This window comes from Stenotrophomonas sp. SMYL8, assembly GCF_036320065.1.
GTDB lineage: Bacteria > Pseudomonadota > Gammaproteobacteria > Xanthomonadales > Xanthomonadaceae > Stenotrophomonas > Stenotrophomonas maltophilia_A.
This window is the reverse complement of the sequence record NZ_JAWIRR010000019.1, coordinates 44,897-89,193: the sequence shown is the minus strand read 5'-3', so window position 1 is coordinate 89,193 and position 44,297 is coordinate 44,897. Positions and strand designations below refer to the sequence as shown.

Annotated in this window: 33 protein-coding genes; 12 read left to right on the top strand and 21 right to left on the bottom strand. The window is 64.0% G+C overall.

The annotated features are described in order from the left end of the window. Positions 1–65: 65 nt before the first annotated feature. Positions 66–2,156: a TonB-dependent receptor gene (locus V3B25_RS15195; RefSeq protein WP_329810921.1), complete on the bottom strand. Its 2,091-nt coding sequence runs from the start codon at positions 2,154–2,156 to the stop codon at positions 66–68. Between the two features lie 171 nt (positions 2,157–2,327). On the opposite strand from V3B25_RS15195, the gene V3B25_RS15190 reads away from it, so the two are divergent. From V3B25_RS15190 to V3B25_RS15180, 3 genes are all read left to right on the top strand, one after another. Next, positions 2,328–3,530, top strand: coding sequence for an amino acid aminotransferase (locus V3B25_RS15190; protein ID WP_033833522.1), 1,203 nt, complete (start codon positions 2,328–2,330; stop codon positions 3,528–3,530). 419 nt (positions 3,531–3,949) lie between these two features. Continuing rightward, a complete protein-coding gene (locus tag V3B25_RS15185) occupies positions 3,950–4,966 on the top strand; it encodes a class 1 fructose-bisphosphatase (protein ID WP_005411792.1) in 1,017 nt (338 codons plus the stop codon). Positions 4,967–5,074: 108 nt separating this feature from the next. After that, positions 5,075–5,785 carry a 2OG-Fe(II) oxygenase gene (locus tag V3B25_RS15180; protein ID WP_329810920.1) on the top strand — a complete coding sequence of 237 codons (711 nt, stop codon included), beginning with the start codon at positions 5,075–5,077 and terminating at the stop codon, positions 5,783–5,785. Between the two features lie 62 nt (positions 5,786–5,847). Here the strand turns inward: V3B25_RS15180 and V3B25_RS15175 are convergent, their stop codons facing one another. From V3B25_RS15175 to dnaA, 18 genes are all read right to left on the bottom strand, one after another. Next, positions 5,848–6,318, bottom strand: a complete 471-nt coding sequence (locus V3B25_RS15175; RefSeq protein WP_329810919.1) for a hypothetical protein — start codon at positions 6,316–6,318, stop codon at positions 5,848–5,850. Positions 6,319–7,644: 1,326 nt separating this feature from the next. Then, a complete protein-coding gene (locus V3B25_RS15170; RefSeq protein ID WP_329810918.1) occupies positions 7,645–9,876 on the bottom strand; it encodes an RHS repeat-associated core domain-containing protein in 2,232 nt (743 codons plus the stop codon). A gap of 16 nt (positions 9,877–9,892) precedes the next feature. Then, entirely contained in the window at positions 9,893–13,111 is a 3,219-nt protein-coding gene (locus tag V3B25_RS15165; RefSeq protein WP_329810917.1) for a DUF6531 domain-containing protein, read from the bottom strand. Between the two features lie 192 nt (positions 13,112–13,303). Next, complete coding sequence (locus V3B25_RS15160) at positions 13,304–14,395, bottom strand: PA0069 family radical SAM protein (protein WP_329810916.1); 1,092 nt, start codon at positions 14,393–14,395, stop codon at positions 13,304–13,306. 142 nt (positions 14,396–14,537) lie between these two features. Then, positions 14,538–15,281 carry a pyridoxine 5'-phosphate synthase gene (locus tag V3B25_RS15155; protein WP_164161457.1) on the bottom strand — a complete coding sequence of 248 codons (744 nt, stop codon included), beginning with the start codon at positions 15,279–15,281 and terminating at the stop codon, positions 14,538–14,540. Positions 15,282–15,290: 9 nt separating this feature from the next. Next, positions 15,291–15,560 (bottom strand): hypothetical protein, encoded by a 270-nt coding sequence (locus V3B25_RS15150; RefSeq protein ID WP_189720294.1) that lies wholly within the window; start codon positions 15,558–15,560, stop codon positions 15,291–15,293. 40 nt (positions 15,561–15,600) lie between these two features. Then, positions 15,601–17,061 carry a cardiolipin synthase gene (gene cls, locus V3B25_RS15145; protein ID WP_049420915.1) on the bottom strand — a complete coding sequence of 487 codons (1,461 nt, stop codon included), beginning with the start codon at positions 17,059–17,061 and terminating at the stop codon, positions 15,601–15,603. 159 nt (positions 17,062–17,220) lie between these two features. Then, positions 17,221–17,634: a biopolymer transporter ExbD gene (locus V3B25_RS15140; protein WP_005411740.1), complete on the bottom strand. Its 414-nt coding sequence runs from the start codon at positions 17,632–17,634 to the stop codon at positions 17,221–17,223. A 3-nt stretch (positions 17,635–17,637) separates the two neighbouring features. Next, on the bottom strand, positions 17,638–18,063 hold the full coding sequence (locus V3B25_RS15135; RefSeq protein WP_005411739.1) for a biopolymer transporter ExbD: 426 nt from the start codon (positions 18,061–18,063) through the stop codon (positions 17,638–17,640). 62 nt (positions 18,064–18,125) lie between these two features. Next, the gene (gene exbB, locus V3B25_RS15130; RefSeq protein WP_049420916.1) at positions 18,126–18,887 is read right to left on the bottom strand and encodes a TonB-system energizer ExbB; all 762 of its coding nucleotides are present in this window, start codon (positions 18,885–18,887) and stop codon (positions 18,126–18,128) included. A 94-nt stretch (positions 18,888–18,981) separates the two neighbouring features. Beyond that, positions 18,982–19,539, bottom strand: a complete 558-nt coding sequence (locus V3B25_RS15125; RefSeq protein ID WP_177179516.1) for an energy transducer TonB — start codon at positions 19,537–19,539, stop codon at positions 18,982–18,984. Positions 19,540–19,794: 255 nt separating this feature from the next. Further along, complete coding sequence (locus tag V3B25_RS15120) at positions 19,795–20,982, bottom strand: tetratricopeptide repeat protein (RefSeq protein ID WP_329810915.1); 1,188 nt, start codon at positions 20,980–20,982, stop codon at positions 19,795–19,797. Positions 20,983–21,114: 132 nt separating this feature from the next. Continuing rightward, a complete protein-coding gene (locus V3B25_RS15115; RefSeq protein WP_006479406.1) occupies positions 21,115–21,921 on the bottom strand; it encodes a M48 family metallopeptidase in 807 nt (268 codons plus the stop codon). 71 nt (positions 21,922–21,992) lie between these two features. Beyond that, entirely contained in the window at positions 21,993–22,838 is an 846-nt protein-coding gene (locus V3B25_RS15110; protein WP_329810914.1) for a CPBP family intramembrane glutamic endopeptidase, read from the bottom strand. Positions 22,839–22,905: 67 nt separating this feature from the next. Further along, entirely contained in the window at positions 22,906–25,365 is a 2,460-nt protein-coding gene (gene gyrB / locus V3B25_RS15105) for a DNA topoisomerase (ATP-hydrolyzing) subunit B (RefSeq protein WP_032128508.1), read from the bottom strand. A 112-nt stretch (positions 25,366–25,477) separates the two neighbouring features. Continuing rightward, entirely contained in the window at positions 25,478–26,572 is a 1,095-nt protein-coding gene (gene recF / locus V3B25_RS15100) for a DNA replication/repair protein RecF (RefSeq protein ID WP_032128507.1), read from the bottom strand. Between the two features lie 990 nt (positions 26,573–27,562). Then, positions 27,563–28,663 carry a DNA polymerase III subunit beta gene (gene dnaN, locus V3B25_RS15095; RefSeq protein ID WP_005411731.1) on the bottom strand — a complete coding sequence of 367 codons (1,101 nt, stop codon included), beginning with the start codon at positions 28,661–28,663 and terminating at the stop codon, positions 27,563–27,565. Between the two features lie 275 nt (positions 28,664–28,938). Beyond that, positions 28,939–30,270 carry a chromosomal replication initiator protein DnaA gene (gene dnaA / locus V3B25_RS15090; protein ID WP_005411730.1) on the bottom strand — a complete coding sequence of 444 codons (1,332 nt, stop codon included), beginning with the start codon at positions 30,268–30,270 and terminating at the stop codon, positions 28,939–28,941. Positions 30,271–30,525: 255 nt separating this feature from the next. Here dnaA and rpmH point away from each other — a divergent pair, with 255 nt between their 5' ends. From rpmH to V3B25_RS15055, 7 genes are all read left to right on the top strand, one after another. Then, positions 30,526–30,666 (top strand): 50S ribosomal protein L34, encoded by a 141-nt coding sequence (gene rpmH / locus V3B25_RS15085; RefSeq protein WP_005411729.1) that lies wholly within the window; start codon positions 30,526–30,528, stop codon positions 30,664–30,666. Between the two features lie 5 nt (positions 30,667–30,671). Next, positions 30,672–31,166 carry a ribonuclease P protein component gene (rnpA, locus tag V3B25_RS15080; RefSeq protein ID WP_329810913.1) on the top strand — a complete coding sequence of 165 codons (495 nt, stop codon included), beginning with the start codon at positions 30,672–30,674 and terminating at the stop codon, positions 31,164–31,166. Next, positions 31,166–32,881 (top strand): membrane protein insertase YidC, encoded by a 1,716-nt coding sequence (yidC, locus tag V3B25_RS15075; RefSeq protein ID WP_049399025.1) that lies wholly within the window; start codon positions 31,166–31,168, stop codon positions 32,879–32,881. Before rnpA ends, yidC begins: the two co-directional genes overlap by 1 nt. Positions 32,882–33,031: 150 nt before the next feature. Next, a complete protein-coding gene (locus tag V3B25_RS15070; RefSeq protein ID WP_329810912.1) occupies positions 33,032–35,704 on the top strand; it encodes a polysaccharide deacetylase family protein in 2,673 nt (890 codons plus the stop codon). A 3-nt stretch (positions 35,705–35,707) separates the two neighbouring features. Then, the gene (mnmE, locus tag V3B25_RS15065; RefSeq protein ID WP_329810911.1) at positions 35,708–37,057 is read left to right on the top strand and encodes a tRNA uridine-5-carboxymethylaminomethyl(34) synthesis GTPase MnmE; all 1,350 of its coding nucleotides are present in this window, start codon (positions 35,708–35,710) and stop codon (positions 37,055–37,057) included. A 190-nt stretch (positions 37,058–37,247) separates the two neighbouring features. Further along, positions 37,248–38,135: a BRCT domain-containing protein gene (locus V3B25_RS15060; protein WP_197615878.1), complete on the top strand. Its 888-nt coding sequence runs from the start codon at positions 37,248–37,250 to the stop codon at positions 38,133–38,135. Between the two features lie 104 nt (positions 38,136–38,239). Beyond that, positions 38,240–39,355 (top strand): glycerophosphodiester phosphodiesterase, encoded by a 1,116-nt coding sequence (locus V3B25_RS15055; RefSeq protein ID WP_189720287.1) that lies wholly within the window; start codon positions 38,240–38,242, stop codon positions 39,353–39,355. A 112-nt stretch (positions 39,356–39,467) separates the two neighbouring features. Here the strand turns inward: V3B25_RS15055 and V3B25_RS15050 are convergent, their stop codons facing one another. Then, a complete protein-coding gene (locus V3B25_RS15050; RefSeq protein WP_329810910.1) occupies positions 39,468–40,238 on the bottom strand; it encodes a rhomboid family intramembrane serine protease in 771 nt (256 codons plus the stop codon). A 106-nt stretch (positions 40,239–40,344) separates the two neighbouring features. Beyond that, positions 40,345–41,307 carry a TerC family protein gene (locus tag V3B25_RS15045; protein ID WP_032128501.1) on the bottom strand — a complete coding sequence of 321 codons (963 nt, stop codon included), beginning with the start codon at positions 41,305–41,307 and terminating at the stop codon, positions 40,345–40,347. Between the two features lie 365 nt (positions 41,308–41,672). On the opposite strand from V3B25_RS15045, the gene V3B25_RS15040 reads away from it, so the two are divergent. Further along, the gene (locus tag V3B25_RS15040; protein ID WP_329810909.1) at positions 41,673–42,842 is read left to right on the top strand and encodes a class I SAM-dependent rRNA methyltransferase; all 1,170 of its coding nucleotides are present in this window, start codon (positions 41,673–41,675) and stop codon (positions 42,840–42,842) included. A 124-nt stretch (positions 42,843–42,966) separates the two neighbouring features. After that, the gene (locus V3B25_RS15035) at positions 42,967–44,208 is read left to right on the top strand and encodes a dipeptidase (protein WP_182266965.1); all 1,242 of its coding nucleotides are present in this window, start codon (positions 42,967–42,969) and stop codon (positions 44,206–44,208) included. The last annotated feature ends 89 nt before the right edge of the window (positions 44,209–44,297 follow it).

Here is a 44,297-nt window from a genome sequence, read left to right as displayed (position 1 = left end):
CGCTGGCCGGCAACCCCCTGACGTCCTGCACGGCGCGATGCCGGCCAGCGGCCGGCACTACCCCTTCAACGCCACGACCACTGCAGGCCGACGTTGGCCCGCCGCCCCGGTCCCGGCTCGTAGAAGCGGCCATTGCCGTCATTGACGATCACCGAGCCGATGTAGGCCTGGTCCAGCACGTTCTCCAGCCGGGCGAAGGCGCGCAGCTCGCCACCCGGCAGGTTCCAGCGACGCCCGCCTTCCAGATGCAGCAGGGCGAAACCGGGCGCGCGTTCGGTCGCCACGTCGTTGACCACGGTATCGCTACTGGCCGAGGCTTCCAGCGCCCACTGCCAGTCGGCGGGGGTCCACTGCAGCCTGGCGAAGGCCTGCTGCTGCGGCACACCAGGCAGGCGGCTGCCCGCGGCGACCACGCTGTTCGAGGTCAGGTACGGCGAGCGCACCTGCGCCTGCAGCCATGTCCATGCCAGCTGCAGTTCCAACTGCTCGGCCAGCGGCTGTCGGTACTGCAGTTCCACACCCTGGCGGCGGGTGCGGCCGATGTTGCGATAGGTGCTGCGCCCACCAGAGTTGCTCGCAACTGCCAGCTCATTGTCGGCATCTGCGCGGAACAGGCTGATATCAAGCTGGGTTCCGTCCTGTGCGTGCCATTTGCTGCCTATCTCCAGATTGCGGCTGCGCGCGGCCGCCAGATCCAGTGCCAATCCCGCCTGGCCGTCGGCGCGATACCCCAGCTCATTGAAGGTAGGCGTCTCAAAGCCCCGGCCCACGGCGGCGTGCAGCCGCCACTGCGGGCTGGCCTCGAAGCTGACACCTGCCACCGGCGTGGTTGCCTGATAGCGACGGTGGCCGCTGTCGTCCGGATTGCGCCCGGTGATGTAGCGGTCATTCGATTCGAATCGCACGGCGCTGTGGCGCAGCCCGGCCAGCAACGACCAGCGCGGGCTCCACTGCCACCAGGCCTGGGCGAACTGGTCCACGTTCTGCACGACGTCGATCTGGTCACGACGCAGGCGCCCACGCACGCCCAGGGTGCTGCCGATGAAGTTCTCGTAGCCGGTGCGGTGCTGGCGCTGGCGGTCGGCGCTGAGCCCGGCTACCAGGTCCAGCGGTCGGCCGGCGAGGTCGCCATGCCAGCCCCAGCGCGCGTCCAGTCCGCCGTAGCCCGCGTCCAGATCGATCACGCCGCCCGCATGCAACGGGTTGGCCTGTGCGGTCGGCGGAATCGGCAGGTGTTGGGTGACCTCACGCTGCCCGGCATAGCCCATCAGCTGCCAGCGCTGGGTGTCGGTTTCCCGGGTCCAACGCAACCCAGCCTGCTGCTGGCGCACCGATTTGCGGGTGTTGTACTGGTGAGCCACTGCCGTGGCCTGGCGCGGATCGGCCGCCACCTGGGAACGGCTCAGGCCCAGCGGATCCTGCGCATCGGGGGCATCGAGCGCGTTGAGCAGCAGCTCGAGCCGTCCATCGCCCAGATCACCACCAATGCGTGCGTTGAGCGATTCACGGCGCGCCCGGCTATGGTCCCGCCATCCTTCGGTGCGGAAGTGATTGGCGGCGATGTTGTAGTCCAGCGCTTGGCCGGCACCCTTCAGCTGCGCGCCGACACTGAGCGTGCTGTCGGCGCCGGCGCTCACGCGCAGCCGCCACGGGTCGCCGGCCTGGCCCTGCGCGCTCCAGACCTGCAGCACGCCGCCGGAGGAATTGCCGTACAGCGCCGAGAATGGCCCGCGCAGCACCTCGATACGTTCGGCGCCCAACAGGCTGGCATGCGACAGCTGGCCCTGGCCATCAGGCATGGTCGCCGGCACCCCGTCGATCAACACCCGCACCCCGCGCACCCCAAAGGTCGAGCGCGCGCCGAAGCCACGGATCGACAGCTGCGTATCCTGGGCGAAGTTCTGCCGATCGCGCGCCAGCAGTCCCGGCACCCCGGCCAGTGCCTCGGACAACTGCACGCTGTTGCCGGCCCGGCCGGCGTCGATCCAGACCGTGTCCTGGCTGGCCGGCAGCGCGAACGGGTCGATGCCCGGCACCCGCGCCGCCTGCACCTGCACGGCAGGCAGGGCGGTGGGCGCAGGCTCGGCCATGGCCGCCAGTGGCGACAGCAGCAGGGCGGACAACGGCAGGCAGTGGCGTCGTGCGGCGGGATTCATGATTCAGGTTGATGGATCGGGCGGCAACGCACGCCATGGTACGGGGCTGCGGATGACGATGGCGGCGGCCAGCCCCGGCAGGCTTTGTTACGATGGGCTGTTTCCGGCCGAAAAGCCGCAGACCGCGTAGCGCACTTCCTCCCCCTTTCCGTCTACCGAACGAGTACCGCCGTGTCCTTCTTTGCAAACGTGGAACTGGTCCCAGGCGACCCGATCCTGGGCCTGACCGAGGCGTACAACGCCGACAGCCGCCCGACCAAGGTCAACCTGGGTGTGGGCATCTACTACGACGAGAGCGGCCGCATTCCGCTGCTGCGCGCCGTCAAGCAGATCGAGCAGCAGCTCGCCGCCGAGGCCAAACCGCGCGGCTACCTGCCGATCGATGGCCTGCCGGCGTACACGCAGGCCACGCGTGAGCTGGTGTTCGGCAAGGACTCGCCGCTGCTGGCCGCCGGCCGCGTCACTACCGCACAGACCGTCGGCGGCAGCGGTGCGCTGCGCGTCGGCGCCGACGTGCTGAAGAAGCTGCTGCCGCACGCCACCGTTGCGCTGAGCAACCCGAGCTGGGAAAACCACCGTGCGGTGTTCAGCGCCGCCGGTTTCGACGTGCTGGATTACACCTACTTCGACCCGGCCACCCATGGCGTCGATTTCGACGGCATGCTGGCCGACCTGGGCAAGCTGGACGCCGGCACCGTGGTGCTGCTGCACGCCTGCTGCCACAACCCCACCGGTGCCGACCTCACGGTCACCCAGTGGAAGCAGGTCGCGCAGCTGCTGAAGGACAAGCAGCTGTTCCCCTTCATCGACATGGCCTACCAGGGCTTCGACAAGGGCATCGAGCAGGACGGCGCCGCCGTGCGCATCATCGCCGAAGCCGGCATCGACAGCTTCATCGTCGCCAACTCGTACTCCAAGTCGTTCTCGCTGTACGGCGAACGCGTGGGTGCGCTGTCGATGGTGGCGCCGACCGCCGCTGACGCCAAGGCCGTGCAATCGCAGGTCAAGCGCGTGATCCGCACCATCTACTCCAGCCCGTCCACCCACGGTGCCGCGCTGGTGGCCGGCGTGCTGACCAACCCGGAACTGCGTGCGATGTGGGAGCAGGAGCTGACCGAGATGCGCGAGCGCATCCACGCCCTGCGCCAGGGCCTGGTGGAGAAGCTGGCTGCCGCTGGCGCGCCGCAGTTCGGTTTCATCAACGAGCAGGCCGGCATGTTCTCCTACTCCGGCCTGAGCCGTGAGCAGGTCGAGCGCCTGCGCGACGAGTTCGGCATCTACGCCGTCGGCACCGGCCGTATCTGCGTGGCCGCGCTGAACCAGAACAACCTGGAATACGTCGCCAAGGCCGTGGCCACCGTCGCCAAGGGCTGAAGCAACACTGCACTGGTTTGAGAACAAAGGCGCCGAAGGGCGCCTTTGTTTTTGCTCCTGCTTTGCCTTTGCCACACTCTCCGCGCTCGCGGCGAACCCTGAAGCGCAGGGCGAGGCACACCGTGGCCAGGACCGTGAGGCGCATGGATGCGCCGATCGAGCCCCCATGGGTGAGGGCGCTTTGCCTGCGAAGCACTGCTTCGCAAGCGCCCGAACGCCCTGCCGCCAGCGGCTGGGCCGGACCCCGGAGGGGGGTTTACGGCGTGTCCTGGTCACGGTGTGCCTCGCCCTGCGCCTCCATGAAGGAGTGCGCCGACAGCGCAACGCATCTGGAAACGATTACGCCTTCCCGCGCTCACGCACGGCCCCGCCATACGGGCGACAATAGGCGTTTTCCCGCTGCCGAGACCTGCCCGCTCATGTCCCGTACTTCGTTGACCCGCTTCCTGATCCAGGAACAGCACGCCGGCCGCATCAACGCCGACCTGCGCCAGCTGATCGCGGTCGTCGCCCGCGCCTGCACCAGCATCTCCATCGCCGTCAGCAAGGGCGCCCTCGGTGGCGTGCTCGGCGACGCCGGTACCGGCAACGTGCAGGGCGAAGCGCAGAAGAAGCTGGATGTCATCAGCAACGAGATCCTGCTCGAAGCCAACGCCTGGGGCGGCCATCTCGCCGCCTGCGCCTCGGAAGAAATGGACCACAGCCAGCCGGTGCCGGACATTTATCCGCGCGGTGATTTCCTGCTGCTGTTCGATCCCCTCGATGGCAGCTCCAACATCGACGTCAACGTCTCCGTCGGCACCATCTTCTCGGTGCTGCGCTGCCCGACCAACGTCGAACTGCCGGGCGATGATGCCTTCCTGCAGCCGGGCAGCAAGCAGATCGCCGCCGGCTACTGCATCTACGGGCCCAGCACCCAGCTGGTGCTGACCGTCGGCCACGGTACCCATGCCTTCACCCTGGACCGCGAGAAGGGCGAGTTCGTGCTGACCACCGAGAACATGCAGATTCCGCCGGCGACCCAGGAGTTCGCGATCAACATGTCCAACCAGCGCCACTGGGAAGCACCGATGCAGGCCTATGTCGGTGATCTGCTGGCGGGCAAGGAAGGCACGCGCGGCAAGAACTTCAACATGCGCTGGATCGCCAGCATGGTCGCCGACGTGCACCGCATCCTGACCCGCGGCGGCATCTTCATCTACCCGTGGGACAAGAAGGATCCGTCCAAGGCCGGCAAGCTGCGCCTGATGTACGAGGCCAACCCGATGGGCCTGCTGGTCGAACAGGCCGGCGGCGCCGCCTGGACCGGCCGCGAGCGCATCCTCGACATCCAGCCCGACCAGCTGCACCAGCGCGTGCCGGTGTTCCTGGGTTCGCGCGAGGAAGTGGCCGAAGCCGTGCGCTACCACCGCGCGCACGACGACGCGCAAGGCTGATTGGCGGTTGCCTGACGACGGTCATGGCAGATCGATGACATGACCGTGGGGTGACACCGAGGGCGGCAAACGGCACCATCAAGCCGTTGCCGCCTAAGGAATGCACGCATGCACGAGCAGGGCCCGGTCGATTTCATCGAGGTCATCCACAACGCGGTCCCCAGCGAGGTCTGCGCGGCGATCGTCGAGCGCATGCGGGCGGCGCGTGGCCTGCAGCCCGGTGCCGTGGGCAGTGGCGTGTTCCCGGAACTCAAGCACAGCAAGGATCTGCGCATCAGCGGCCTTGATGGCTGGCAGGATGTGGACCATCAGCTGCAGCACGCGGTGTTCAACGGCCTGCTGACTTATCTACGCCGTTATCCACAGGCGTTGATCGCGCCGCTGATGTTGCAGATCCAGGACAGCAACGGCCAACCGCGACGCCTGTCTGCCGAGGACTTCCCTGACATGCCGCAGCAGCAGCTGGCCGACCTGGCCCGCACCTGCCTGCGCCCGGGCGCCATCAACCTGCAGTGGTATGCGGCGGGCGAGGGCGGTTATCCGTACTGGCACTGTGAGCTGTACCCGAAGGATGCGCAGGCCGAGACCCTGCACCGGCACGTGCTGTGGACGCTGTACCTCAACGACGACTTCGAAGAGGGCGAAACCGAGTTCCTGTTCCAGGGGCGGAAGATCGCGCCGCGCACCGGCAGCCTGCTGATTGCGCCGACTGCGTTTACGCATACCCATCGTGGCAACAGGCCGCAGGGGGGGGACAAGTTCATCGCGACGAGTTGGATTCTGTTCCAGAGCGCGCAGAAGTTGTTTGGGGGAGGGTGAGGTCATCGTACTCCTCCCGATTGGAGCCGATATCCAGGCAAGTTCGTTATGCCGTCGGTGGTTTACCGGGCCTCAGGAGAGCAGTAGTAGTCGCCGCCCCTGTCCGAGTCCCAGTAGGTTCCTCCATAGAGCTTCACCGTACTGCCTCTTGTCGTCAGCTCTACCGAGCGCGCCAGGCGATCCTCGCAGAAGACCATCAATCTGTAATGGCGCTGCCGTTTGTCTTTCTGCAGTCGCCACCGCTCCTCTGCGGCTTGTTTGATGAAGAAAGCGGCGATCTGCTCTGGACCAGATTCGAGTTCGGCGTCGAAGACGGCCCCCATGAACGTGACCTTCGGTAAGAACTTCACGTTCGTGGGATGGATCCCTGAAGGGAGTTCAAAGGTCTCGGTAGCAGCGCGCAGTTCTGCTTCTGTTGGCTTTCCGGTCCAATCGCCACCTCCGATGGATCCGAACATTGAAAGATAGGTACCGCCTATCAGGGCCGCAATGACAGCGCACAGGAGCAGATGGCGCAACGGTACCTTTTTCATTGCCCATTCTCCGACTGCCGTTGTTCGCCGCTACTTGAATCCCGCAAGGCTTCAGCCGTCTTTGCACCGAGCACCGGATCGTTGATGCTCGACGGACCGGGGCGCTTGCGAGGACGACGTCGATACAGGATCCCTCCCGCTGCCCACCAAATACGGCCGTGCCGAGGCCGACGAGCTCTTCGCTGCCTAGCGGATCCGCTGACAGCAATTTGGCCACCGTCAGTAGAAGAAAGTTCAATGGGAGCATCCACAGGAACGCGATGCCCAGCCAGTAGATGATCTTCATTTCATGCGCTCATGGATCCGGAAACATCGACTTGAACCAGTAGGCGGATATGCTTCGCATCCATGATGCTGAACTCTTTCGTCTCTAGCTCGCGCAACTTGCGCATGTCTATTCCATGGTGTCGAAACATCGAAATCAGCTCTCTTACGCTGGCCTCATCCACAGCCGACCGACCCATGGAAACAATGCTCCTGCTGAGAGATCCTTGGACGGGAGCTACACCTTGCGCCCTCACCTCTGGAGAAAAATTCATCTTCGTCCAGACGCCGTAAATGAGACCTCAGGAATTTGATTTCCAACCTCAACATGTCCAGAGCACGGAAAATTTGCTGGGCGTAGACTGATTCACCCGACTATTGGGAGGGACAAGGGATAGCCTGGGATTGGAGACCCAGCCTTGCCATACACTTGGCCTTCTCGATAAAGATTTCCTTGCATCGACATGTGCACTGTAGATCGAATGATGTGTCCTCGATTCGAAGCAGCCTTTCGAATCGAGGACACATCGTCCCAACCCGCATTCGTCTCCGGCACTGCATGGCCACTCCCTCAGTAGCCTGATGCTGTGCTCCACTCTGTATAGAAATATGGGAATTGGCAGCGTCTAATGTTGATTGTTCCCGTCTGACCGGCACTTCCTAATAAATCCATCTCTGAACTCGTTGGGCCTTTGAGCACTGCCATTCGCCGTTAGGCGAACAAAAAGTGGCCCCTGGGGCTGTCCAGTTGCCATCGCGAACAGCGCACTCTGACCTTCTGGTCCATCGTGCACTGCAATCAGCGTAAACTCGCCTTTGGCGTACTCTCCACGCCGGCGCTCGCCGATTGTGAAGCCGGGATGTCCACCAATCAGTACGTCAATACGGCGCTTCCCGTCTACGAACACCCCGGTTTCAAAGTCAGGCCCAGGAGCGTCGGATTGAAAGCGCATGCCAGATTGAACCTCTGCGCATACGTTGAATCGCTTACTTATGGGGGCCAGCTCCTTAGCGTGGCAGCCCAGCATCATGTAAGCGACTAAACAGCACAGTATGGCGGTCCTATTTGCACCCACACCCTTTGATAATTGCCTCATTGCCCGCCTTCAATACGTCTTCTATGTTTTTTTCATTGACGGAATTCATGTTAATCACTCTGCCCATGATTCCGGTTCCGTAGTCAGGCAATCCCATCAGATGCCCTGCTTCATGAGCGAAGGTGGCTGCGCCCCACTGTCCAGGCAGGTACCATACGCCCTCATTCATCCACACCCGATTTACCCAAGACTCATGATCGCCCTGGCGAATCGACACGGCATTGGTTCTGACAGGATCGTACTTGTCCATTTGCATGACAACCGTCGTGACCTGGTATTTTCCGAATCTCCCAGTCCATGCCTTTTCGATTGCACTGGCCATCGCAGCCGCCTGAGCATTGCTTCCATTCTGGAAATTGATTGGCAAAGCGATGCCAACACTATTTCCTGATTTGGTACATGCATATGCGATAAGCCCCAGAGGATCGACATTGCTCATGGGATTGCCACCAGCATATGCGTAGGTGTTGGTTCCTCCTGCCAATCCAATCGGATCACTCTGCGCATACCGGCCAATGCTCGCGTCATAGTCGCGGAAGCCGTTGTACCAGAGTCCGCTTTCCGCGTCGTAGTACTGGCCCGGGAAGCCAATGTTCAACCCGCCAATCTCATCCTTCTGGACGCTACGTCCGTAGGCGTAGTTGTACGCCTTCCAGACGGTCTGCTGGCTTGGGCTGGTGACGAACTCCGGGCGTCCCAAATGATCGGTATGCACGTAATTGTGCTGCCCGCTGCGAGCAAGCCCAACCAGTTCACCTTCAAACCAGAAGTAATTGGTCCACACCCCGTTGTTCAGCTCAGTCATGAGCTGGTTCTGGCCGGCGTAGAAGTAGCGGCTGTTGGTGGTCTGGTTGATCTTTGCAACGCGCTGCCCCTGCGCATTGAGCACGTAGTCAGTCGCAATGCCACCGATGTTGCTGCGGCTCATGCGATTGAAGGCGTCATACTCGTAAGTGCTGATCCGGCTGCCTGCGGTCTCGCTGATGCGGTTTCCCAATGCGTCGTACTGGTACTGACGGCTGCCGTCCTGGTTGGTGTAGTTCAGCACCCGGTTGCTCCCCGGGTCGATGCTGTATTGGGTCAGCTGATTTCCTGCCTGGTAGCGGTCGTGATTGCCGCCGGCATCGTAGGAAAGATTGTTGATGACACCGAAGCGGGTCAGCTTGGTCATACGACTCAACGCGTCGTAGCCGATCAACTGGGTCATGTTCGGGTCGACAGCGTCGACAATGGCGGTGATTTCGCCATCGCCGCTGTACTGATAGTCCCAATAGCTGACCTTGCTGCCATTGGGTCCCCAGACCGACATTGCGGTCAGCCGCCCCTCCTGATCGTGGTTGTAGCCCCGGGCAAGCCCGTTGCCGTAGGCCAGCCACTCATGCGCTCCCGTGACCTTCCAGTTTGCCTGGGAAATGATTGAGCGCTGAGTCCCGTCGACCGTCGCCATCAACGCACTTGGTTTTCCTTGGGAGCCATATGTGTAGGTCGCCTTGTCACCGTTGGGATAGGTGATCTGGCTCAGGCGATTGATGCCGTCGTATCCATAGGTGGTGCTGTAGTCCGTCTTCTGACCAGACAGATCGGTGAAGTCGCGGCGTATCTGCAGCTGACCGTTCGGTGTATAGGCAAAATGGGTGGCGGTTCCGGGCCCTGAAGTGCCGCACAGTTGGCCTTTACCATTGCCGCACCAATCGTAGCTGTAACCCATTGTTCGGCCTTCTGCGCTCGCAGAAGTCATTCGTCCCAGACCGTCGTAGCCGAAGGAGACGACGCTGCCATCGGCCCGCGCCGTCGATGTCCGCAGACCTGCAGCATCGTACTGGTGCTGTGTCGTTCCCGTGTCCGGACTCACCTGTTTCCAAAGCTGGCCGAAACCATCGAATTCGTAGGTGGTAACGAGATTGCGGGGATCGCTCACACGGATCGGGCGATCTGCCAGATCGTAGGCAATCTGGGTCGTGCCCCCGGCGGCGTCGATTGATTTGATCAGGCGTCCACGCGGATCGTAGCTCATACGGGTGACGCGATTCTGCGAATCGGTCACCTGGGTGACTCTCCCCTCTGCGTCGTAGACGTACCTTATGCTTCTTCCCTGCTCAGTGCTCTCGGATATCACGCGCCCCAACTCGTCGTACTGATAGTTCACGGAAGAGACGATGGTATTTAGCCCCATCATGGCCAAGGCGATTGCGGACATGTCTTTTAGGCCTTCCTTAGCGTGGCTCTTCGCAGAATTTCGGGTTGCAGCTACCCTTGTCGTTTTCCGCCCTTACCGTCACCTGTGCCTGCGGCCCCCAAGAGGTGGGCCCAGATGCCAACTGGCCCATATACCCGAATTGCGCAACACCACTGCCGGTGTTCACGGGCGAGACGATCACGGTGAATGTGGCTACAGCGCCTGGTGCGACCGGAGACGAAAGCCCGATGGCCTCGCTGGTCCGCAACGTCCTCAGGACCATATAGGTATCGCTTGGATTCCAGATGACATTGCCAGTGTTCCGGAACTGGAATGTCACGCTGGATGACTGGCCATTGAAGATATGAGGCGCCGAGGTTGATGCGGAAACCAGCTCGGCGCTACGCACCACAGCAGGTACGGTAAAAGCACCTGAGCGATTGATGGTCAGGTTCGGACCGCCAACAGGCGAGATACCGTGCACGTATAGTGCTTTGCCTCCGTGATTCGATCGTACGTTGCCGTCAAGAGGAATCTTGAACCAATAGGCACTTCCGCGTGCCTGACACGCGTTGGCAACGTTTCCGTCGGTCGCCAAGTTGGCGCGGCCCGAAGCGACGAATGTGCCGCCACCAGCTGCGCCACCGGCATAGACGTGTACGTCGATCGAGGCGTCCACGCCAACTGAGCAGGCCCAGCCTTCAATGAAGAAGTTCCAGTTGCCGTCCTGGGTCACGCCGCCGATGTCACCAACGATGTTTGCCGTTGGAATCGCAAACACGCCTGAGTTCGCGAGCGGTCGGTCTTGGCCGCGGCCCTGCGGAGATTGGCCGTAGACGGAGAACTTGCGGCCGCCGAACTGCTGCCTCTGGGCTAGCGATATCGGCAACTGATACCTATAGGCACTCCCTGATGCTTGGCAAGCCGCTGCAACTCCTGGCTCGCTGGCAAGGTTTGCTTGTGTGCTACCCAGGTAGACGTTGCCGTCGGCGTAACCGTCCACCTGGATTGACCCAGCCGAGCCAGTGGAACAGGCCCAGCCACGCACGAACCAGTTCCACTGCGCATCATGAGTGATTTCGTCAATCACGCCGCTCACCACCGAATCCATCGGATAGTCGGTTTGTGAAACCTCAGTGCGCGTGCGATTGGAAGCGTTGTTGTAGCTATGACGGGTCCACGCCCACTTGCCGTCCCCCATTGAACGGACTTCCTGCGTCAGGCGGCGCCCTGCATCGTAGCCGTAGCGGACTGTCACGCCATCGGGCTGGGTAAGCGAGGCGATGTCACCTGCAGCGGTGTAGCCAATGGCGGTCGTCGCCCAGCCAGTTCCCGAACTGGTTCTGTCGGACACAACGCGGCCACGGCCGTCATACGTCAACTCTCGCACACCACCGTTCGCGTTGACGATGCGCCCCGGTAGCCCCAGTCCGTTGTAGTTGGAATAGCTGATCGTATGACCAAGCGCGTCGGTGACACTGGTCAGATCGCCCTGACTGTTGAAAACGGAGATGACGTCGTCCTGCGCAAGCGGTCCATCGACTTTGATCGAGGCCTTCAATCCGTTTGGGTGATAGGTATACGTGCTTCGGGTCACTCGCGTCTGGCTGGGCACTCCACGTGCCGTCAGATTGCGCTCAGTTGCGCTGGCCACGTTTCCGTGATCGTCATAGGAATAGGCAACTTCAAGATCACCCACCACCGTTGTCTTGAGGAGTCGGTTGCGCGTGGTATCCCACTCCTGCAACGTTGTACGTTCGGCCGAGCTCCCGACCGCTTCCACCCGCTTCAGCAGGTAACCCTGTGCGCTGTAGTGGAAGTTGGTCAGATTGTCCTGGAAATCATGGACCAGATCCGGATATCCGTTGGCGTCATAACTCTGCTCCTTGTAGCTGGCAGGGCAGTTCGGCGACGGATCACCCTTGGTCGATACCATCTTTCCGTCCTTGAACGTGTAAGTGGTGCTACGACCAAGAGGGTTGATCACAGTGACATCAATATCGACGGGCCGCGTAAGGCTCGGCGCAGCGGCGGCCGTCATACCGAGAGCGCTCTCCATCGGCAGCGAGTCAACAGGCAGCGAGCGCGGTTGATAGCAGATCCGTGAGCCTCCGGTGCGCTGTTCGCACCATCCACGCTCTTCATCGGCACGGATACCGCCGGGTCGAGTCGGTGCGGGCGGCGGAAGCACCGGTTCGGTGCTGCGTACGGCGTAGCTGAAGCGGAACCGCTCAATGCCACCGTTGTGCTCTGTGCTGATGGCGCGGCGCTCCGCGTCGTACGCAAACGTGGAATAGCGCACGTCATTAAAAGACTTGCCAGTCAGGGCACCCGGGAAGCGGGCATCTTCGTAGTGGTAACTGATCTTCGTTGCAGGTGTGCCAGGCAGCGTCGTGCTGGCGAGCCGCCCACGTCCGTTCCCGAACACATTGGGGGTATAGGTGTAGCGATAGATGTTGCCGGCCGGATCGGTCACCTGACTGACCTGTCCGTTGGCCCAGCCAAAGCTGACGCTGCGTCCAGAGGAGTGCGTCACCTTCTGCAAGTAACGGTCAGCATAGGAGAACGTCCAGCTCACGCCCTGCTCATTGCTGAGTCGGGTGATATAGCCCTCGGCGTTGTAGGTCTCCGTACCGTTGTTTTCGTTTCGAAGCGTAAACGTGCCATTGCCGTTCGCGGACAGGTACGCGATGGGCTGGGCCTTGTCCTCATACCAGCGACCGCTGGCCGGATCCTTGAGGTACTTGATGCGACGACCGTCGGGCCGTTGCACCCACGCCAGCTGATTTGCATCGGTGAATGCGAGCGAATAGTCGAAGTTGCTCAGCCAGTGATTGCCGAACAGCCCGGTCGCGCTCCAGTAGTGATTGTAGTTGCGCTGCAGGAACAGGCCCATTTCGCCCTGGCTGGCGAAATCAAGTTCTGGTTCGACCTTGTTGCCGCTGTAGAGAACGACAGGATTGCCCTTACGGCCGTTGCAATCCTTCTCTTTGTCATCGGTCGGCTGCTCCTTCGCGGTTTCGGTCGGAATTGCACCGCCGCCGCCGCCATTGTCCATTTGAGACTCGGACAGGTTGACACCACTGCCGCCGCCAAATCCAAAACCACCTACACCGCTACCTCCAGCAGGGCGTTTGGCGGTGACCTGAACGGTTTCGAGGGTGTTTGCCGCGGTTGCCAATGCCATCGGCAGGGAAAGCAGCGGCAGAAGAAGAAGACGGGACTGCAGGGTGTTCCGCGTTGCAACGTGCGTCATGCGCTTGCCTAGCTCCTCATCCGAGACTGACTCATTCAGTCATCGGGAATTCATGTTTGTAACGAGTCTATGACAGCACGCTGTAACGGTGCAATGGAGGCACCTAATGTTTTTCGTGCATTGCCCATCAATGAGCTGGGCACAGCACAGCGCGACGAATCGCTGGTGCATAAACCAGCAGATGTACACGTTTCAGAAGAGTGAGCCCTGCGGCGTATCCTTCTTCTGCGGCAGCGGCTTCACGAACCGGCTGCAGTCCAGCTTCGGCCAATGGCTGTTCTGCGCGTTGAAGCCGAGGCGCTTGCGCGCCAGCTTGAAGCGGTTGCTCAACAACTCCGCATACACGCCCTGGCCACGCATGCGCGTGCCGAACTGGCTGTCGTAGTCCTTGCCGCCGCGCAGCTGCTGGATGGTGCTCATCACGTGTGCAGCGCGATCGGGATGATGGGTGTCCAGCCAGTCGCGGAACAGCGGTGCCACTTCCAGTGGCAGGCGCAGCAGCACGTAGCCTGCGGTGCTGGCACCGGCATCGTGTGCGGCCTCCAGCACGGCTTCCAGTTCGCTGTCGTTGATCCACGGAATCACCGGCGCCACCATCACACCGACCGGAATGCCAGCGTCATGCAGACGCTTCATCGCACGCAGCCGTGCATGCGGCGCTGATGCGCGCGGCTCCAGCTTCGCGGAGAGATGCGGGTCCAGCGAGGTCACCGAGAAGTGCACGCTGACCAGATTCTCCGCGGCCAGCGGCGCGAGCAGATCGATGTCGCGCTCGACCAGTGCGTTCTTGGTGATCAGCGAGAACGGATGCTTGGTCTCCAGCATCACTTCGATCAGTTGGCGGGTCAGCTTGAACTTGCGTTCGATCGGCTGGTACGCATCGGTGTTGATGCCCAGCGCGATCGGCTGCGGCACGTAGCCCGGCTTCGACAGTTCCTTGCGCAGCAGTTGCGGCGCATTGGTCTTGGCGAACAGCTTGGTCTCGAAATCCAGGCCTGGCGACAGATTCAGATAGGCATGCGAGGGGCGTGCAAAGCAGTACGAGCATCCATGCTCGCAGCCGCGGTACGGATTCACCGATTGGCTGAAGCCGACGTCCGGCGAATTGTTGCGGGTGATGATGCTGCGTGCGGTTTCGGCACGCACCTCGGTGCGCAGGCGTGGGGCGAGGAATTCCTCGCTCTCGTCGACCGCCCAGCCGTCGTCCACCGCCTCGCTGACGGTGCTTTCAAAGCGCCCGGCAAGGTGGGACGTGGAACCTCGGCCCTTGATCGCGATACCCATTGCGGCAGGGTACGTCGAGGCTGTCTCATTGGCTGCGACGGCCGCCTGAAGGGTTCAGGACTGTGCTGAGCCGAGCATGGGCTCGGCTCTACAATTGATGCAGAGACCTTGTAGAGCCGAGCCTACGCTCGGCTGCAATGCATCAAAGCAGCGCCAGGTACCCGCGCACCGTGGCATCCAGCCCGTCGTACAGCGCTTCGCCGATCAGCGCGTGGCCGATCGACACCTCCAGTACCTCTGGCACGTGGGCCAGGAACTCGCGGAGGTTGTCCTGCGACAGGTCGTGGCCAGCATTGACGCCCAGGCCGACAGCCTGCGCTCGTCGAGCAGCAGTGGCGAACAACGCCAGCATCGCGTCGGCATCGCCAGCCGCATGCGCCTCCGCATAGGGCCCGGTATACAGCTCGATGCGGTCTGCACCCACTTCAGCCGCCTGCTCCAGCAGCGGGTTGCCCGCGTCGACGAACAGGCTGACCCGGCAACCCATCGCCTTCAGTTCGGCGATCAATGGGCGCAACCGCTCGGCGTCGCGCTCGAAGTCGAAGCCGTGGTCGGAGGTGATCTGGCCGTCGCTGTCGGGCACCAGGGTGGCCTGCGCCGGGCGGGTCTGCGCGCACAGCGGCAGCAGGCCGGGGTAGCCCTCTCGCGGCGGCGCGAACGGATTGCCTTCGATGTTGAACTCCACGCCTCGGGCGCGGGTCAGCGTGGACAGGGCCAGCACGTCCTCGGCGGTGATGTGGCGGCGGTCCGGTCGCGGGTGCACGGTGATGCCATGCGCACCGGCATCCAGGCAAGCCTGGGCGGCACGCACCACGTCCGGTTCGGCGCCGCCGCGCGAATTGCGCAGGACGGCGATCTTGTTGACGTTGACGCTGAGCTGGGTCATGGAACGGGACTACTTGGAAAGAGGGGACGGATCGTGGTCGGTGGCGTCATCATTGCGCCGGGCCTGGGCCTGCTCGCGCAGGCGACGCAGTTCCTCGGCATCGACCAGGGTGGCGGGGTCGCGCTGCAGGTCGCCGAAACGGGCCACGTAGCGGCCACGCACCCAGGCCAGCAGGAAGGCGAGGGCCGCCAGCAGGCACAGCGTCATCAGCCCGGGGCTGGGGGTCTTCAGTGCGAAGGCGAAACAGCCCAGCGCCAGCAGCAGGTACAACCAGTACATAGTCGGGCTCCCCGGATGATCGGCGCAGTGTAGCGCTGCGTCAGAGCAGCGGCGAGGCCAGCCGGGCGAAGGCCTCGGGCAGGCGGTGCAGCCACAGCGAACGACCGGCCTGGTCGTGCACCCGCGTGGAACGGTCGAATTCGCCCTGCAGCAGTTCGGCCAGCGCAGCCACCCGGTCACGGTCGCTGATCATCATCGACAGCTCGAAGTTCAGCCGGAAGCTGCGGTGATCGAAGTTGGCACTGCCGACGATGCAGACGTCGTCATCGGCGATGAAGGCCTTGGTATGCAGCATGCGTGGGCCGTACTCGTAGATCTTCACCCCGGCATGCAGCAGCTCGTCGAAGTAGGAGCGGGCGGCCTGGGTGACGAACCAGGAATCGCTCATCTTCGGCACAAGCAGGCGCACGTCCAGCCCGCCCAGCGCGGCCGAGGTCAGGGCCATCCGTGCCGCTTCGCCGGGCACGAAGTAGGGCGTGACCAGCCAGACGCGCTCGTGTGCTTCCTGGATGGCTGCCACGTGCAGGCGGTGGATGGTTTCCCAGCCCGAATCCGGACCCGACACCAGTACCTGCGCGTTGATCGCGCCATCACCGCGCAGCGGCATGTCGGCCGGCCACAGACGCGCGATGTCCATTCGCGAGGGATCCTGTCCACTGGCGTACAGCCAGTCCTCGGCGAACACCAGCTGCAGGCTGCGCACCACGTGGCCGCGGATGCGCATGTGCAGGTCGCGGTAGGCATCCGCCCTGCGGCTTTCATCCTCGTCGTCGGTGATGTTGATGCCACCGGTGAAGGCGAGGCGGCCATCGATGATCACCAGCTTGCGATGCGTGCGCAGGTTCAACCACGGGCGCTTGAACGGCTTCAGCAGCTGCCGTGGGTGGAACCAGATCGCTTCGCCACCGGCGTCGAGCAGCGGCTGCAGGAAGCGGCGGGGCAGGGCCGACGAACCCACCGCGTCGAGCAGCAGGCGCACCTGCACGCCGGCCCGCGCACGTTCCACCAACGCGTCGCGCAGGGCGGTGCCGGCGTGGTCGGGGTTGAAGATGTAGTACTCCAGGTGGACGTGATCGCGGCTCTGCGCGATGGCGTCCAGCAGGGCCGCGTAGGTTGCCGCGCCGTCTACCAGCCAGGTGACTTCGGTGGCGCTGCTCGGCGCCAGTCCTGTCGTGGCCTGGGCGATCTTGGCCAGTTCGGTGCAGTCGGCATCGGGCGGGCAGACATCGCTGTAGTGCTCCATACCCGAACGCGCGCGGCCACGGCGCAGGCGCTGCCGCTTCACCTTCTGCGGGCCCAGCAGGTAGTAGATGAACAGGCCCAGATAGGGCAGCAGCGCCAGTGACAGGATCCAGCTCAGCGTGGCCACTGGCTCGCGCTTCTGCAGCATGATCCAGCCCGCCAGCGCGAACAGGTACAGCAGATAGGCGACCGCCAGGATCGTGCCAAGGTGGGCGATGCCGTCGAGCCAATGGCGCAGGGAGTCGAAGAGGGCGAGCATCCGCCGATCATAGCGGGCGCGTGCTCCCTGATGGGGTCAGATCCCTTTCCTGCGGGAAAGGGATCTGACCCCGACGGGCCCCGCAGGCACAAAAAAAGACGCCCCTGTTTCCAGGGGCGTCTGCAGTCGCGTCATGACTGTTGTGTTGCGGTGTAGCGTTTACTGCTGCACAAAACCGATCTTCTTCATCTGAGCATTCTTCGCGGCGGCCAGAACCTTGGCCATCACGTCGTACTCGGAATCCGGGCTGGCGTCGATGCGCAGTTCCGGCTGGTTGGTCGGGTCACGCTGGACCTCCTGCTCCATCCGCTGCTGCAGCTCGCTCGTATTGATCGGGCTGTTGTTCCACGAGACCTGGTTGCTGGCGTCGATCTTGAGTTCGATCGGCGGCGGCGGTTCGACCAGCTGCGGCGGTGGGTTGAGCACGCGCTGCGGCAGGTCCACGGCGATCGGGTACGTCATGATCGGCGCGGTCACGATGAAGATGATCAGCAGAACCAGCATCACGTCCACGAGGGGCGTGACGTTGATGTCTGCCATGGGGCCCTTGCCACCACCACTACTGAATGCCATGGCTTATTGCCCCTTTTCTTTGGTCGCGACGAAGCCGACGTCCAGCATGCCCTGCTCCTGCGCGACCTTGGTCAGGTCGTTGATGACGCGCATCTTGGTGGTGCGATCACCACGCAGGTTCAGCGGCGGCTGCGGGGTCTGCTGGGCGGCGGTCGCCAAGCGCGACTCGAGAGTCTGCTTGTTGATTTCTTCGTCGTTCCAGTAGATCGAGCCGTCTTCCTTGACTGCCAGGGTGATCGGTCCGGAACGCTTTTCAGCATCTTCCGGCTTCTGGATCAGGTTGGCTTCCGGCAGATCCACCTTGACCTTGTGGGACATCAGGGGCGCCGTGATGATGAAGATGATCAGCAGCACCAGCATCACGTCCACGAGGGGCGTAACGTTGATGTCGGCCATGGGGCCGCCGCTGTTACCACTACTGAAAGCCATAACGGGCTCCGTCTAGATCTTGGTGACTACTTACGTTCGTCGCTGGGTGACGCGCGCCGCAATTAGCGGACGCGCGAGCCGGTGGCGAAGAAGTCGTGCAGGTCGTGCGCGAAGGTATCGAACTTGCTGATGGTCGCGCTGTTGATCTTGCTGAAGAAGTTGAAGGCGAACACGGCCGGGATCGCGACGAACAGACCGATCGCGGTCATGATCAGCGCTTCACCCACCGGGCCGGCAACGGCGTCGATCGAAGCGGAGCCGGTGGCACCGATCTTGATCAGCGCGCCGTAGATGCCCCACACGGTACCCAGCAGACCGACGAACGGAGCAGTTGCACCGACGGTGGCCAGCAGGGTCATGCCCGACTGCAGCTTGTTGCTTTCGCGGGTGACGGCCTGACGCAGAGCGCGGTCGACGAACTCCGAACGGCTCAGGTTCTCACCGACGCCGCCGGTAGCACCGCCTTCAGCGCGCTGGTGGTGGGCAGCTGCCTGGGCAGCGTCCAGGGCGATCTTCGAGAACGGCTCGGAAGCCGGCTGTTCTTCCATCGCACGGATGGCGTCCTGCGCGTTCGGGGTATCCCAGAACAGGCTGACGACGCGATCAGCGGCGCTCTTCAGGCGGGTGGCGCGGAAGATGTTGATGACGGTCCAGTACCAGGACATGGCCGACATGATGACCAGGGTCAGCAGCACGACCCAGGAAACCGCGAAATCACCCGGCTTGGTGGTCATTTCGTGGATCAGGTGCTCGAAGCCCATCTGCGACAGGGCGTTGGACGGATTGCCCCCGGCAGCAGCGGCGATGAAAATTTCCTGCAGCATGACGCTTACCTTTGTTGTGTGTGGTGATAAAGGGTGTAGCTAAGCTAAACAATCGAACTGGGAGCGGGGGTGGCCAGGTGGCCACCCGGACGCATCAGTTCAGCGCAAAGTTGACCGGGACGCGAACGCGACCTGCCGCCTTCTTACCGCCAGATTCAGCGGCGTTGAAGCGCCACTTGCGAGCTGCTTCCATCGCAGCACGGTCCAGGTCGCGGTTACGGCTGGACTTTTCCACCGTGACATTGGTGACGTTGCCGTTGGCATCGACATCAATGATCAGGATCACTTCGCCCTGGATACCCGCGCGGAAGGCTGCCGGCGGGTAACGCGGCGGATTCATGGCCTTCGAGGAGATATCCACGCTGGCCTCGATCGAGGTCGGCGGAGCCGGCGGCGCGGGCGGCGACGGCGGGGTGACGATATCGTTCGGACGCGGTTCCGGCACGTCCACGACCGGCGCCTGCGGCGGCGGCGGGACCGGCGACGGCTTCGGCGGCGACAGATTCTTCACCGGCGGTGGCGGAGTATCCTGCGGCGGCGGCGGCGGCGGCGGCGGTGGGGGCGGCGGCGGCGCGTCGACGATGGTCACCATGACGTTGCGCTCCTTCTCAGCCACAGCCTTGGGAGCCACGGCGGGGATCAGGAGCATCATGAACGCGGCCAGATGCAGGGCAATTACAAACGCGATGCCGACGATGCGAGGCCAGCTCAGCCCCTTCTCATCGGGTTGTTCGTACCGGTGAACGACTAGTTGTTCCGTCATGCGCCAAGAGCTCAATAGTGGGGCCGGGGATGCCGGGGGCGGAATCCCTGATCAGCGGTGCATGACACCGCAGGAACCTCCAAGCTTATACCAATCCTGAGCGCCTGCGCATCAACTGTGCAGGCATTCAGGCGTTATTCCTACTTACTTCAGGTTGATGATTTTCTTGGCATCAGCCTGGTTCTTCACACCCTTCGCCAGCGCCTGCTGGGCGGCCTGCTTGGCCTCCGGGATGCGACCTTCGGCATGCAGGACGCGTGCCAGGTTCAGGTAGGTCTCACCGTCCTTGGACAGCGGGGCAGCCTTCTGCCACGCATCGATCGCCTGCGGCACCTGGTCGGAGTAGTAGTAGGACTGGGCCAGCGCCAGGTAGACCTGGTAATCCGGCTTCAGGATGCCCTTCTGCAACCCTTCGTTGATGACCGCGATGACGTCCTTTTCCTTGTGTTCGGTGTTGGCATAGATCGAGTACAGCTGCTTGTACTCGCGCTCTTCGGTGAGCTGGCCGCTGCTGCGCAGCTTGTCCATCACCGCAGCCGCCTTGTCCATCTGGTCGGCCTGCATGTACATGCTCGCCAGGTTCAGCTGGGCCTTCTTGTCATTCGGGTTCTTGGCGGCCAGTGCCTCGGCTTCCTTCACCGCTTCACCGGACTGGCCGGCTTCGGAGAGGGCCGCCATCAGCAGCTGGTTCCAGTTGTCCTTCGGTTCGGTGGCGCCGGCGATGGCCTGCTTCAGCACCGGGATCGCTTCCTGGTAGCGCTCCAGCTGGTACAGCGCCTGGCCCTTGGCGATCAGCTCTTCCGGCTTGGTCGACTTGCTCTCGGCGAAGTACTTGTCCAGGGTCGCCAGGCCTTCGGCGGTCTTGTCTTCCTGCAGCTCCAGCTGGCCCAGCATCAGCATCGACTGGAAGTGGCCGTTGTTGTCCAGGCCATTGAACTGCAGGACCTGCTTCAGGTAGGCGATCGCCGCTGCGGTGTCGTCGGTCTGGTAGGCGGCCTGCGAGGCCAGCTGCGCAGCCAGCGACTTGTCGTACTCGTTCGCGGCGCTGTCAGCCAGGATGGCGTCGGCCTGGGTGCGGGTCTCCGGGAACTTTTCCTTGTTGTAGCTGTCGATCATTTTCTGCAGCTTGCTGCCCAGCTTGGCCGAAGCCTTGACCGTCGGCTCCTGGCGGGTCGCGTTCGGGTAGAGCACCTCGGCCTTGGCCTGCTTGCCGCCGCGGTTGCCGCGCTCGGAGGAGCGCGAGGACTGCGCGAAGGCATCGGTGACCACGGCGCCGGTCAGGGCGGTCGCGACGAGGACGGAAAGCACAGCTTTGTGGTTACGGAAAATCATCGTTCACCTCGATCGAACCGCCGGTTAGCGGCAAAGTCGGACTGTCAGAAAAATCTGAGCCGCCAAACGTATCAGAAACAGATGGCGTGAGAAATCGTTTTATGTGCTGCAATACAGCATGAAACTGCGCACTCATCCACACTTTGGCCGCAGTCCGGCCGCCTGCGCCTGCTGATAGACCGGCGTCAGCGCCGGTGCATCGCGTCGCAGTTCCTGGATCCGGTTGGCTGGGTCGGGATGCGTGGACAGCCATTGTGGGCTGCGACCGCCACTGGCCGCCATCATGTTCTGCCACAGATCGACCGCCTGTGCCGGGTTGAAACCGGCCTGGGCCATCAGTCGCTGGCCGATCACGTCGGCCTCGCTCTCCTGGGTGCGCGAGCCGGGCAGCAGGAAGGCGGTCTGTGCGCCCATCCCGCCAAGCTGGTTCACGGTGCTGGCCGCCCCCTCGCCATAAGCGGCACCGGCGAGCGCGCCGAGCACGGCCAGGCCGGTCTGCGCGCCCATCTGACGGGTGATGCGCTCTTCGTGGTGGCGGGCGATGACGTGGCCGATTTCATGGCCGATTACGGCAGCCAGCTGGTCCTGGTTCTTGGCGACCGTGAAGATGCCGGTGTTCACACCGACCTTGCCGCCGGGCAGGGCGAAGGCGTTGGGCTCCTTGTCGACGAACACCGCGGTCTCCCACCGTACGCCACGGTACTGAGCAGGCAGCTGCGCGACCAGCGCGTTGACCACGCATTGCACGTAACCGTTCTGGCGGCCGTCGGTGCTGATCTTTTCCTTCTGCTTGGTTTCGGCGAACGCCTGTGCGCCGAGCTGGTCCAGCTGCGCCTGCGACACCCCGCCCACCATCTGCCGACGGCCGGTAGGAGAGGTCGTGGTCGCGCAGGCGCTGACCAGGGTGGTGATGACAAGGGCCAGCAGCAGTTGTTTCATGGATCCACCCCCGTGTTCATATGCGCAGTGTGTACCGTAGCGGCTTAATCTTTCGTCAAGCGGACACGGCGTTACGTTGCCCCGAAGAACACAAGCGCGGCAAGCGCCACGCCGTTGTTCAGCGCGTGCGCGGTCATCGCGGCCCAGAGCGTACCGGTGCGCTGGTACAGCCAGCAGAACGCGGCGCCCATGCCGCCATAGACCAGCCACAACTGCGCGATTTCGGCCGGGCCATTGGCACTGGTGCCAGGGATTTCATGGATGAGGGCGAAAGCAAGGCTGCTCAGTACCACGCCCAGCCACGGGCGCCCGGCCTTCCACAGGCGGCCAAACAGCACGCGGCGGAACAGCAGCTCCTCGTAGGCCGGTGCCAGTACCACCGCGAACAGCACCAGGAACAACGGGAAGCGCGCGATCGCACTCTGCATCAGCGCCAGATTGGTGGGAACCGGCTCGATGCCGAACTGCTTGGCCAGGAAGGCGATGCCATTGCTGCCGAGCACGATCAGGGTCGCCACCAGCAGGGTCCAGCCCCAGGTGGAGGGACGGCGCAGCGCCTGGCGCGACGCGTGGCGCTCGGCGGCATTGGCCGGCCGTCGCCAGAAGTACAGCAGCAGCGCGGCGCCGCCGGTGGCAAACAGCGCCATGAGAATCTGCGCAAGCGCGCCCGGCTGGCCCAGTGACGCCGCTACCGAACTGGCGTCGGGGGCACCAGCGCCGGCCTGCGCGTTCGCGTAACCGACCACCACGCCACGGTACAGGCCCCATAGCAGGCCGCTGATCAGGCTCAGGCCGAACAGGGTGACAGCGGCGATACCCAGGTCGATGAAAAACCCCGCCAACGGCGAAACGGCACGCGGCGCGGCAGAAGCCGGCGGAACCGGGGGTGGAGCGGAAACCGGGGCGGATGCGGACATCAGGTACCTGCGTTCAAGAGTCGAAGGCCGGCGCGCCTCCCCGCGCACCGGCCGTGTCCCGATTGTGTCAGATATCCAGGTTTGCGACCTTCAGCGCGTTGTCTTCGATGAAGTCGCGACGCGGTTCGACGACATCGCCCATCAGCGTGCTGAAAATCTGGTCGGCAGCGACAGCATCTTCGATGCGCACCTGCAGCAGTCGACGGGTTTCCGGATTCACCGTGGTGTCCCACAACTGCTCCGGATTCATTTCACCCAGACCCTTGAATCGCTGGATCTGGCGGCCGCGCTTGGCCTCCTCGAGCAGCCAGTTCTGTGCCTTGGCAAAGCTGTCGACTTCGATCGACTTGGCACCGCGGGAAATGGTTGCGCCTTCGCGGACCAGACCGTGCAGCAGCTTCGATGCCTGGTGGATCGCGCGCAGTTCGCCGCTTTCGAAGGCCGACATCGGCAGCACCTGGATGTGCTGTTCGCCCATGTGGCGACGGGTCACCAGCACAGCGGCCGGGCGCTCGTCGTTGGCGTCCTGCAGCTCCAGCGTGAAACGCGGGCTGCCCAGGCTGCCCTGGTTGAGACGCTTGGCCAGTGCATCCAGGCCCTCGCCTTCGCCGGCAGCGCGCAGGCTTTCCAGGTCCATCGGGACGAAGTCGACCAGCGCTTCAAGCAGGTTGCGGTCGTAGCGGTGTGCGTTGCGCTCGATCGAATCCAGCGCCGCCGCGTAGGCCAGCAGCAGCTTCTCCAGCGCCAGGCCTTCGATGCCGGGCTCGCCGGTGGCCGGCACCAGTGCAGCGTTTTCCACTGCGCTGCTGGCCAGGTAGCTGTCCAGCGCCGGGTCGTCCTTCAGGTACAGCTCCTGCTTGCCCTGCTTGATCTTGTACAGCGGCGGCAGGCCGATGTAGACGTAACCGCGCTCGATCAGCTCCGGCATCTGACGATAGAAGAACGTCAGCAGCAGGGTGCGGATGTGGGCGCCGTCGACGTCGGCGTCGGTCATGATGATGATCTTGTGGTAACGCAGCTTGTCCGGGTTGTACTCGTCACGGCCGATGCCGGTGCCCAGCGCGGTGATCAGCGTACCCACCTGGTCGGAGGACAGCATGCGGTCGAAACGCGCGCGTTCCACGTTGAGGATCTTGCCGCGCAGCGGCAGCACCGCCTGGTTCTTGCGGTTGCGGCCCTGCTTGGCCGAACCACCTGCCGAGTCACCCTCGACGATGAACAGTTCGGACAGCGCCGGATCCTTTTCCTGGCAGTCGGCCAGCTTGCCCGGCAGGCCCGCGATGTCCAGCGCGCCCTTGCGGCGGGTCAGGTCGCGGGCCTTGCGCGCGGCTTCACGTGCACGTGCGGCATCGACGATCTTGCCGGCGATCGCCTTGGCTTCGTTCGGGTTTTCCTGCAGGAACTCTTCCAGGCGCGCACCGAAGGCGTTTTCCACCGCCGGGCGCACGTCGGAGCTGACCAGCTTTTCCTTGGTCTGGCTGGAGAAGCTCGGGTCCGGCACCTTCACCGACAGCACTGCGATCATGCCTTCGCGCATGTCATCGCCGGTCAGGTTGATCTTGGCCTGCTTGGCGATGCCGTTCTGCTCGATGTAGTTGTTGAGCACACGGGTCAGCGCACCGCGGAAACCGGCCAGGTGGGTACCGCCGTCCTTCTGCGGAATGTTGTTGGTGAAGCAGTACATCGTCTCCTGGTAGGAGTCGGTCCACTGCAGCGCCACGTCGACGACGATGCCGTTGTGCTCGCCGGTGACTGAAATGACGTTCGGGTGCAGCGGGGTCTTCAGCTGGGCCAGATGCTCCACGAAGCTGCGGATGCCGCCTTCGTAGTGGAAGTCATCGCGACGGCCATCGCCACGCTCGTCGGCAAGGACGATCTTGACGCCGGAGTTCAGGAACGACAGCTCGCGCAGGCGGCGGGCCAGGATGTCGTAGTGGAATTCCACGTTGTCGTGGAAGGCGACGGTCGACGGCCAGAAGCGCACGGTGGTACCGCGCTTGGTGGTGGCTTCCAGCTTGGCCAGCGCAGTCACGGCTGCGCCGTTGCTGAATTCCTGCTGGTAGTGGGAGCCATTCTGGAACACGTCCACCAGCAGCTTCTGCGACAGCGCGTTGACCACGCTGACGCCGACGCCGTGCAGGCCGCCCGAAACCTTGTAGCTGTTGTCGTCGAACTTGCCGCCTGCGTGCAGGACGGTCATGACGACTTCGGCCGCAGACACTTCGCGACCGAGCTTGGCGCTCATCTGCTCGTGCTTGCCGGTCGGAATACCACGGCCGTTGTCGGACACCGAGACCGAGCCGTCGGCGTGGATCGTCACTGCAACGTGGTCGGCGTGGCCGGCCAACGCTTCGTCGATCGAGTTGTCGACGACCTCGAACACCATGTGGTGCAGACCGGTGCCGTCATGCACGTCGCCGATGTACATGCCGGGACGCTTGCGGACAGCCTCCAGGCCTTCCAGGGCGGTAATGCTGTTGGCGTCGTAATTGCCGTTGTTTGCCGGGGTGTTCTGTTCGTCGCTCATTGCGCTTGCCGTAGGCTCCGCAGGTCGGGCACCGCTTGGGGCGATGCGCCGAGAATGAAAGGATTCCAACCCGAATTATACCAGCCGGGGTCGAGCGGCCCTGGTGTGCCCACTATGGCACAGCCACGATCTGTGCATGTTCCACGTGGAACCGGGCGATGTGGGTCAGTTCCTGCAGCGCCGCCGGGGTTTCGGTGGCGGTGATGAAGATCTGTGCCGGCCCATTGAGCAGGCGCTCCAGTACCCGCGCCTGATGGGTGCGATCCAGCTCCGAGGCCAGATCGTCCAATGCGATCACCGGCCATTCGCCTCGCTGTTCCGCATAGTCCTCCGCCTGTGCCAACAGGCACGCCAACGCCGTCAGCTTGGCCTGGCCGCGGGACAGCGCATCACGACCTGGAATACTGTGGAAATCCACACTCCAGTCCGCGCGGTGCGGGCCCACCGAGGTATACCCTGCCTGCCGGTCACGTTCCCGGGCCAGAAGCAGGGCATCGGCCAAGGGAAGCTCATGCCGCCGCCAACCGGGGCTCAGCTCCAATCCCTGGATACCGAGTTGCGGAGCCAGGCTGGCGGCCAAGGCTACCGTGCGCTGCTGCAGACGCTCCAAGTAGTGCTGGCGGCGGCTGGTCAGTGGTTCTCCTGCCTCGGCCAGCTCGTGATCCCAGGTATCGAGCATCCGCGATGGCCCGCCCTGCTTGAGCAGGGCATTGCGCTGCTTCAGCGCCCGGGAATAGCGACGCCACAGGGACAGAAAATCCGGTTCCACGTGGAACAAGCCCCAATCGAGGAAGCGGCGGCGGGGTTCACCACCACCACTGACCAGTGCATGGCTCCCGGGCTCGAACGTCACCACGGCAAGCGCTGCGCAGAGATTACCCAGCTGTGCGACATCCTCGCCGTCCAGTCGCCCCTTCCAGTCCTGACCACTGTGGCGCAGGCCGGCTTTTCGGCGGTGGGGCGGGTGATGGGCACGCTGTTCGTCCCATTCCACGAAGATTTCCAGCGCTTCCTGGCCCTGGCGTACCAGACCGTCGCGCACCCGGCCACGGAAGCTGCGGCCATAGGCCATCAAGTGCAGGGCTTCGAGCACGCTGGTCTTGCCGGCACCGTTGTCGCCGGTCAGCAGGTTCAATCCCGGCTGGGGCGACAGGTCCACCGCACTGAAGCGACGCAGTTGATGCAAGGCGAGGCGGCGGATCTGCATGGGGCGCGAAAGACCATCCGCACAAGGCGGTAGAGGGGCAGGGAATCCATCAGCTTACTGCATCGGTCAAGCCAGCCGTGCCGCGCCAGACATCGCCACTGTGCTGAAGCCTCTGTCTGGCAACCCTACGCGTGTTCCACGTGGTGGCGCTCCCTCACCTGGGCTCGCCTGGGTCTGGATACGCCGGGAATCCTTGAATTCTGAGCGGCGGCGCAGGGTACCGGACCTCAGATTTCAGCGATTTCAGCCTCATTCCGCGAGCATCGCCAGGTGCCCCGACGGTGGTTTGCGCGAACACCGCGCAGATTTCTTGAAATCTGGGATGCGATGCCCTGTAGGGTTCCACAGATTTCAAGGAATTCGAGCCCGCCGTTTCACGCTGTCCACAGCAGGTCTGTATGACTTATACACAATGTATGGGCAAGCTGTGGATAAAAAAGCCCTTTTGCCCGACCTGCGAAACTATCCACAGGTTCCCCCCCAGCCTGAGGGGCCTCTATACAGGGGGTTTCAGGTGCATAAATCTCTTCAAAATCAAATAGATAATGCATTTCTCCACGAAATCTGGGCCTACCATCACCACCATGCTTTAGATTTATACCCAGATTTAGAAGCTAGGCCGGCCCCGATCCGACCCCAACGAGACCTGTGGACAGTGGCGTCTGCAGATGAAGCAACCGCAGCGTTGCGACCCACGATCTGCTTCACCCCTCCGGCAAGTTCGGGGAACGTGCATCAGTCTGAAGACCCAGAACGACATACTCGATCGAAAGCGGCTGGACAGCGCCCAAGCTCACAACCTGGATTCCAATCGCTCAGCACCGATTGCATCGGAAGGGCAGCCAGGATCAATCGGCAACCAGCAATCTCAAGGAAGGCATTCACCCATACCTGGAGATCCGGCCATCGCGATGCTCCACGTGGAACCTGCAAAAAAAACGCCCGGAAAGGTCCCGGGCGTCATTCGGTTCCACGTGGAACAGGCTGCCGTCAGAGACGCAGCGGCATCACCACATGGCGCGACTTCTCGCTGCTGGACTCACGCACCAGTGCCGAGGAGTTGGAGTCGCGCAGCTGGATGATGACTTCCTCGTCGCGCAGGGCAGACAGGGCATCCAGCAGGTAGTTCACGTTGAAGCCGATGGCCAGATCGCTGACCGTGGTGTCGGCTTCGATCTCTTCCTGGGCTTCTTCCTGTTCCGGGTTGTGCGCGCTGATCTTCAGGTTGCCCGGCGAGACTTCCACGCGGATGCCGCGGTACTTCTCGTTGGACAGGATTGCGGCACGCTGCAGCGAGGCACGCAGTGCTTCGCGATCAACCTTCACTTCGCGGTCGGCACCGATCGGAATCACCGCTTCGTAATCCGGGAAACGGCCGTCGATCAGCTTCGAGGTGAAGGTGACATCGTCGCGCTTGACGCGGACGTGGCTGCGGCCGACTTCCAGCTCGATCTCGCGATCGCCGCTCTCCAGCAGGCGCTGCAGTTCGGTCACGCCCTTGCGCGGCACAATGATCTGGCGCTTGGAACCACTGGGCTTGGCCAGATCGGTTTCACACAGCGCCAGGCGGTGGCCGTCGGTGGCGACGGTACGCAGCGCATCGCCGCGCAGATCGAACAGCAGACCGTTGAGGTAGTAGCGCACGTCCTGCTGGGCCATCGCGAACGCGGTGCGTTCGATCAGTTCCTTCAGGGTCGCTTCGCCGATGGCCACGCGCTCGGTGGCTTCCACTTCGTCAACCGACGGGAAGTCGTTGGAGGGCAGGGTGGCCAGGGTGAAGCGGCTGCGGCCGGCCTGCACGGTGATCTTGTCACCGGTCTGCGAGACCGTGATCCGGCTGCCGTCGGGCAGGGCGCGGATGATCTCGAACAGCTTGCGGGCGGGGATGGTGGTTTCGCCGTCTTGGGCATCTTCAACCGCGATCCGCGACACCATCTCCACTTCCAGGTCGGTACCGGTCAGCGACAGCTGGCCGTTCTGCACCTGGACCAGGAAATTGGCCAGAACCGGAAGGGTCTGGCGGCGTTCGACCACGTTGACGACCTGTGCCAACGGCTTGAGAAAGGCTTCGCGCTGCAGTGTGAAACGCATGTGGTTCCGTGCCCCTATGCTTTAAAAAATGTGGAATAAATCAAAAGCTTGGTGGTGCTGGTAGAGACAGAATCGCTGGAAAACAACGCTAAGTCTTTGTAAATAAAAGAATTTCAGACCTCGAAACCCTCTGTATTACCGACCCCCAGGGGGGGGGGAAAGCTGTGGATAAATTCGACGCGATTTCAGACGCCATTTTTATCCACAACGTGTCCCGCGCTTGCTACCGGATTCTGCACCGTTTTGTGCGATGACGCCTCATCGGCATCCGTGCATCATTCGCTCAGCTTCCGGATCAGCTTGTCCCAGTCCTCGCGGAGCTTGCCGTCGGTTTCCATCAGGGTCCGGATCTGGCGGCAGGCATGCAGCACCGTGGTGTGGTCGCGACCGGCAAAGGCGTCGCCGATCTCGGGCAGGCTGTGCTCGGTCAGTTCCTTGGTCAGGGCCATGGCGACCTGGCGGGGCCGGGCCAGCGAGCGGGTCCGACGCTTCGACAGCAGATCCTTGATCTGCAGGCCGTAGTAGTCGGCAACGGTTTTCTGGATGTTGGGAATGCTGATCGCCTGCTGCTGGGCGCGCAGCAGGTCGCGCAGGGTTTCCTGGGCGAATTCGGTGGTGATCGCGCGGCCGGTGAAATTGGCGCGGGCGGTCAGGGTATTGAGCGCACCTTCGAGGTCGCGCACGTTGGAGCGCATCTTCTTGGCGATCAGGAACGCAACATCATCGGGAATCTCGGCACCGCGTTCGCGTGCCTTAGCCAGCACGATCGCGGCGCGGGTCTCGAAGTCCGGCGGTTCGATCGCGACCGACAGGCCCCAGGCAAGCCGCGACTTCAGGCGTGCTTCCAGGCCTTCGACCTCGCGCGGATAGCGGTCGCAGGTCAGGATGATCTGCTGCTTGCCATCGAACAACGCGTTGAAGGTGTGGAAGAACTCTTCCTGGGTGCGGTCCTTGCCGGCGAAGAACTGGATGTCATCGATCAGCAGCGCGTCCACCTGCTGGAACTGGCGCTTGAACTGATCCATGGTCTTTTCCTGCAGAGCCCGGATCATCGCGCTGAAGAACTGTTCCGAACGCAGGTACAGCACCTTCGCACCCGGATTGGCCTGGCGCATGGCATTGCCGGCGGCGAACATCAGGTGGGTCTTGCCCAGGCCCGTGCCTCCGTACAGCAGCAGCGGGTTGTGCGCGCGGTCGCCCGGCTTCTGCGCTGCCTGGAAGGCGGCGGCCAGGCCCAGCTGGTTGCTGCGGCCTTCGACGAAGTTGGCGAACGTGTAGTGATTGTCCAGGTTGCCGGCAAACGGCACCTGCGGTTCGCTGGACACATGCGCCGACGGCGTGGAAACCGGCGCGTTCTGCGCCTCCACGGGACGCGGGCGCGAGCCGATTTCAAGAAAAACGTCGCTGAAACCGGCGAAATGGGCCAGCAGTTCGCGGATCCGGGCCAGGTACAGCTCGCGGACCTGGTCGACGATGAAGGCATTCGGTGCATACAGCACCAGGCTGTCCACGCGCAGATCGGCCTGCAGCGGCTTCAACCAGGTATGAACGTCTTCCGGCGGGAACTCCGCTTCGAGGCGCTCGAGACTACGGGACCAGGCATCCATCAGCAATAATCGTCCGGTGGCCGGGGCATGGACGCGACAAGGCGCCCAAACACAGGCCGAAAAGGGGGGAAATGGATGGCTCAGACTACCACCGAGCGCCCGCCTTCGGAATGCTTGTCCCCTACTTATTCACAAAAACATCCACAGCTATTGCACAGCCCAGTGAATTCGCGTAGCTGCCAGGGGTTGACTTGGGGCGGGGTACCTCTCTAGAATTTCCGGTTCTTTCCGTCCCATTCATACGAGAGGCCCCCAATGGCCACGAAGCGCACCTACCAGCCCAGCAACCTCAAGCGTAAGCGCGACCACGGCTTCCGTGCCCGTATGAAGACCGCTGACGGCCGCAAGATCCTGTCGCGTCGCCGCGCCAAGGGCCGCAAAGTCCTGAGCGCCTGATTGCCATGCCGCACATCGCGGCAGACGCAATCCCTTCGACAGTGAATACTGCAGACCCGCGCAAGCGATTCCCTCGCTCTGCGCGGGTTCGCACGCGTGCCGAATACTCAACGGTCTTCAACGGCGCCCGCCGTGTGTCCGATCCGCTGATGACCCTGCACTGGCTGCCGGCTGACCGGCCGGCCAGGCTGGGTCTGGCGGTTTCCCGCAAGGTTGATCCGAACGCCGTCGGGCGTAACCGGATCAAGCGCGTCCTGCGCGACATCCTGCGTCAGACACGTACCGACATCCAGCCAGGCGACTTTGTCGTCGTGGCTCGAAGTGCTGCGCGTTCCGCCAGCAACGACGAGATCCGCCAGGCCTTCCTGCGCCTGCTGCGTCGCCTGCGTGCATTGCCCACGCCGGGCGTGGACGGCACAATGCCGCCGCCTGATGGCGTCGCAACTCCTTCTTTGACCGAGCCGGCATCGCGTCCCGGCCCCGCCGAGCCTGTCCGCTGATGAACCAGACCCGCGTATTCCTCATTTTTGCCTGGCTGATGGTGGCCGTGCTGCTGTGGATGGAGTGGAGCCGTGAAAAGGCTGCTCCGACCCCGGCACCGACGACCACGTCGGCCCCGGCCGCCGCACAGAGCGTTCCGGGCGCAACCCCGGGCGCCATCCCCAGCGCCCAGGTGCCGGGTGCCCCCGGCCAGGCCGCCGTGCAGGCCCAGGCCAGCGCCACCCCGGCCAGCCAGCGCGTGACCGTCACCACCGACGTGCTGCGTCTGGTGCTCGACGGCGGCCGCGTGCTCGATGCCGAGCTGCTGCAGTTCCCGCAGACCAAGGACGAAGGCAGCCCGCCGGTCCGCCTGCTGACCGAAGACCCCGCGCACCCGTACAGCGCGATCAGTGGCTGGGCCAGCGAAGACAAGAACACCCCGGTCCCCGGCGCCGACGGCTTCAAGCTGGTCGGTGACACCAAGGACTTCGTGCTGGCCAAGGGCCAGAACGAGCTGCAGATCCCGTTCGTGTGGACCGCCGACAATGGCGTGACCATCAAGCGCACGCTGACCGTCTCGCGCAACGAGTATGCCGTGCGCTTCAAGGATGAAGTCAGCAACGCCGGCGCCGCGCCGTGGAACGGCTACGTCTACCGCACCCTGGACCGCACCCCGACCATCCTGTCGCGGAGCATGACCAACCCGGATTCCTTCAGCTTCAACGGTGCCACCTGGTACGACAACGACAAGAAGTACCAGCGTCGTGCGTTCAAGGACTACCTGGAAGACGGCACGCTGAACCAGAACATCACCGGCGGCTGGCTGGCGATGCTGCAGCACCACTTCTTCACCGCCTGGATCCCGCAGAAGGACCAGACCGCACACTACGTGCTGTCGCAGGTGGCCGGTCGTGACCTGATCGAAGCGCGTGGTCCGGCCTTCACTGTGGCCCCGGGCCAGTCCACCAGCACCGAAGCCCGCCTGTGGGTCGGCCCGAAGCTGGTCAACCTGATCGCCAAGGAAGACGTGCCGGGCCTGGACCGCGTGGTCGACTACAGCCGCTTTTCGATGATGGCGGTGATCGGCCAGGGCCTGTTCTGGGTGCTGAACCAGGTGCACAAGCTGGTCGGCAACTGGGGCTGGGCGATCGTCGGCCTGGTGGTGCTGCTGAAGCTGGTGCTGTACCCGCTGTCGGCGACCCAGTACAAGAGCGGCGCCAAGATGCGTCGTTTCCAGCCGCGCATCGCGCAGCTGAAGGAACGCTATGGCGATGACCGCCAGAAGTTCCAGACCGCGATGATGGAGCTGTACAAGAAGGAAAAGATCAATCCGATGGGCGGCTGCCTGCCGATCCTCATCCAGATGCCGATCTTCTTCGCCCTGTACTGGGTGCTGGTGGAATCGGTCGAACTGCGCCAGGCGCCCTGGTTCGGCTGGATCCAGGACCTGACCGCACGCGACCCGTACTTCATCCTGCCGGTGATCAACGTGGCGGTGATGTGGTTCACCCAGAAGCTGACCCCGGCACCGGGCATGGACCCGATGCAGCAGAAGATGATGCAGTTCATGCCGCTGGTGTTCGGCGTCATGATGGCCTTCATGCCGTCCGGCCTGGTTCTGTACTGGGTGGTCAACGGCGGCCTGGGCCTGCTGCAGCAGTGGTGGATGACCAAGCGCCACGGCGGCGAGCCAGTCCCGGCCACCACCGCCCCGGCCCCGGTCAAAAAGAAGTAATCCGACCGGCAGGTCGCCGGCGTTGTAGAGTCGACCTTGGTCGACTGCCATTGAGCCCCGACCGACCCGCAGAAGCCCGCCGCAAGGCGGGCTTTTCGCATGCGGCGTTAGAATCGCCGGCACACCGTTCCTCCATCCATCGAGTCCGCCATGCCGCGTGCGTCGTCGTTCCGCCTGTTCCTGCCCTCGCTGTTGTTGACCCTGGTCGTTGCCGGCTGCGGCGACAAGGACGCGAAGGCGCCGACGACCACGGTCACCCAGCCCAGCGCGCAGGCTGCGGCCGCCGCCGATCCGGCCGCGGCACCGCTGCTGGCCGCGCTGCAGAAGCAGCTCGACGGCTACCGCCGGATCATCGTGCTGCTGGCTGACGAAGAACAGCAGTCGGCCGCCGACCGCGGCACCTCCACGCGTGTGGGCCAGCAGCTGTTCCATGATGGCCTGGAGCAACGTACGGCCATCGCCGCGCAGTTCGACACCCTGCTGCGCGGTTCCAGTCCGCAGCGCTTCGCCACCCTGGGTACCGTGCTGGACTACATCGAGTCCGCGCCGGAACTGTTCGATGCCGACCGCCTGGCCTTCCGCGAAGTGCTGCGTGATCTGCATGAGCGGGTCGGTACCGATTCGTCGCTGCCGGCGGTGAAGCTGCACCAGCGCATCGGCGAGGACCTGGAGGCGCTCGACGAGATCGAACGCAACTACAACCAGGAACTGACCCGCATCTTCAGCCGCTTCGAGCGCACCCGCGCCATCGAGCTGAAGCGCGAGAAGTGGGACGATTACATCGCGCACCTGCACAAGGACTACAGCCGCGAAGCGATCCTGCGCGACTACGGGGTGATCGAGCCGTACCCGATGTCCATGAAGGACAGCGACCGCGAAATCTTCGGCCGCGACCTGCCGGACAAGACCGTGGTGCTGACCTTCGACGATGGCCCGCACAAGGCCTACACCGATGAAGTGGTGGCCATCCTCAAGCGCTACGACGTGCCGGGCGTGTTCTTCGAAGTGGGCCGAAACCTGGGCAAGGTCGAGGCCGACGGCAAGGTCAGCCTGGGCCCGATGGCGAAGATCAGCCGTAACCTGATGGAGGAGGGCTATGCGGTCGGCAACCACAGCCTGACCCACGCCCAGCTGTCGCGCACCACCGGCGACGCGCTGCGCCAGCAGGTGCTGGACACCGACACGCTGCTGAAGGACGTCGACAGCAAGCGCGCGCCCCTGTTCCGCTTCCCGTACGGCGCGCGCAACGCCGAAGGCCTGCAGCTGCTCAACGAGGCCGGGCTGAAGTCGATCATGTGGAACATCGACTCGATGGACTGGGCCGACCCGGTACCGGAGTCGATCGTGCAGCGCGTGCTCGACCAGGTGAACAAGGAACAGCGCGGCATCATCCTGTTCCACGACATCCACGATCGTGCGGTGAAGGCGCTGCCGCAGATCCTCGACCGGTTGATCGCCGATGGCTACCAGTTCGCCGGCTGGAATGGCCGCGACTTCACCGTCGCCCGTGCGCGAAAGGGCGACGCCGGTGCCGCCACCGTCACCACCGGCTACGAGAAGTCATGGGCGATCGTGGTCGGCATCGACAACTACGCCAAGTGGCCGAAGCTGGAATACGCCAGCCATGATGCTCAGGCAGTGGCCGATACCTTGACCGGGCAGTTCGGCTTCCCGTCCTCGCAGGTGATCGTGCTGAAGAACGAGCAGGCCACCCGCAACAACATCCTGGCCGCCTTCCACGACCGCCTGGCCGACGACCGCACCGGTAAGAACGATCGCGTGTTCGTGTTCTTCGCCGGTCATGGCGCGACCCGCCAGCTCGCCTCCGGGCGCGACCTCGGCTACATCATTCCGGTCGATTCGGATCCGAAGGAATTTGCCACCGACGCGATCGCGATGACCGACATCCAGAACATCGCCGAAAGCATGCAGGCCAAGCATGTGATGTTCGTGATGGATGCCTGCTACAGCGGCCTGGGCCTGACCCGTGGCGGCCCCTCGTCGTCGTCGTTCCTGCGCGAGAACGCCCGCCGCAGCGCGCGGCAGATGCTGACCGCCGGTGGTGCCGACCAGCAGGTGGCCGATGCCGGCCCCAACGGCCATTCGGTGTTTTCCTGGGTGCTGCTGCAGGCGTTGGCCGGCAAGGGCGACCTCAACGGCGATGGCCTGATCACCGGTACCGAACTGGCCGCCTACGTGGCGCCGGCGGTCTCGGCGGTCTCGCACCAGACCCCGGCCTTCGGCAGTCTGCCCGGCTCGCAGGGCGGCGAGTTCGTGTTCCAGGTGCCGGACAGCCAGGAATTCCTCAACGCCGATACGCGCCAGCTGACCGCCGATGCGATCGCGCTGAACAACAAGGTCGATGCCGCCAGCGAGGCCAAGGGCAGCCAGGCACCGGTAACCGTGGCCGACCTGCAGGGTGGCAAGGCCAAGCTGGTGGTGCCCACCGCCGGCCCTGCGTCCGACCGCCAGCGCGCGCAGCAGGCCAATGACCGTGGCCTGCAGCTGTACCGCGAGAAGCAGTACGACGAAGCGGTAGCCCAGTTCACCGAGGCGCTGAAGCTGCGCCCGGACTTCGCCCAGGCCGCCAACAACCTCGGCTTCGTCTACTACCGCCAGCAGCGCTATGCCGAAGCGGCGCGCTGGCTGGAGAACACACTGAAGATCGACCCCTCGCGCGCCGTGGCCTATCTCAACCTGGGCGACGCCTACTTCAACGCCGGCGACAAGGCCAAGGCCAAACAGGCCTACACCACCTACCTGGCGCTGCAGCCGCAGGGCAGCGGCGCGGCCCAGGCGCGTGCGCAGCTGGAGAAACTCTGAGCCATGAACGACGCGATCCGCACCGACACCATCGTGGCCGTCGCCAGTGCGCCCGGCGCCGGCGGTGTCGGCCTGCTGCGCCTGTCCGGCCCGCGCGCTGCAGCGATTGCCAATGCGCTGGGTGCACCTGCACTGCGTCCGCGCCACGCGCACTACGCGCGCCTGCGTGATGCCGACGGCGAGGTCATCGACGATGGCATCGTGCTGTGGTTCCCGGCACCGAACAGCTTCACCGGCGAAGAGGTGGTGGAACTGCAGGGCCATGGCAGCCCGGTGCTGCTGCAGCAACTGGTCGCGCGCTGCATCGCGCTCGGTGCGCGCCAGGCGCGCCCGGGTGAGTTCAGCGAACGGGCATTCCTCAACGGCAAGCTCGACCTGGCCCAGGCCGAGGCCATCGCCGACCTGATCGCCGCGGGCGACAATCGTGCCGCGCGCGCTGCACGCCGTTCGCTGGATGGTGTGTTCTCGCGCCGCATCGACGCCGTGGTCGAACAGCTGGTGCTGCTGCGCATCCATGTGGAAGCGGCCATCGACTTCGCCGACGAACCGCTGGATACCCTCGGTGGCGCGCAGGTGCGGCGTGGGCTGGAACAGGCGCGCAGCGACCTGGCCCTGCTGCGGCGGGATGCCGAGCGCGGCCGTCGCCTGCGCGATGGCCTGCACGCGGTGCTGATCGGTCCGCCGAACGCCGGCAAGAGTTCACTGCTCAACGCGCTGGCCGGCAGCGAACGCGCCATCGTCACCGACATCGCCGGTACCACCCGCGACACTCTGCGCGAGACCATCCGCCTGGACGGTCTGGAGCTGACCCTGGTCGACACCGCCGGCCTGCGCGACGGCGGTGACGCCATCGAACGCGAAGGCATGCGCCGCGCCCACGCGGAAATCGAGCGCACCGACCTGGCGCTGATCGTGCTGGATGCGCGCGATCCGGCGGCCGGCGAAGCGGCGCTGGGCGAGGCCGTGGCGGCGGTGCCGCACAAGGTCTACATCCACAACAAGTCGGACCTGCTGGAGGCGTTGCCGTCGCTGGACGATCCGGACCGCGTGTTCGTTTCGGCCGCCACCGGCGCCGGGCTCGACGATCTGCATGCGCGTCTGCGTTCGATTGCTTCGGCCGGGGCAGGCGAGCAGGTGGACGGCGAGTTCTCCGCACGCACGCGCCATGTGGATGCGATCGAGCGCGCGCAGGAACATGCGCAGCGCGCCGATGGTGAGCTGGCGCATGAGCACCTGGAACTGGCCGCCGAAGAACTGAGGCTGGCGCATGATGCGCTGGGCGAGATCACCGGGCAGATGAGCGCCGATGACCTGCTGGGAAGGATCTTCTCCAGTTTCTGCATCGGCAAATAAGCCTTGGTAGTGCCGGCCGCTGGCCGGCAACCCAGCTGAACGAGTTGCTCGGGTTCAGATCCCCGGAGGGGCTCTGACCCCGTGAAAAATGACGTGATCACCTCCAATACTCCAGAGCCTTGTCCGCTACGTCTTGAGTACCGGCGCCGACCAAGCTAGCGTGCAGGAAACTCAGGCAAAGGAATTGCGGATGCATTCGGACCATGTTCCCTACGTTCACTTCACAAGCCCGGCGCAGCTCACTCGTGCGTTGAACTCTCTGGCGGGCATCATCGAAGGGATCTCCATTGACAAAGAGATCAATGCCGACGAGCGTCGCTTCTTGGCCCACTGGATCCAGGATCATTTACATCAGCGCCAGCAGCATCCGTTCACTGAACTGATGCCTGTGCTCGAGCGCGCACTTGGCGAAGGTCGCATGGAAGAAGATGCGGCGGAAGATCTGCGATGGTTGATCGACCGGATGTGCTCAAGTGATCGGGTCAACGCCACCACAGCAGATCTCCAGCGACTTCATGCCGTACTGGGCGGAATAATCGCTGATGGCCAGGTTTCGGAGGCCGAGCTGCGTGGTCTCTCGGATTGGATGGATGAGCATTCCCATCTACAGGGATGCTGGCCGTACGACGAAATAGGGCACCTCGTGGCCAAGGTACTGGCTGATGGTGTGGTAGATGCGCAGGAACAGGATTTGCTTCGCCAGTTCTTCAGCGAGTTTGTCGTCCTCGGCGATGACCGCACCCTGACCGATCCGTCGTTGCAGATCGCCGGAAGTCTGGTCGGACTTTGTGCAGTCGCTCCCGAGATCGAATTCGAAGAGAGAGGATTCTGCTTCACAGGCGCCTCGTCCCGAGGTTCACGTGCCGATATCCAGGCGTTGGTAACGGAACGGGGAGGTCGGGTGCACAGTGCGCCATCGAAGAAGGTGGACTACCTGGTGATTGGTGCTGAGGGAAATCCCTGCTGGAGTTACGCCTGCTACGGTCGCAAGGTGGAACGCGCCGTGGAACTGCGCAAGGAAGGACTGCGGATCATGATCGTTCACGAACGCGATTTCCATGATGCCTTGGTCGACTGAAGATGCGGGGTCGGAGCCCCTGCGGGGATCCGACCCCAGGTCCCCCACCTGTCACATTGCCGCCGCATACTGACGCCCATCACATACCGCTTGGGGAAGTCGCAGTGAAGTCGTGGGGTTGTGCGTTGCTGTTGTCGCTGGCCGTGGCACCATCGGTGGCCATGAGTGCTGAATCCTCCACCCCGGCCGCGCACAAGGTGTCGGTCTATGGCCACCGCGGGGCAAGCGCACTGCTGCCCGAGCACACCCTGGCGGCCTATGCGCAGGCCATCGCCGATGGCGCCGACTACATCGAACCGGACCTGGTGATGACCAAGGACGGGGTGATGGTGGCCCGCCACGAGAACGAGATCAGTGGCACCACCGATGTCGCCTCGCATCCGGAATTCGCCAGCCGCCGCACCAGCAAGGTCATCGACGGGCAGAAGGTCGATGGCTGGTTCACCGAAGACTTCACCCTGGCCGAGCTGAAGACGCTGTACGCGCGTGAGCGCCTGCCGGAACTGCGCAGCACCGCCTACGATGGCCAGTTCCGCATCGCCAGCCTGGACGAGATCCTCGCATTCCTTGTCCAGCAGGCCGGGCGTGCCAACCGTGGCATCGGCCTGGTGCCGGAGATCAAGCACCCGACCTACTTCCAGTCGATCGGCCTGCCGATGGAAGACAAGCTCCTGACCGCGCTGCGTGGCAATGCCTATACCAACGTCGGCCCGGTCACCATCCAGTCGTTCGAGACCGCCAACCTGCGCTACCTGCGCGGCAAGATCCCGCGCGGCAGCAACATCCGCCTGCTGCAACTGCTGTGGAAGGGCGACACCCAGCCGGCCGACATCGCCAAGGCCGGTGGCACGCTGACCTACGCGCAGATGATGACGCCGGCAGGACTGAAGGACATCGCCAGCTACGCCGACAGCATCGGCCCGGAACTGCGCTCGATCATTCCGCTGGACGCCAAGGGCGCGCTGAGCACTCCGACCACGCTGGTACAGGACGCACATGCAGTGGGCCTGATGGTGATTCCGTACACCTTCCGTCCGGAGAACCACTTCCAGGCCAGCAACCTGCGCAAGGGCGCCGACAACGCGCGCAATGCCGAGGGTTCGATTGCCGAGATGCGTGCCTATCTGGCTACCGGCATCGATGCCTTCTTCACCGATGACCCGGCACTGGGCCGGCAGGCGGTGGATGGCATGGGCGCGGCAGGGAATGCGGCGAACTGACGGACTCTGGTAGGTGCCAACCTTGGTTGGCGCACAACAACCGCGCCGACCGAGGTCGGCTACTACCGGTTCATGAGGGTGCCGGCCAGCGGCCGGCACTACCGGGGCATTTTCATCCGCGCGGCTCGTCCGGCCGGCGGAACGGAATCACCACGTAGTCCTGGCCTTCGCGCGGCTGCCACAGCACCGGCACGCGCTGCGGTGACGGCGGTTCCAGCTCGTCGTCGGGTAAAGGTTCGACGTCTTCTTCTTCGTCTTCCCAACTGTAGCGCGGGCGCGGCGGCAGCGGGTCGGCGTTGCGGAACAGCAGCGCGGCGATGATGCCGGCGAAGGCGCCGCCCATGTGCGACTGCCAGGACACGCCGTCGGCGTGCGGCAGGATGGTCATCAGCATGCCGCCGTAGAACAGCATGCCGATCAGGCCGGTGGCAATCGCTGCACGGTCGCGGCGCAGCAGGCCCAGGCTGGCCAGCAGGAACATCAGGCCATGGGTGACGCCGCTGGCGCCCAGGTGCACGCTGCCCGGATTGCCCAGCATCCACGCACCGATGCCCGAGCCCAGCCACAGCAGGGGCAGGGCGCGCACGGTGGCTTTCGGGTAGACGCTGCCGGCCAGCGTGCCCAGGATCAGAATCGCGATGCTGTTGGCGGCGATGTGCTCGACCGAGGCATGCAGCATCGGGCCGCCGATCAGGCCAAGCAGGCCCTTGGCTTCCAGCGGCGCGACCGCCCAGGGCCGCCAGTCAAAGGTGCCCTGCAGGGCGAACACGGCCACCAGCACCAGCACGGCGGCCAGGCTGACATTGAACGCCCGCAGGATGCGCGAGCGGTCATTGCGGGGGGCCGGCACGTCGCCAGCGGGCAGGGGCGCGTTGTTGTTCATACCTCAGCAATGGCGGTGGTTGGCGCGAAACCAAGGCCACCGCCGCGGGAGAGTGGAAACGGCCGGCGGGACAATCCCACCGGCCGCGCCATCCAGCGGGTCAGGCTCAGGCCTGGCCTTCGCCTTCCTTCGGCGGGTACTTCAGGCTCAACACCACGGTAGCGGCGATGATCACCGCCACCACGCCCAGCGAGATCGGGGTCGGGATCTTGAACAGGTCGATGATCATCATCTTGATGCCGATGAAGCCCAGCACCAGCGCCAGGCCGTACGGCAGCAGGTGGAAGCGGTCGGCCATGCCGGCCAGCAGGAAGAACATCGCACGCAGGCCCAGCACAGCGAACACATTGGAAGTGAGCACGATGAACGGGTCGGTGGTGATCGCGAAGATCGCCGGGATGCTGTCCACCGCGAAGATCACGTCGGTGACCGCGATCAGGATCAGCACCGCGAACAGCGGGGTGAACCAACGCACGCCGTCGCGCTTCACGCTCATCGCGTTGCCGGCGTAATCCGGCAGCAGGCGCAGGTGCTTGCGCATCCAGCGCAGGGCGGGGTTGGCCTCCAGGTCCGGCTCCTGCCCGGCGGCGAACCACATCTTCCAGCCGGTGAACAGCAGGAAGGCGCCGAACACGTAGAGCAGCCAATGGAACTGGGTGATCAGCACGCTGCCGGCGAAGATCATGATCGTACGCAGCACGATCGCGCCCAGGATGCCGATGATCAGCACCTTCTGGCGCTGCTCCTCCGGCACCGCGAAGTAGCTCATGATCATCAGGAACACAAAGATGTTGTCGACCGCCAGCGCCTTCTCGACCAGGTAGCCGGTCAGGAACTCGAGGCCGACCTTGTTGGCCACCACCTGGCCGGCGGTCTCATTCAGGTAGTACCAGAGGCCCGCGTTGAACAGCAGGGCCAGCGCGACCCAGCCGATGGACCACCACAGGGCCTCCTTGAAGGTGACCTTGTGCGGTCCACCATGGCGCATCAAAACGAGGTCGACCAGCAGGGCGATGACCACCACCGCTGCGAAGCCGCCCCACAACCACACGTTACCGATCGTCTGCATTGGGAATGTCCGTTGGAAAGATGAATGCCAGGCCGGACGGCGAGGATCTGCAACGGAGGATCGGGAGGGGGATCCAGGGACAGAGCTTCGCCAGTACGGCGAAGGTCTCGCTCGCAGTTCCAGTCGGCTGGAACTGCCGTTGCACCGGAGCCTGCGGGCTCGAAATGACGGCGACAACGTCTGGGAGCTACTCCCCTTCTGGCGCCGATTCTGCGGCCTGGCCGGGCTGCCGTCAAATGTCGGGCGGCCGGGGCCCCCGCCCTGGTAGATGCCAACCTTGGTTGGCACGCCTTGCCCGGGCCGTTCAGTAACGCCCGTCGCGCCAGCTCGACTCTACGAAAGCGCCCCCCGGCTACAATAGGTGGATGAATACCCCCCTTCCGATTGTCCGCCTCAAGAATGCGTGGCGTTCCAGCCACCCGTGGATCTTCCAGAAACTGGTCGAGAAGCCGACCGTCCGGCCCAAGCCCGGTTCCATCGTCGACGTGGTCGGCATCGACGGCGAGTTCATTGGTCGCGGGTTCTACAACGGGCACTCGCGCATTGCCGTGCGCATCCTCGAAACCGACCAGAACGTGCCGGTCGATGCTGGCTGGTTCTCGCGCAAGATCGCCCAGGCGGTGTCGCTGCGCCGTGAGGTGCTGAAGCTCGACGCGGTGTCCGACGCCTGGCGCGTGGTGCACAGCGAGGGCGATGGCTTGTCCGGCCTGGTGGTGGACCGCTACGGCGATCTGGTGGTGGTCGAATTCTTCGCCGCCGGCATGTTCCGCCACCGCGAGTGGATCTACGACGCCCTGCGCGAGCAGTTCCCGGGCTGCCGCTTCCACAGCTTCGCCGACGAGCACGTGCAGAAGCAGGAAAGCTTCGACTTCCACGGCAACACCACCACCGAAGCGGCGGTGATCACCGAGTACGGCATCAAGTTCCGCGCTGACCCGGCCGGTGCGCACAAGACCGGCTTCTTCGCCGACCAGCGCGAGAACCGCGAGTGGCTGAGCCAGCAGGTGGAAGGCAAGAGCGTGCTCGACCTGTGCTGCAACACCGGCGGTTTCGCCGTGTACGCGGCGGCGCGTGGCGCTTCGGAAGTGGTCGGCATCGACATCGATGAAGACGTCATCCAGATCGCCAAGGGCAATTCGCGCCTGAACAACGTGCGCCCGAAGTTCGTCCAGTCCGACATCTTCCCGTGGCTGCGCGATGCGGCCAACCGTGGCGAGCAGTACGACGTGGTGATCCTGGACCCGGCGAAGATGACCCGCGACCGCGACCAGGTCATCACTGCGCTGAAGAAGTACCTGGACATGAACAAGCTGGCGCTGGGCGTGGTGAAGCCCGGTGGCCTGTTCGCCACGTTCTCCTGCACCGGCCTGGTGGCCGAGGACCAGTTCCTCGACATGCTGCGCCGCGCGGCCTATTTCTCCGGCCGCACGATCCAGATCCTGAAGGTGGCCGGCGCCGGTCCGGACCATCCGTTCATGGCCCACGTGCAGGAATCGCGTTACCTCAAGGCCGTGTTCTGCCGCGTGGTGGACTGATTTCCAGATGCAGAGTCGAGCGATGCTCGACTCGCGGTGCCTGATCAGTCGAGCACAGTTCGACTCTACAAATCCGCGGTTCGCAGCGCTATGGTCGGGCTCTTCCCATTGCCGGTGAGAGCCCATGCCATCGTTGCGCCACCTGTCCGTCGTGCTTGCCCTGGCGCTGTGCGCGCCGCTGTCGGCTCATGCCATCGAGTTCAGCGCACAGGAGCTGGCGCGCGCCAAGGCCCTGCAGCAGCGCCTGGTCACCCTCGACAGCCACCTGGATACGCCGGCCAATTTCGGCCGAACCGGCTTCGACATCGAGCAGCGTCACGACCGCAACGCGCTTTCGCAGGTCGACTACCCGCGCATGGTCGAAGGTGCGCTGGACGGCGGTTTCTGGGCGATCTACACCGATCAGGGCGACCGCAGCCCCGCCGCGCATCTCGCCGAGCGTGACCATGGCCTGCAGCGGCTGCTGGAGATCCGCGAAATGCTGGCGGCCAACCCCGAGCGCTTCGCGCTGGCATTGACCGCCGATGACGCGGCGCGGATCAAGGCCGCCGGCAAGCGCGTGGTCTACATCAGCATGGAAAACGCCAGCCCGCTGGTGGAAGACCCGAGCCTGCTGTCGTTCTACCACCGCGCCGGCCTGCGCCTGCTCAGCACCGTGCACTTCGCCAACAACGAGTTCGCCGATTCGGCCACCGACCCCAAGGGGGCGGAGTGGAAAGGCCTGAGCCCGGCCGGCAAGGATCTGGTGCGGCAGGCGGTGAAGCTGGGCATCGTGATCGACCAGTCGCATGCGTCCGACGCGGTGTTCGACGACCTGCTGGCGATGATGCCGGTGCCGTTCGTGCTGTCGCACAGCTCGGCCAAGGCGGTCTACGACCACCCGCGCAATCTTGATGACGCGCGCCTGCGCAAGCTGGCCAAGGCCGGCGGTGTGATCCAGGTGAACGCCTATGGTGGCTACCTGATCGACACCGCAAAGACGCCCGAGCGCAAGCAGGCCGAGGAAGCGCTGAGCAAGCAGCTGGGCGGCTGGGAAGGGATGGGCATCGAGCAGGGCGTGGCCCTGCTGAAAGCCGAACAGGCACTGGACCATGAGCACCCGGTGCGCCATGCCAGCCTGGACGACTTCTTCGCCCACTTCGAGCACATCCTCAAGGTGGTCGGCCCCGAGCACGTGGGGATCGGCCTGGACTGGGATGGTGGCGGCGGCCTGAGTGACCTGCCCGATGTCAGCCAGCTGCCGAAGATCACCGCGTGGCTGCTGCGCAAGGGCTATACCGAGAAGCAGATTGCCGGCATCTGGGGCGGCAACCTGCTGCGGGTGATGCGCCAGGCGCAGGATTACGCTGCAAAGCAGGGCGGTTGACCGCCCTGCGGTAGTGGGGGGGCGGGGGGGGCCCCCCCCCCGGAGCGGGGGGGGGGGGGGACGGCGGGGGCGGGGGGGGGGGGGGGGGG

Excerpts from the sequence above, each read along its gene's own strand:
- V3B25_RS15045 (WP_032128501.1), bottom strand. The coding sequence starts at position 41,307 with ATGCAGACGATCGGTAACGTGTGGTTGTGGGGCGGCTTCGCAGCGGTG.
- V3B25_RS15060 (WP_197615878.1), top strand. The coding sequence starts at position 37,248 with ATGCATTCGGACCATGTTCCCTACGTTCACTTCACAAGCCCGGCGCAG.
- V3B25_RS15110 (WP_329810914.1), bottom strand. The coding sequence starts at position 22,838 with ATGTCCGCATCCGCCCCGGTTTCCGCTCCACCCCCGGTTCCGCCGGCT.
- cls (WP_049420915.1), bottom strand. The coding sequence starts at position 17,061 with ATGCTCGCCCTCTTCGACTCCCTGCGCCATTGGCTCGACGGCATCGCC.
- V3B25_RS15185 (WP_005411792.1), top strand. The coding sequence starts at position 3,950 with ATGTCCCGTACTTCGTTGACCCGCTTCCTGATCCAGGAACAGCACGCC.
- V3B25_RS15180 (WP_329810920.1), top strand. The coding sequence starts at position 5,075 with ATGCACGAGCAGGGCCCGGTCGATTTCATCGAGGTCATCCACAACGCG.
- rnpA (WP_329810913.1), top strand. The coding sequence starts at position 30,672 with ATGCCGCACATCGCGGCAGACGCAATCCCTTCGACAGTGAATACTGCA.
- V3B25_RS15165 (WP_329810917.1), bottom strand. The coding sequence starts at position 13,111 with ATGACGCACGTTGCAACGCGGAACACCCTGCAGTCCCGTCTTCTTCTT.
- V3B25_RS15195 (WP_329810921.1), bottom strand. The coding sequence starts at position 2,156 with ATGAATCCCGCCGCACGACGCCACTGCCTGCCGTTGTCCGCCCTGCTG.
- V3B25_RS15035 (WP_182266965.1), top strand. The coding sequence starts at position 42,967 with ATGCCATCGTTGCGCCACCTGTCCGTCGTGCTTGCCCTGGCGCTGTGC.
- V3B25_RS15175 (WP_329810919.1), bottom strand. The coding sequence starts at position 6,318 with ATGAAAAAGGTACCGTTGCGCCATCTGCTCCTGTGCGCTGTCATTGCG.
- mnmE (WP_329810911.1), top strand. The coding sequence starts at position 35,708 with ATGAACGACGCGATCCGCACCGACACCATCGTGGCCGTCGCCAGTGCG.
- V3B25_RS15160 (WP_329810916.1), bottom strand. The coding sequence starts at position 14,395 with ATGGGTATCGCGATCAAGGGCCGAGGTTCCACGTCCCACCTTGCCGGG.
- V3B25_RS15155 (WP_164161457.1), bottom strand. The coding sequence starts at position 15,281 with ATGACCCAGCTCAGCGTCAACGTCAACAAGATCGCCGTCCTGCGCAAT.
- V3B25_RS15170 (WP_329810918.1), bottom strand. The coding sequence starts at position 9,876 with ATGTCCGCAATCGCCTTGGCCATGATGGGGCTAAATACCATCGTCTCT.
- V3B25_RS15150 (WP_189720294.1), bottom strand. The coding sequence starts at position 15,560 with ATGTACTGGTTGTACCTGCTGCTGGCGCTGGGCTGTTTCGCCTTCGCA.
- yidC (WP_049399025.1), top strand. The coding sequence starts at position 31,166 with ATGAACCAGACCCGCGTATTCCTCATTTTTGCCTGGCTGATGGTGGCC.
- exbB (WP_049420916.1), bottom strand. The coding sequence starts at position 18,887 with ATGCTGCAGGAAATTTTCATCGCCGCTGCTGCCGGGGGCAATCCGTCC.
- V3B25_RS15120 (WP_329810915.1), bottom strand. The coding sequence starts at position 20,982 with ATGATTTTCCGTAACCACAAAGCTGTGCTTTCCGTCCTCGTCGCGACC.
- V3B25_RS15135 (WP_005411739.1), bottom strand. The coding sequence starts at position 18,063 with ATGGCTTTCAGTAGTGGTAACAGCGGCGGCCCCATGGCCGACATCAAC.
- V3B25_RS15050 (WP_329810910.1), bottom strand. The coding sequence starts at position 40,238 with ATGAACAACAACGCGCCCCTGCCCGCTGGCGACGTGCCGGCCCCCCGC.
- gyrB (WP_032128508.1), bottom strand. The coding sequence starts at position 25,365 with ATGAGCGACGAACAGAACACCCCGGCAAACAACGGCAATTACGACGCC.
- recF (WP_032128507.1), bottom strand. The coding sequence starts at position 26,572 with ATGCAGATCCGCCGCCTCGCCTTGCATCAACTGCGTCGCTTCAGTGCG.
- rpmH (WP_005411729.1), top strand. The coding sequence starts at position 30,526 with ATGGCCACGAAGCGCACCTACCAGCCCAGCAACCTCAAGCGTAAGCGC.
- V3B25_RS15070 (WP_329810912.1), top strand. The coding sequence starts at position 33,032 with ATGCCGCGTGCGTCGTCGTTCCGCCTGTTCCTGCCCTCGCTGTTGTTG.
- V3B25_RS15125 (WP_177179516.1), bottom strand. The coding sequence starts at position 19,539 with ATGATGCTCCTGATCCCCGCCGTGGCTCCCAAGGCTGTGGCTGAGAAG.
- V3B25_RS15040 (WP_329810909.1), top strand. The coding sequence starts at position 41,673 with ATGAATACCCCCCTTCCGATTGTCCGCCTCAAGAATGCGTGGCGTTCC.
- V3B25_RS15115 (WP_006479406.1), bottom strand. The coding sequence starts at position 21,921 with ATGAAACAACTGCTGCTGGCCCTTGTCATCACCACCCTGGTCAGCGCC.
- V3B25_RS15140 (WP_005411740.1), bottom strand. The coding sequence starts at position 17,634 with ATGGCATTCAGTAGTGGTGGTGGCAAGGGCCCCATGGCAGACATCAAC.
- dnaN (WP_005411731.1), bottom strand. The coding sequence starts at position 28,663 with ATGCGTTTCACACTGCAGCGCGAAGCCTTTCTCAAGCCGTTGGCACAG.
- dnaA (WP_005411730.1), bottom strand. The coding sequence starts at position 30,270 with ATGGATGCCTGGTCCCGTAGTCTCGAGCGCCTCGAAGCGGAGTTCCCG.